This window comes from Polyangium jinanense (assembly GCF_028435265.1).
GTDB classification, from domain to species: Bacteria; Myxococcota_A; Polyangia; order Polyangiales; family Polyangiaceae; genus Polyangium; species Polyangium jinanense.
In genome coordinates this window covers 173,014-223,562 of the sequence record NZ_JAGTJK010000016.1, presented here as the reverse complement: position 1 = coordinate 223,562, position 50,549 = coordinate 173,014, and the positions used below count along the sequence as shown (strand labels likewise).

Genomic DNA, 50,549 nt, shown 5'->3' with positions numbered 1-50,549 from the left:
GTTGGAAGAACTGCGCGATGCGCAGTTCTTCCAACACGAGTCCAGCGCTTGCGCTGGTCCGGGTCCAGGGGTGGACAACCCCTGGTCGGGGTCCGGGGTGAAACCCCGGCGCTACGCTTTCTTCCGCCATGCATCGAGCGTGCGAATCTCCTCGCCCGTCCACCCTTCGATGAGGTCTGCCCATGCTTTCGCGGCGCATGGGCGGAGCGCCGCTTCGTATCGGTCGCCCGCTCGGCCTGCTGGGTAGGCGCATGTTTGGACGGCCTCCATCAGCCCCACGACGACGAGGTTTTTCGCTTCATCGTCCCCGTGGACGAGCACGTGCTCCATCGCATCGAACACATCTTCCACCCAGCGCGCTTTGCAGCCGCTCGTGAATGCGAAGAAGTGCCTCCGTCCCATGTCGGCGATGCCTGTGTAATCGAGCCACGATTCGTGCTTGCGCTCCGATTCGAGCCTCTCGCGAAAGCGTGGCCAGACGACCGCGAAGCAGGCGATCGCGCCTCGGGCGCCTTGGGGATGAGGATCGAGGGCAGGATTCTTCGGTCTGCGTGGCGGTCGAAGGTCCACACGCTCCGCGAGAGGAGCCGACAGGAGCGAGCGGTCGACGTAGCCGTGCTTGGCTGCCCAGCGGAAGATGGCGAAGCTTTTGCGCCGCGAGCGCCATCCTCGTCCGGGGGCCTCGGCTCCTATCGTCGCTTCCACGAGCTCCGCGCGCACGGTCGGGGCCAAGCCGGGATGGACGAGCGCACAAGCAAATGCGTCATGCGCGTCATACACGCGCTTCTCTCGTGGAGCCTGATGATCATCCGTCGGATATGCGCGCTGTGCGGCGGCGAGTACCGAGGTCGCCGGGAAATACCCGCGAGACGATAACAAGAGCCGAGCGAGCTTTGCGGGAGGCCTCGGGAAAAGCCCGGGCCAGACAGGCTCACCGGGCGCCCCCTGGGCCGTACGCACGAGAAGAGGCAGGTCCGCGTCGTCGTGCGGCGGAAGAGGCCCTGGTGGAGGAAAGGTCGTCGTCGATGAGAAGGTCAATTGGCTTCCCATGCGGCAGGGAGTCTCATCGGGTCGTGTATTCGTGTCAACGCGTTCGTTGCATGCAGCAGCGCCTCGCCGGAATGCGTGAGCCGGAGCGGAAGCAGAGGGTCGGCGCGTGGGAATCGAGGCTCGAAGGGGCGCGGAGACGGGTCCCCGCGCGCGGAGGTCGCCTTGGAAGGGGAGCAACGCGAGGTCCCCGCGCGCGGAGGTCGCCTTGGAAGGGGAGCAACGCGAGGTCCCCGCGCGCGGAGGTCGCCTTGGAAGGGGTGCGGAGACAGGTCCCCGCGCGCGGAGGTCGCCTTGGAAGGGGTGCGGAGACAGGTCCCCGCGCGCGGAGGTCGCCTTGGAAGCGGCGCAACGCGAGGTCCCCGCGCGCGGAGGTCACCTTGGAAGGGGCGCGACGCGAGGTCCCCGCGCGCGGAGGTCACCTTGGAAGGGGCGCAACGCGAGGTCCCCGCGCGCGGAGGTCACCTTGGAAGGGGCGCAACGCGAGGTCCCCGCGCGCGGAGGTCACCTTGGAAGGCCGACGGGGTGATGTGGAGCAAGATCCTCGCACCATGGACGCCGAGGAGGAGACCACGTCCGGCTACACGCACTCTCGAGCGGGGGCGAACGGGGTGACCGAGCCCCGGGCAAGGTCGATGGGCCTCGCGCACATCGTGACCTGCGGCGCGTTCTTGTCCTTCCCCGATGAACATGGGGCAAGGTAGAACACGGATGTACGAGCGTGACGGCCCAGACGGACCGAGGTGACCGTTCGACCATCGGACAGGATGTCCGATGATCCGCCGATCACCAACACTCCTATCGAATACGGCAAGGAATCCATCGATGGTAAGGAAGAATCATTTTTGGGCGGGGCTCGCATGCCTGTCGCTGCTGAACCTCTTTGCTTGCAGCGGGAGCGACTTCGTTCTCGAGCCCATGAGCTCCGTTCGTACCACGGAGGTCGGAGGGGTCTCGGCCCCGTCCGGCGACGCGTTCGTCGTCGTCGACCTCGTGCTCCGGAACAACTCCAGCGTGAGCCACAGGCTCGTGCCCCCTCTTTTCTCGGTGCAGACGCCCAGTGGACTCGAATTCATGGGAGACGCGGTCACCGAGGCCCACCCCCAGGGGTGCAAATCGAGCGCGTCCCTCGCCCCCGGGGGAAGCACGCGCTGCACGGTCGTCTTCACCGCGCCCGCCAATGAAACAACCTCGCTCGTCGCATACACGGCCGAGGGGAGCGGAGACCGATACGAGGCACCGCTGAAGACCAGCGTGTGTGGCATATGCGATGGCCAATGCCGTGATCTCTTGTCCGATCCGAACCACTGCGGCGCCTGCAACGTGCCCGCCGGGGCCGGGACGTGTGTCGAAGGCAATGCGATTTGCCAGGCCAACGCCGAGAAGTGCGATGGCAGGACGTGCGTGGATCTCCTGACGAGCCCCAAGCATTGCGGAATATGCAACAACCCCGAGCCGGCGTGCGTCGATGGGGAGGGGACGTGCAAGAAGGGGCAAACGGTCTGTGACGGCGTCTGCACATACCTCAGCTCGGACCCCTCGAACTGCGGCACGTGCGGGCGGCAGTGCCCAGGCGTCGTCTGGGGCGACTACCACTGCTCGGGGGGTTCGTGTGAATCCATCATCACCACGACAGAGCTCGCCACGTGCGACAGCGTGTGCGGCGCGCATGGCCTCGAATGCCAACTCGCGGTGGCTGCATATGCCCCCCAAGACTACGAGTTCGACCTCGCGTGCAGCGCCACGCCGAAGGCCACCGACCCCTACGATCTGGGCAAACCGCTGCACCATCTGGACTGCTACTGCAGCGGATGAAGGCGAGGTCCGCGCGGGCGAGGGGCCTCGTCCCGCCCGGGCTCTTCTGATGCAAGCCTCCACGTCCGCTCCCGCCCGCAGAAAGCGTCCCTCTCTCTATCCCTGAAAAATCGTGAACAGCCAGCCCATGGCCCGACGAGGACCCCTCCGCGAGCGCGGCCTTCGCCTCGCGGAGCGTCGCCTCGGGGCTGTACCGCTCGTTGAACGTCCGAGACGCGAGCGCATGCGCAATCGAGTGCGAGAGGCTCCGGCACGTCTCGGGGCTACGCCAAGCGATCGCCGGAACGCCGCGCGCTCCGATCTGAATGGCGCGAGGGCGATCCTGCACTCCTGCCCGAGGACCCACACGCGCCGGAGCGCGCGTGTCACGGCAGTCGGCGCATCCGGAACACCTGATTCGGGCGACCATGACACGGGAACGTCACGAGATCGGCCCCCGGCTCCGTGCGCGACTGTCGGACGGCCAGGCAAAGGCCGGAGTGAGCGGACGCGATGCTGTAGCCGCCCGTCTCGGAAAAGACGAACCGCCACGCCTGCACATCCCCGGAGCGGCAGGTCTGCTGAACGACGGGCGTCCAGGGCTCGATGCTCCCCGCGCGCGGCTGCAGGCATTGTCCGACATGTTCGCTGATCAGGTAATACCCCCCGGTGGGGGCCGTCGCGACCCTGAATCTCTGGCTGATCAGATTCCGGCATTCGGATTGGACAAGCGCGGCGCCTGTCTCCCTGCTCCCTCCCTCGATGCCCAGGCACAGGTTGCTGTGGCTCGCTTCGAGCTCGTAAAGCCCGACGGCCGGCTGCTGCGCGAGGCCTCGGGCGGAGAAGAGGCTCACCGCCGCGAACGTCATCACCGCCCATCCCGCGAGACTCGAATGTTTCATGTTCCCCTCCTTGGACATGCACTTCCGGTGGACGCGACGAGGTTTCACGAACGGATTGGCTCGCGACGCCACGGTCGCCCCCAACAAACTCTAATGAATCGGTGCGACGCGTCGATGCGGGCGCCGTAATGTTGTCGCCGCCAGCGATGGGTCTCATCGCAAACCGCTGCGCTGGGGCGTTGCCCCAGGCCCCACCAGGGGCTATCCGCCCCTGGACCCGGACCAGCGCAAGCGCTGGACCCGGGGTCGATGAACTGCGCGATGCGCAGTTCATCGAACAGGCCGAGTCAAGACCGGCGACGACCCTGCCTGCCAAGACCGCGGCGCTGTGCCCGTCGCCAGCGTGCAACGCACCTTCATGGTCTTGCCACCAGCCTGTGGGAAGAACTGCGCATCGCGCAGTTCTTCCCCCTAAGGTCCAGGGCTTGCCCTGGTTCGGGTCGAGGGGCGAACAGCCCCCGCGGGGCCCGGGGCAGCGCCCCGGCGCGACGCCTCGCGATGAGACCAATGCTCAGGCCGCGGCGCGGGGGATGAGTGGTGCGCTCGTGCGCAAGTGCTCGGTTTTATCGTGGCGCAACCATTGCTTGTCCTGGACGGTGGGAGGTGGTTCCATGAAAGCGATTGCGATGAGTATGGTGCTGGTTGTGGGGATGGTCGCGGCGACGGTGTACGCTCAGCAGCCGCGATTGGTCAGAGCGCCGGGGCCGGGTGCCTCTGCGACGGCGGTCGGAACGGCGTCCGGTACGCAGCGGGCGTCGGACCGATCGGCCGGCTGCCCTGGATACATCGTGGAGATGAACGATTTCGAGATCACCGTGGATCGGGCGCGGCCGAACCTCCGGCTGAACACCGAGTCCTCGAAGGACCTCGTCCTCCTCGTGCAGCTCCCCGACGGCTCGTACCGGTGCGACGATGACAGCGGCGGGAATCAGCAGCCCGAGGTCAACATCCTGAACCCGCGGCTTGGCACGTATCGCGTGTGGATTGGCGTGTGGGCCCCGAACGTCATCGCCGACTACAGGTTCCGCATGTCGAGCGATACCTGATCCAGCGTTCCCGCGAGAAGGACGGGCGATCTCCCCGATCGCCCGTCCTTTTTGCCTGGCAGCGGAAGCGGCAGCGGCAGCGCTGTCTCAGGGCCGGCTCGGGCCCCCGAGGTCGTATCGACGAGCGACACCTTCCCCGAGAGCGTGGATTCGACGGTAAATCGCTTGACAACCACCTCCCGCATCCCTCGCTCGAGGGAACACGGCTGGGGGTACGAGAGCATCGAACCGGTCGATGCTCGGAAGATCGCGAAGCGATCTTCCCTCGGGGGGTGAATCGGCTGGGCTTTGCCTGGACGAGAGGGGGACGCGAGGCCTCCCCTTAGCGGAGTGTCACCCAGACCTGCACGGTCCTGCCCGAGCGGATGTCCACGATCCCCAGCTTCACGTTGGAGCCGCTGGACAAGCCGCGCAGCCTCGTGGCGAGGTCGTAGTGGTCGAAGACCCGCCGGTCATTGACGGACGTGATGATGTCGCCCACCTCGGCGATGTAGGTCCCGCCTCCCACGATACGCGCCCGCAGCAGCGGGCTGAGGAAATGAAGGCTGCGAATTTCGGCGCCTTCCAGACCAGGCCTGGCACTGGAATCGAAATCGGCGCCGAGGGCATAGATGCTGGAGGGTAAGATGACGTCGGCACGCGCCGTCGCCGGCGGCATCACGAGAATGCTGCTGGTAGCCAGCACGAATGCGAACGTCATGGGCTTGATGAATCGCATGGTTCCCCCTTTCCAGCGCGACCCGCGGCTGCGCACCCATCGCGGCGTGCATTCCACGTCGCGCATGACACGTATTCAATGCGTCCACGATGTATGCGCGTCAACGCAGGGGCCGGCCGGTTGCGGATCCGCGCTCGCGGGCCCGGGGGAAATGGCTTGACAAATGCGCGTCGAAAGCGACGACGCGTTCTTTCTAGAACGACCCGCCCGCCACGATCCCGCCGCCGCCTGGCAGGAACCACGGCGCGACGGCGGTCTTCTTCTCTTCCGCGCCCTTCTTCCCGCCGCTCTGCGTCACCACGAGCACCACGCCCACCACGGCCGCCACGCCTCCGCCGATCAGCATGATGTCGCCCACGGTCGCGAAGGTGTTCGACGACTCGATGTCGTCCTGCGCTGATGAGCGACAGAGCTGCCTTCCATCCGCCGTCTTTCCACACACGACGGATGCGTCGGGCCTGCGCGTCGCGGCCAGGATGTCGAGCACGCCGCCGCCGATCGCCACGGCTCCGCCTGCGGCTGCGAGGATCACGCCTGGCATGAAGAGCTTGCCGCCTTCGCGCTTGGCTCGCTCCTCGGCCTCGTGTTTGTCCTTCGCGTCCTGGTCGGCTTTCTCCTTTGCGTCCTTCTCCGCCTTCTCCTTCGCGATGCGCTCGTCGAGCTTTGCGAGCCGCGCGTCGAGATCGGCGTGCTCCTCCGGCGGCGCTCCTTCACGCCAGCGGCCGAGGTACTCGCGTGCTTTCTCGGCCTTCCCGAGCCGCTCGTAGGCGTTCGCGATGCTCTCGAGGATCAGCTCTCGCTGCGAGAGCTCGTAGGACATCTCCCACACCTCGATGGCCTTCTCGTAGTCGCCCTTCGTGTAGAGATCCTCGCCCTGCTGGAACAGGCGCTTGGCTTCCACGAGCTTCGGATCGTTCTTGTTCGGCGGCTTCTTCTTCGCCGCCGGCGTGGACGGCGCGGGCTTCTTCGCCTGGGCCGAGGCCGCGGGGCTCGCGACGAGGAAGGACAAACCGAGGAGCGACGCCGCGACGAGCGGCATGGAGCGACGGATCATTCGAAGGGACTCCGGATCTCCGACCTGCGGCCCGTTTTGCTGGTGGTCGTGGGCGGCGGCGCTGCCGTACGAACGGGCCCTGGCGACGTGCGAGCTTGCGTCTGCGTGGCCGCGGGCGTCGTCGTCGGCGATGACGTCGGCGACGACGCGGCCGAGGTCGCGGGGGGCGGCGTCGTCGGCTCGGACGGCGCTGTCGCGGCGAGCGCTTGCGGCGGCGACGTCGGGCTTGCGCTCGGGGCGGGCGCTTGTGCGCTCGATGCGCTCGCGTTCTCTTGCGAGCTTTGGCCTCCGCGCATCACGGCGAATGCGAGCACCGCGCCGATCCCGCCCATCGCGAGCGCTGCGACGACGAGGGACACGAGCACGGCCGCGCTGCGCTTCGGCGGCGCCTTGTGCGCTCCCGTGGCGGATGTGACGAACCCGCGTTGCGTCGCGCCGCTCTCCACCATCGGCGGCGGCGCCTGGCTCGGCGTCGCTGCGGGCATCGGCACTGGCGCGTTGCCTGTCGGGATCCGCGCGAAGTTTCCGGTCGCGTACGGCCCCGGCGCGTGTCCTGGGGGGCTCGTGGGACTCGGCACGGGCCAGCCCTGGCCTGACGACTTCATCGCGAGCGCGCGCAGATCCCGCGACACCTCGGCCATGCGTTGCGGCCGCTCCTCGGGCCGCTTCGCCATGCAGCGCAGGATCATGGCTTCGAGCAGCCCGTCCATCGCGCAGAACCGGCTCGGCGGCTCCGGCGCTTCCATCGCGTGCCGCGTGATCACGCCGATCGTCGACTCCGCGGTGAACGGCAGCCTTCCTGTGAAGGCGCGGTACATCATCACGCCGAGCGAGTACACGTCGGCGCGGTGATCCACGCCCTCGCTGCGCGCTTGCTCGGGCGCCATGTAGTGCGGTGTGCCGAGGATCATCCCCTCCTCGGTCAGCTCCGACGAACCGCTGTGCAGCACCTTCGCGATGCCGAAATCCAGGAGCTTCACGAACAGCGGATCGCCGTTCTCCTGCACGAGGAACACGTTGTCCGGCTTCAGATCGCGGTGGACGATCCCGTGCGCGTGCACGAGCTCGAGCGTGTCGGCGATCTGGATGAACACGTGCAGGAGCTGCGCTGGACCGAGCCTCGACTCGCGCATCGCCCGCGCGAGATCGAGGCCCTCGAGCAGCTCCATCACCACGTAGAACGGGCCGTCGGCGAGCTGGCCGAAGTCCGTCGTCTCGATGATGTGCCGGCTCTTCAGCGCGTTTGCCGTCTGCGCCTCGCGGATGAAGCGCGCGAGCACGCCCTCGTTGTGCCCGCTGCGCGGCGGACGCAGCACCTTCATCGCGAACGCCTTGCCGACGACCACGTGCCGGCAGGCGTAGATCGTGCCCATGCCGCCGTGGCCGAGGACGCGCTCGATGCGATAGCGCCCGTCGACGAGCTGCCCCACGAGCTCTCCGGCCCGGATCGCCGCCGTCTTGTCCAGGATGACGAGCTTGATCCCGTCATCCTGACAATGCGAGCGCGCATCGGGGTACTCGCGCGAGCACGCGGGGCAGATCCTCACGGGGAGGATGATGCCACCGGGGCGGACGGGAGCGGAAGCGGAAAGGAAGGAAGGGCGGGCGCAGGTGGAGAGGGCGGGGGACGCGGACCGGGGACGGAAGCGGTCGCCAGAGAGACCATGGCCCAAAGGAACCGGGCCCGATCGGCCTCCGAGGAGACTGACCGGGCCCGTATGCTCACGTCACGAAGTTATTGGGCCGAAGCCATTCGGCCGCTCACCACCAGTAACGGCGGTGATGACGGTAGTACGGATAGCCGCCGTAGTACGGGTAGCCGTAGTACGGGTAGTAGCCGCCGTAGTACGGGTAGTGGCCGTAGCGCGGGTAGCGCGGGTAGTAGCCGTAGTACGGATAGCGGTGTCCATGCCGTCCGTACCCGTAATACCCGCCGTACCAGCCGCGATGCCGGCCGCGCCAATACTGCGACGAAAGCGCTTCCTGGGACTCGCCGGTCTCTTCCTCGGCCAGGCTGAGAGCCTCCTCACCCGAGGCCTCCTGGCCCGCGATCTCCTCGAGGCCCGGCACCTGGCTCTCTTCGATACTCTCCACGCCCGCGACCTGCCCGCTCTCCTCTTCCTGCCCGAGCGCCGGCTGCTCCGGCTGCGCCGGCTGCTCCACGGCCTTCTCCTGCGCCGGGATCGGGGCGGTCTTGCTGAACCCCTTGCCGAGGTTCTGCTCGAGGCCCTTGCTGAGCCGTCCCTTCTGGAGGCCCTTGCCGGGGCCCTGCTCGAAAGCCTTCTCGCCGCCCCTCGCCATGCGCTTGCTGATCACACCGCGCAGGATCTCGCCGCCCAGGGGCAGATTCTCGCCGAGCTGGCTGTCCTGGCCCGCCGAGATATTCCCCCCGGTGATCCCCGCGCCCTTTTCCACGTTCGCGAGCGCGCTGTCCGTATCCTCGAAATCCCCGACCTCGGCCGCGCAACCCGTCATCCAGACGGCCGCGGACGCGGAAAGGATCAGCGCCACGATTTTCGACACATTCTTCATACGAACCTCCCCCTGTTTCCACTTCGCTGCGGCCTTCCCCCCTCGCCCCGAACGGCGAGCCGTTCGCCTTCGCGAGAGGCTCCGACCACAAGCGAATTCATTTGGCCAGGGCGGCCGAACGTCGAGCGGTCTCGGCGCGGGAATGTGCGGGACACGTATCGCCCCATGGGCTCGAAAAAACCCATGTCCGGAGCAGGTTCGTTTGCTTGGAAAATGGTCGAGCGTGGAAATGAAACGAGCCCGCTCGAACTCCGAGAAGTCCTAGCGGGCCCGTAAAGCTCAACTCACGAGATCCGTACGGCCATGGCCGAAGCAATCACCAGCAGCCGCCGTAGCCGCCGTAGCCGCAGTAGCCGCCGTAGCCGCCGTAGCCACAGTAGCCGCCGTAGCCGCCGTAGCCGCCGTAGCCGCAGTAGCCGCCGTAGAACCGCCCGGGGTAGTACCCGTAGCCACGCCAGCCGTACCGGTACCCGGGGCCGATGGCCCCCCACCAAGAGGACAGCGCCTCTTGCGACGACGCCGTATCCCCCTCCTCCTCGGCCTGGCCCGCGCTCTCCTCGTGGCGGAGGCCCAGATCCTCGAGCTGTCCCTCGGCCTCGGCCCCGACCTCGGCCCGCTGGGTGTCTTCGAACTTCTCTTCACCCGCGACCTGACCACCGAGCCGTTCAGCAAGCTGGCCACCGAGCTGACCGCCGAGCTGACCGCCGCCGCCGAACGTCCGTTCCTCGATCTGCGTCTCGCCGCCGCCCGCGACCCGCGCGCCCTTGCCGAGTTGGCCGCCCTCGAATTGGCCGCCGCCCATGCCCTTGCCCTTCGAGATCACCGGGATGTCCGCCTGGCCGCCCAGACGCCCCTTGGTGATGCCCTTGCCCTCGTGCACGTTGGCGATCGCGGAATCCGTATCCTCACCCGCATCACCGAGCTCGGCAGCGCAACCGGTCAGCCACACGCCAGCCGACGCGGACAGGATCAGCGCAACGATCCTCGACACGTTCTTCATGTGAAACCTCCCCCTGTTTCCTTTTCGATGAGGGCCTTCCCCAGTGCGAAAAAAAAGCAACCATGTGCTCGCTTGCACAGGGGTCCGACCCCAAGCGAATTCATTCATCCGGGGCGCCGAAACGTCGAGCGGTCTGGCGATGGAACACGTGTCGCGGGCGTTCGCCCGACGCAGGAGAAATCTTATGGGCGCGCCCCTACGGGCCGTGCCGAGGCCCGTCCGCGCCGCGCGGATCCCGTTTTCAGGGCCGCGCGGCGCAACGCGGAGAGAGTTTCAAAATACCTGATTCGAGAACCGGAAGAGCAGCATCTTCGGTGCGGCGCTCTCCGGATCGAGCACGATGACCCCATCCTGGGCCGCGCTGTTCCGGTGCACCTTGTGCGCGCTCGCTCCGCCCGAACTGTGGGCAAACACGCTGATCTTCTCGCCGAGCGGGATCGCGTCGGCGATCATATCCGACAGCGTGGGCATGTCGTACGCCGTGAATTCCTCCGCCTGCACCCCGAGGTCGGTCGGATAATCGAGGGAAACTCCGGTATGCCAGCCTTCCTGCCACGCCGGCCCGGGCATCACGTGCGTGGTCTCGAGATATCCGACATTCGGATCCCCGAAGCTCGATAGCACGTTCACCACCATCCGATACGCCTTGCCGTCCATCACGACCTGCACGACCACGTGATCGTCATTCGGCATCGCGCATTGCGTATCGGTCGGCTTCACGATGGCGAGCACCGTTCCGTCCACGCGCCCGAACGCGCTCGTGAGCGCGTCGCCGAACGTGTCGGCGCAATCTTTCGCCTTGTCCACGGTCCCGCCGCCGTCGCCCCCGGCGCCGCCCGTCCCACCGCCACCGTCCCCGCCGCTACCGCCGGCGCCGCCCGTGCCCGTGCCCGTGCTCGACGCGCCCGCGCCGGCCGTGCCGCCCGTCCCGCCGCCTTCTCCACACCCAACGAGCGCGACGCAAAGAAGCGCCACGCTCACCCCGTACATCATCGTCCGCGATCCCATGTCCTGCCCTTTTTCCTTGACAGGGCCGCGGCTATGTGCCGTCCGAATTGCGCTACAGCGACATCACCTTGCTGTAGTGCTCGGCGATCGCCGTGGCCCCGAGCCGTGAGAAGAAGGACGAGTAACACATCCAGATCGCGAGCCCGTTCATGTCGTCGAAGAGCGGCGGCAGGTACGGCGGAGGCTTCACGATCCCGTCGGTGACGTGGGCATACAGCACCGGCACGTCCTCGTGCGCCACTTTCCCCACGAACAAGAACGGGATCAGCGCGGCCTTGTCCTGCTGGATCGCGGCCCGCATGAACGCGTAGTTCAAGACGATCCCCTTGCAGTAACAGGCGTCCTTCGTGAACGGCCCTCCGCCTTCGAGCAGCCCGCCGCGGAAGACACGGCGCGCGTTCTGGAAGCACTCGTCTTCCTCGTAGCCCTCGGTCCGGTACCACTCGAACACGTCGAGGAAGCTCGCGCCGTCCTCGGCCTTGTCCACCGCGAGGATCCGATCGTTCAGCTTCTTCGCGCGCCGCGGCGAGGACCGGAACGTGAAGATCTCGACGAGCGCCGCGAGCCCCTCCTGCACCGCCGTCGTGCGCGGCGGACCCTTGCCGAGCCAGCGCGCCACGGGCTGCGCCTGCCCATTCAGGTTCGTCGCCACGTGCACCCACCCCTCGTGCGCCTCGAGGATGTCGATGTCGCGCGTCGAGAACGTCGCCCCGCTCCGGATCTTCACGTAGTCGCTGCCGGCGGCCGCGTCCGCGAGGATCGAGTCGTCCACCTGCACGCGGATCGCCGCGCTCCCGAAGAACCGATCGAAGCGCGCGTTCAGCTCCATCGCCGCCATCTCGGCCGTGATCTCGCGCCGCTCCGGGGGACCGAGCTTCTCGCCTCCGATCGCCGTGAGCACGTCGTAGAGCACGATCCCCATGTCACGCACGCTCGTCTGACCGTCGGGCAGCTTGTCCTTCGGCGACCCGTAGAGCAGCCGCGACAGCTTGTAAAAATCCTTCCTCCCGCGCGACTTCAGCATCCGCACGACGTCGCGGTACTCCGCCGCGGTTTGCCGGAGGATCTGCCCGAGCCTGTCGTTCTTCCCGAGCTCGCGCTCCGCGTCGCGCAGGATCTCCTCGAGCTCGGCGATCTTCGCGTCCGCGTCGAAACCGAGGTCGGAAGCGTACGTCACCTTCGGCAAATCACGCTGCTTGCCCCGGAGGAACTGCTCCTCCACCGCCGACTCCCAGCGGAGCGCCTGCAGGATCCGGATCGGCCGCTGCGCCTCCAGCACGCGCTGCGAGAGCTTGGCCAGGATCTCCTTGTACGAGCGCCACGGCCCTGCCGCGGGCGGCGGCGGCACCGACGGGATCGGCTCGTCGCGCAGGCTGAGCGACTCGAGCGGCGCGGTCGCCGCGTGCTCGGCAACCTGCCCTTTCGCCGAGCCGTTGCCGTTTCCGTTGCGTTTTCCCGGGCTCGACGGCCGTTCCGGCGGCCGCTCTCGCTCTTTCGAGGGCTCTTCGGCCAAGTCCTTGGCCTCCCGGCCCTCTTCCGCCTCAGCGGGGACGAGGGGCGGCGGCGGCACGGCAAACGCGGCGACCTCCCGCGGCTCTTTTTCGCGAGGCTCCTGCTTGGGGGGCATCACGATGATTGTCACACAGTTGGGCCCGGACGGATCATGGGAAGTTCCGGAAGCCTTGCTCGGGCACGACGCTCGCGGTACGAGGCCTGCGCCGTACGACGCTCAGGAGCTCCGCTCCGCGAGCGGAGCTCGGCCCCCGAACCCCCATGTCCACCGACACGACGACCGACACGGGAGAGGCCGAACTCTCCGACGCCGAGCTGCTCGAAAAAACCGAGGCCGCCGCCAAGCGCCTCCGCACCGCCGTGGCCCAGGCCGTGGTCGGCCAGGACGCGGTCGTCGAATCCATGCTCGTGACCCTAGCCGCGCGCGGCCACGCCCTGCTCGTCGGCGTCCCAGGCCTCGCCAAGACGCTGCTCGTGGCCTCCCTGGCCCGCGCCCTCGATCTCTCGTTCGGCCGCGTCCAGTTCACGCCCGACCTCCTGCCAGCCGACATCACCGGCACCGACGTGCTCCACGAGCAGCACGGAAGCCGCACACTGCGCTTCATGCCCGGCCCGATCTTCCACAACCTGATCCTGGCCGACGAAATCAACCGCACGCCCCCAAAGACCCAGGCCGCGCTCCTCGAAGCCATGCAGGAGCGCAAGGTCACAGTCGGCGCGGCGACGCACCCGCTCCCGGATCCCTTCCAGGTGTTCGCCACGAGAAACCCCATCGAGCAGGAGGGTACCTACCCCCTGCCCGAGGCCCAGCTCGACCGCTTCCTCCTGGAAATCCACGTCGACTACCCGAGCGAAGAGGAGGAGCGCGAGGTCGCGCGCCGCACCACGAGCGGCAAGGCCCCACAAATCGAGCCCGTCCTCCACGCCGACGACGTGCGCGCCATCGGCAAGCTCGTCCCGCGCATCCCAGTCACGGACGAGGCCGTCTCCCTCGCCGTCTCGCTCTGCCGAGCCACGCGTCCCACGGCAGGCAAAGTCGCGCGCGAGGTCAAGGAGTACGTGCGTTACGGCGCCGGCCCGCGTGGCAGCCAAGCCCTCGTCCTCGCCGCCAAAGCACGCGCCGCCCTGCGCGGCGAGGCCGCCGCCGACGTCGACGACGTGCGCGCCATGCTCATACCCGCGCTCCGCCACCGCATCGTCCTCTCCTACCGCGCCGAGGCCGACGGCGTACGCGACGTCGACGTCCTCGAAGCAGCCGCGAAGAGCGTCCGCTAGTTGGGCCGTCGCGCCGGGGCGCTGCCCCGGACCCCGCGGGGGCTGTCCGCCCCTCGACCCGGACCAGGGCAAGCCCTGGACTCGGGGTGGAAGAACTGCGCGTCGCGCAGTTCTTCCAACGGGCCGGTGGCAAGACCAGAGACAGCGTTGCCAGTCACGGCGGTCTTGGTTGGCAGGGTCGCTACGGGTCTTGACTCGGCCTGTTCGATGAACTGCGCATCGCGCAGTTCATCGACCAAAGGTCCAGCGCTTGCGCTGGTCCGGGTCCCGGGGCGGAGAGCCCCGGGTGGGGCCTGGGGCAACGCCCCAGCGAAACGCCTCCAGGAGCCGCTCAGGCCGCTGGCTGCTGCGGCGCTGCCTCTTCCAGCGAGTTCGCGTCGAGTGAGCGCACGACCTCGAGTCCCTTTGGCTGGAGCAAAAACCGGAAGCTTGCCTCGCGCCGCCCTTCCTCGCCTTCGGCTGGCGTGAACCGGATCGCGGCGACTCCGCTCTTCTTGATCCCGGGCCAGGCCACGTCGCCGAGCAGGTTCCGCGCGAGCATCGACAAACTTGGCTCGTGGCCTACGAGTGCGAGCGGCCCGCGCCCGCGATGTGCCTCGATCAGGCGCACCAGATCCGAGAGATCCCCGCTCGGCGCGAGCTCTGGCCGTACGAGGATCTCCTCGACGAGGCCGATCTCGGCCGCGAGGATCTCCGCTGACTGCACCGCGCGCACCAGGCTCGAGGTCCAGATCGCCGTGGGCCTACGCGACGACCGTTCGTCGAGCCAGCGTGCAACCTTTCGCGTCACCCGCCGGCCTTTCGCCGTAAGCCACCTGCCTGCGTCGCCGAGCCCGGGAGCGTTTTCCACGGCCTCGCCGTGTCGAAATAGAAGGAGATCCATGGCGTGTGATCTCTACCCCGTACTGCGAGCCCCTGCACCTCGCGTTTCACGGAAGGGGTTTCGGGAAATGCCGTCAGGACCTCCGGCGGCATGCGCGGGATCATGTCCAGAGCGACGGGCCTTTCCGGGAACGCGCGAAATCCACGTGCTTTCCGGGAAAACGCGCTATTCTCACCCCTGCGGCCGGCCGCCGCGGGTCATGAAGACACGCGAGCCGGGGAGGAGACGATGTTCTTGAGCTCGTCCGAGGGAAGGGTCGCAAAGTGGTTGGGCGCCGTTTCCGCCTGGGGGGCGCTCCTCGTCGGGGCCTTGTCGGCCCTCGGGTGTGGGGGCGGCCCGCACTACGTCCGTTCCCCGGCGCCGCTGCCTCCCGATCCGGTGGAGGTCGTCGCGCCCGCGCCCGAGCCCACGGCCATCTACATCATCGTCAACCAGCCCGAGGGCACTGCGGCGCCCGAGATCGTCACCCAGGACGAGAGCGGCTGGATCCCGCGCGAGTTCCCCGCGGAAAACCCGTTCCAGCGCTCGCGCACCTGGGTCGGCGATTACGACTGCGTCCAGGGGAACACTGGCCTTGCGCTCCGCATCGTCGACGTCCGCGGCCGTGTCGTGCGTGCGGTCTTCGACTTCCAGCACGCCCCCTCGGGCGCGACCGGCTCCTACCTCATCGCTGGCACGTACGAGCCCGAGACCCGCCGCGTGCGCTTCGATCCGAGCCGCTGGATCGTGCAACCCGAGGACTACGTCATGGTCAGCATGGAAGGCGAAATTGCCACGGACGGCTCGCTCTTCGCCGGCAAGATCACGTTCCCGGGCTGCGGCGCGTTCCACCTCAAGCCCACGCGATAACGAAGCGAAGAAAAGCGAGCGCGTCGGGCCCGCCCTGCCCAAAGCGAGCCCGACGCGCTCCGTTGGTCCTTATTGCATTACCGCAGGAACGCGACGAACGCGTCCGGCCCCTTGCCGCTCACCAGATCGCCGGCGCCGAGGTTCATCGTCCCCTCGAACATGCCGGTCACCACGACGTGCCCGTCCGGCGTCACCGTGAGATCGCCGAGACGCTCGTGCTCCTTGCCGCCGAGCCGCTCGCGACGCTCGATGCGCCCTTGCGGGTTCATCCAGGCCACGAACAGATCCTCTTCCCCGGCGCTCGTGAGCTTCTGCCCGCCGAGATCGATCGTGCCCTGGAAATGGCCACCCAGGACGAGACCGCCGCCCTTCAGCGGCGTCGCGTAGACCTGCCCGAGCCGCTCGACTGGGAAGACGTCCGAGCGCAGCACCTTGCCCGTGCTGTCGATCTGCACGACCCCGAGCCCCTCGCCTGAGCCGCCCTGCGCGGCGAGCGTCTTGCCGAGGAAATCGATCGACCCTGCCACGGTGCCGACGAGGAACGTCCCATTCTCGCCGGCATGTAGACCAAACCCGAAGAAGCCGGTCTTGTTCGGCGCGCCCTTCGACCACAGCACCTTGCCTGTGGAATCGAGGGCGACGAGCATTTCGCCGTCCGCCGCGCCGGTGTCCGGCAGCGCGCCCGCGCCCAGGTTCGGCGCGCCCTCGTAATACCCGGACACGAGGATCTGGCCCTTCGCGTCGATCACGAGCGAGCCATCCGATTCGGTCCCTGTCCCGCCGAGTGATTTCGCCCAGCTCACCTTGCCCGTCGGCTCGATCCGCGCGACGAACACGTCCGAGTTTCCGGCGCTCGTCAGGGTTTGTCCACCGATATCGATGGTCCCTTCGAACGAACCGGACCAGTAGACGCTCCCGTCGGCCGCGAGCGCGACCTCGCCGCCATTTTGCATCGTCGCGTCGCCGGCGCGCAGCGCGAAACGCAGCTCGCCGTTCGGACCGAGCGAGGCCACGAAGGCGTCACCGCCGCCGAGGTCCGCGAGCGGGCCGCCTCCGAAATCGATGTTCCCGTCGGTGAGGCCCGAGATCACCACGCCGCCTTGTGGATCGACGGCCATTCCCACGGGCACGTGGCGGCCCGAATCGCCGAAGCGCCGCGCGCGCTTGATCTTCCCGTCCGGCCCGAGCCACGCCACGAAGATGTCGCTCTTCGTCTTCGCTTGCAGTGCGCCTGCGTCGCCGAATTTCACGGAGCCTTCCATCGTCCCGGCCAGGACGAGCTCACCCGTCTTGGACGCGCCGATGAACCATCCTGCCTGCCTGCCGTCGGCGCCGAGCGCGTTCGACCACATCGCAGGACCCGAGGCCGCAGGCCCCGTCGAGGTCTCGGTCCGGGTTTCATCGTTCTTGCTACAAGCCCCGATACCGAGAAGAAGCCCCACGCCGAGCGCCACGCCCGCCATCCGTCGTCGTTGCATGCATCCTCCCTATTTCATTCGCCGAACGCGCATGCTTCACGCCTTCGGCCCCCAGTAAAGTAACCCAGCCTACAACGACAAGACGTGAGGAGCACGCGGGAACGGCGCTCGAAACACGAGAATGCCCGGGGCGCAAAACCCGTCCTGTCGGGGGCGGCGTCGATTCCGTCGCTTATTCGCCGCGCGCGGCGCGCTCGTAGAGCTGCGCCGCCGCGCGGAGATCGCCGATTCGCTCGTAGAGCTGCGCGGCGCGGGCGAGGCTCCCGCCGGCGAGCGCGCGCGCGGCTTGCTCGCGTATCTTGGCCTCGTCGATGTCTCCGTCCTGCACATCGAATTCGACGGGCAGCTTCCGGGCCGCCGCGCGCTCCCCGTCCGCGCGCGCTTGCCGCTCGATTTCCGCGAGCTTCTTTGTCGCCTGACCGAACGGCTCGGCGTGCATGGGCGGCGGCTCCGCGATCCAGGCCGACCAGGCCGGCGAAAGCGAATCGATCCGAAAAACGAACGACCCGCCGCGCGTGACAACCACGAGCTCCCCTTCTTTCGGCCCGAAGGCCCGGCGCCGCGCCTCGGAGGGCATGGCCGGGAAAAACCCGAGCCCCTGCTCGACGTAAATCGCCCCCGGACCGATCCGCGACAGCGCGATGCCAAACGGCACGCGCGAAGCGGTCTCGTCCGCCGCGAGCAACAGGTGCCGATCTTCTCCGAATGCGAGATACACCGCGTCCCCTGCCGGCAGCCGCACGAGCCATTGCCGCGCCCAGGCGAGCTCGTCTGCGTCCAGCAAGACGCCGTCGATCCGCGTCGCGCGCCCATCGTGCACGAGCTCCACCCGGATCGGCTCCGGCAAACGTGCCGCCGCTCTCCCCATTTCGATCGGCGCCGCCGCTCGATCCGGCAGGGTCACGAGGGATCCGCCGGGGACCATTTCGCCGAGCAGACGCAGGCTCGCGTGCCCCACATCCACCGCGCCGAGCACCCACACCTCGTCTCGGTCGAGGAACGACGCGAAAAACGGCGCCCACGCCGGCGCGTCGCACCGCGCATCCACGAAGAGCCGCGCGTCCCCGCCCGCCGCATACGCGACCACCACGCCCGGCAGATCCGCGAGCCGCGAGATCCACGACGCCGGCACCACGCCTTTCGGCGCGTGCACGCGCATCCACACGACGCCCGCGCCCTCCCCTTCCTCGGCGAGCTCACGCCGCTCGGCTGGCGCGAGCGCGACCACGAGCCCGAGCGCGAGACAACGCCCCACGACCCAGCGCGCGAGCTCCGGCGGCACCACGGCCACGATTTCACTGCGCGCCCGCGCTCGCTCGGCGCGCAGCGACGTCGATTCGAGCAGCGCCGAGAGCGGCGCATGGGTCCACAGCGTCCGCTCCAGCCGCTCCACGTCGCGCCCCGTGACCAGCACCGTGCGCGATGACCCCTGCGGCAACAGAATCCGCGGTGGCATCGGTTTTCCATCCGGCAGCATGGCGACCCACGCGCGCGGCGCGCCCAGGGTCGGCTCCTCTCCTGCGCCCGCGACGAGGCCCGTGAATGCGCGACCTCCGGCCAGACGCGCGAGCGTCGCTGCCTTTTCGGGCGGCGCCGCCACCTCGACCCATATTCTTCCTTGTGGACCTCTCCGACAAACCGCGCGCGCCGCGAGCCGCGCCCCGCCGAGCGCCCCGAGAAATGCGAGGGCCTCGCCTGCCCCGGGAAACATCGCGCCGCAGAGATTCGCCTCCAGAAGCGCCATGGCCTGCCCTGCCGGCGCCTGGGAAAACTCCGCCACGGCTGGGGATTGCGGAGGCGGAACCGAAGCCGGAGGCGCAATAGCAGGCGGGGGCGGCGGCGGCGGCGGGTCTTCCTTCGCCGGCGCCTCGTCCGATCGCGCCACGTCGCCTGCGCGCCCGAAAAGCCGCTGCCAGAACGTCGTGGGTTTGCCCTCGCTCATCCGGCGTTCGCCTCCTCGTCCTCCTGCGCGTGCAGCGAGAACGGCGGCGGCACCACCTCCCCGAACACCCGCGAGGACCAGCGCTCCCACAATTCGTCCGCCTCGACGCCCCGCGGCCCCGCGGCCAGCGCCAGCGCCGACAGATCCGGCCGCCGCATCGATTCCCCGATCAGCACCGCCCATTCCGTCACGCACCGATATCCCGACGCCGGCGATACCCGCGCGAGATCCGGAAACACCTCCCGCAGCTTCTTCGCCGCCGCCGCGTGATCCCCGCGCGCCACGTCACACCGCGCGCGCACGAGCGTCATCGACACCGTCTCCGCCACGTCGCGCATCGGCGCCGCGTCGATCACCTTCTCCGCCTCGGCCGCACGCCCCATCTCGTGCACCAGCGTCCAGGCACGCCGCATCGGCAGCTCCGCCCTCGCGAGGCAACGCCCGGCCGGCTCCCATTTCCCGGCCGCGTGAAAACACCGCGCCGCGTCCACCCATTGCTGCGCGCGCTCGTAGGCCTTCGCGGCCTGGAAAAACCGCCCCTTTCGCTCGTGCAGCACCCCGAGGCTCCCCCACGCCGCGGCCGCCTCGAAGCACCGGAGCGCCTCGTCCTCGTCCCCGATCGACAGCCAGCACCGCCCCGCCGACGCCCAGAGCTCCCGCGCCGACGTCATTCGACCTCCGGCACGAGCGGCCCGCCTTCCGCCTCCTCGGCCGGCTCCTCGCGCGCGCCCTCGACCTCGCGCAAGGGCGATCCCTCCGGCCCCACCTCGCGCAACCGCGGGAACGCCGCGACAAACCGCCCGACCTCGGCGGCAATCCGGTCGTGCTCGGCCTCGGGCAGATGGCGATCCTGATCGTCGACCAGAAACTCCTCGACCTCCCCCGTCACCTTGTTGAATCGAAATCGCACGAGCGTCGGCATGGCGCGCCTCCTACCTCGGCAGCTCGAACTCGATTTCGAGGACATCGCCGTCCTCGTGCACCGAAATCCCTTGCGCCCCCCGATGCCGCGCCATCGCGAGCAGCGCGTCCCGATAGGCCCGCGCGAGCAGCGCATGGAATGCCCGCCGCGCCTCTGCGAACACCCGATCCGCGCGCGCCTCCACTTGCCGCTGGAGCTCCGCTTGCCGCGTCGCCGCGCGCGCCTCGAAATCGGCCTCCGCCGCGCGTGCCGCCTCCGCTTCGACCTCCACGCGCACGGCCGCCTCCGCGTCACTCGCCACCTGCGCGACGCGCGCCCGCGCCGCTGCGTCGAGCGCGACCTCTGCCGAGGCCTGCGCCTCCGCGTCCGCCGCGGCCCGCGTCCTGCCGTTGTATCCGTCGTCGTAATAAGCCCCCATCCCGCTCGCCGAGATGCGCTCCTCCACGCGCCCCGACAAACGCCTCTCCGCCTCGCCCCGACCGACCACCTCTTCGCTTTGCGTGGCCACGATCGTCAAGCTCCGATCGTCGGGCGAATAGAGCGCCCATCCCCCGTGAATCTCGTATCGATACCCTTCCGGAACCTCCCGCCACGCGAGATCTCCCGCGTCGAGCGCGCGCTCCAATGCAGCGAGCGCCGGCGCCCCGAGCGATCCTGCCAGCGATTGCCGGATCCTCACCTCGCCGCGCACCGTCCCCGTCCGCGACGCCACGCGCCGCACCTCGCGGTCCCACGCCTCCACGATCGCGCGTGTCGCCGTCACCTCCACTCGACGCGGATTGCACATCACGCCTCCTCGAGCCGCGCGAGCACGCGGCGCACGACCCCCTCGATTCTCTCCCGAAGCTCCCGCCCGTCCGGGTGATCCAGAATCACCTCGCGCCGCAGTCGATTGAGCGCCATCAAATGCGCGGAAATCGCCGTCTCCCCGCGCAGGCTCCCCTCGCGCTCCTCCAGCGTCTCCAGATCCGCGAGAATATGCTTCTGCCCGCGCGCCCGCGGCGCCTTCGCGCCTCCGGCCTCGGCCATTCGTGTCTCCACCACGCGCCTCAGGATCGGCGCATCCGACGGCCGCGACCACACGTGCTTGATCGGCCACAAATCCTCGACCGTCGCCTGCTCCCGCCCCGCGAGGAGCGTCGCGCCCGCCACGAGCCGGAGCCCCTTCACGATCCGCCGATCCGAAAGCTCCAGCCCCTCGGCCCGTGTATCCCGCAGGATCTGCTCGTACAGCGGCCGCACGTCGGAGAGCTTCACCCCCGCGAGGTGATGTTGCAGCGCCCGCACCGCCGATTCCTTCAGCATCGGCAAAACGGCCGTCCCCTCCCCGCGCTCGCTCCGTTTCGCTGCGTCGAGCCGCTCGACTTCCAGGTCCCAGCCTCGATCGAGCAATTCGCCGAGCCCCTCGTCCGGCGCCGGCGGCGCCAGCACCCGGAGCGCGAATCGATCGGCAAACGCTTTCAGCGTCGGATCGTCCGGCAGCTCGTTCGACGCACCGACGAGCGACATGAGCGGCACCCGCTCCCGGACAGGACCATTATGAAAGATGCGCTCGTTCACCAGCGTGAGCAGCGTGTTCAGGATCGCGCTCCCGCCCTGGAACACCTCGTCGAGGAACGCGATCGTCGCCGAAGGCAACATCCCCTCCGTGCGCACGTGGTATCGCCCTTCCTGGAATGCCGGCAGATCCAGCGGTCCGAAGATCTCCGCCGGCTCTGTGAACCGCGTGAGCAGGTAATGGAACCGCGGCGCGTCGATCTGCTCGGCGAACCGCGTCAGCAAATCACTCTTGGCCGTGCCCGGCGGCCCGAGCAAGAGCACGTGCTCGTGACAAACCGCGCCGAGCACGAGGATGTCGACCGCCTCGTCCCGCAGGAAAAACTGCCGCTTCAGCTCCTTCGCGAGCCGCGACAGCCGGTCCACCGTCCGAAGGGTCGCCTCCGGATAACTCACGTCGATCCTCCTCCGGACGTACCATTTCCGCCGGGGCCATTCCCCGACGAAAGCGTGAACAATGCGCCCGACGGCCGCCGCGGCCCGGGCCCCGATGGCGCGCGCGCGGCGACCGCCACGATCGGCGCGGCCCCTTCGAGCCTCTGCTCGTCGGCCGCCGCGCGAATCCTCCCGACCAGAAACCCGATCCGCTCCGGCGTCGCCGGAGCGGGCGGCGTCTCGCAAAACAGCCCGACGCACGCGTCCCGGAAGATCGACCGGATCTGATCCCCGTTCATCCCGTGCGTCGCCTCCGCGATCACGTCGAGCAGCGCCGGGCTCGCCTCGATCCGAAAATGCTTCGCGTGCACCTCGGCGATGCGCCTCCTTGCCGCCTCGTCCGGCAAACCGATCGCGATCGGCTGAAACCGACTCGGCCGGAGCAGCGCCTCGTCGATGAGGTTCAGCCGGTTCGTCGTGCCAATCACCAGCATCGGCACGTCGGGCCGGAACCCGTCCATCTCCGTCAGGATCTGCGCGACGAGCGCGTTGCCTGCGCGGCTCCCGCCGTCGTCCCGCCCGCTTCTCCTGGCCGCGATCGAATCGAACTCGTCGAACACCACCACGCTCGGCGCGTTCCGCCGCGCCTCCGCGAAGATCGCGCGGAGCTTGCGCTCGCTTTCGCCCACGTACATGTCCGTGACCTCCGGCCCGGATACGACGCGGATCGTCGCGTTCATCTGGTTCGCGATCGCCTTCGCGAACAGCGTCTTGCCCGTCCCCGGCGGCCCGTGAAACAAAAACCCCCGCGGAATGAGCTCGCGCCGCAGCTTGTCGTCCGGGAGCTGAAACACCCCGGCGAGCAGCTTGATCGCCCGCGAAAGCAGGGTTTTTACGTCCTCATATCCCCCGATATCATCCATCGTGACGTCGGGAATCACAAAATCCTCGGACGTCTGCGCCTTGAACACGCGGATCGACTCGTAGAGCCGCGCGACGCGCGAGGGGTTTGCCTCGCCATGCCCCCGCCGCGCCTCGATCTGCACCGCGTAGGCGATGGCATCGCGCAGGCGGATCGGATTGAGCCCCGCGACCTGCTTGAACAGCTCCGCCGGGCTGTAATCGGCGAACATCGCCCTTTCTCGCTGGGTCACGAGCGCCACGCCCACCGGCGCCCGCCGCCCGTCCACCGAAACCTCCCGCGGCAAACCCGAAAGCGAAATCCGCACGGAAAACCGCGCCGCCACGACCTCCGGCACCACGAGCGATCGATCCACGAACGCGAGCAGCGGCCGATCCGGCGCCTCGTACAGAAGTTCCGTGATCTCCCGCGCCTCGCTCGACATCCCGCGCTCGGTCGCCGCCACGAGCAGATCGAGGTGCGGCAGCACCAGCACCTGCCCCTCCTTCAGCCCGAAGATCAGCTCCCGCAGCCGCGCGATCTGCATCTGCCGGAGCCCCCGAGGCACGATGGCCGCCTCCGCGTCCTCGGGCGGCAGCTCCAGCACCACCCGATCGAGCCGCGCGGCCGATACGATCCGCGGCCAGAGGTGCCGCACGACGAGTTTGTCGCAAATGACCATTGCCGAGAGGCCGGCTCGCAGGAACGACGCGACCTGCTCGATCTCGTCGCCATACGCGATCTCCACGGCCTGCGCCTCCGAGATCGCCTGCGGATGCCCCTCGGTCGCGGGCGCAGGCGAAGGCTTGGGCGCAGGGGCCGCCGGGGCGACAACCGGCGCGGGTGCCGGCGCCTCCGCGCGCGCCGCTACCGCCTTCAACCGAAGCCCCGGCGGCCAGAAAACCGGCGTGCGCTCGGAGATCGCCACCACCTTGATCCGCAGGTCCGACACGCGCCGATCGAGCACCTCGGCGAGCGGCTCCAAGGACAGCGCGGGCCACGCTTCGAGCAATGCCCGCAGCGTCTGATCCTGCGCATTGAACAGCGCATCCTGAAACGCCTCGGCATCCCCGAGCGGCGCGAGCGAGACGAGCGGCCGGCTCATGCTTCCTCTCCGGAGAGATGCGCGCCGAGCTGAAACAGGCGCGTCCCTTCGAGCATCCCTTCGAGATCGAGCCCGTGGCGCATTCGCAAAAGCTCGCCGTGCGCCCTCCGGATCCGCCAGAGCGGGCCGTAAAAAGCGGCCACCGCGAGCGCGTCCTCGATCTTCGCCTCCGGATCCCCTCGCCCGGTGATCACGCCACGCGCCGCCGCGATCTCCTCGATCACGCGCTCCCGGTGAAACACGAGCGCCGCCTCGTACACCTCGATCACCAGATCGAGCAAGCCCGCGTCCCCCGTGCGAAGCCGCTCCATCGCCGCCGCGCGAAACCGCCGCACGTCACGCGGAGCGCCCGGCCGCGCGAACGTTTGGACCACCAACCTTCTCCCGTCCGGATGCCGGACGAGCGCCGCGATCGTGGCGATCGTTTCGTCCTCGCCTCCGGGCGCGGGCCTGCCGAGCGCGGCCGAGAGCGGTGAACGCGCGCGCAGCATGTCCGCGAGATCCACGTCGATCGACGTCGCGAGCGCGCGCGAGGTGATCGCATCCCGCAGCAAGAGATCCCACGCCCCCGAGAGCTCCGGACAGGCCTCCGCGAGCGCCTCCGCCACGCTCGGCGACTCCGCGAGCCCCACGGCCGCCGCGAGCACGACGCCGCCGGGCCCGAGGGGCCGCGCATCCCCGAACGGCGGCGCGCGCAGGCCGAGCTTTGCCGCGTGGATCGAGGCAAGCGCCGCCGCCGCGGCTCGCACGACCTCGGGCGGCGTGAGTAACGACGGAAACCCCATTTCGCCGAGCGGCGCCTTCCCGCGCGGCCGTGCACCGCCGGACGCGCTCGCCCACGCGATCACCTCCGCCGCGATCGACATGGCCGCCGAGATCCGCCCCGTGGTTCGTCCCGACGCACCCCGTTCGAGCTCGGTCACGCGAGCACCTCCACGGCGCAAGGCACGAGGACATCGCCCTGCCGCGCGAAAAACGAGACCTCGCGCCCCTCGGGATCCCGCGCCGGATCCACGCAAACGAGCGCCGCCACCTGCCAGGGCCGCCGGAACGTGGAGAAGTGCAGATCCCGGTCCACGACGGACAACCCCCGATCCTCCGGGCCCGCGACGAGGTGCGTGTGAAACCACCCGAGGATCGAAGCCCCGTCCCGCGTCGCCTCGACATGACGCCGCATCGACGCGAACGACTCCGGCGAAAACACGAGCGCGTCCGGCGCCTCCTCCGCGTGCTCCGCCCGGATCACCTCCGTCACCACCACGAGCCACCGCGAAGGCTGATCCGCGTCCCGATGCACCTGTCCGAACAGGAACCCGCCCTCCTCCACCTCGCGCGAAAACGCCCACGAAACGCCCAGCGCTTCGCGCACGTTTTTCCGGACGAACACGTCCACGGGCCCCTCCGCGCGCGCCTCTCCGGGCCACGCGCGGGCGCGCGGACCGAGCGCGCTTTTCTCGAGGAGGGGCGGCGGCGGCTCCTCGATCGGGGACACGCCGAACGCCTTCTTCGCCCGGATCATGCCGAGAGCCGCTCGATCCTCACGCTACGCGCGCGCCGCGCCGGCCCGCCTTCGAGCTCGCCGCGCGAGCGCCCGCCGATCGCCACGATCGCGGCCTGCCCCTCGGGCGAAGACGCCCAGGCGTGGGCCTCGGGATTGTAGAACTCGCGCAGCTCGTAGTTCCGGTACGACGCCATGTCGACGAGCATCTGACAAACCGTACCGAAATGCAGCCCCGGACGATAGCTCTCCGCGAGCACGCCCAGACAAACGAGCCCCGTCTTCGCGTCCACGTTCGGGTGGAACACCTCGCGCTGGAAATACGCCTCCGGCGCCTTCACCGGGAAATCGGGCGGCATCACGAGCAGGACCTCGTGCTCCTCGATCCGCCGCGGCGGCGATCCCGGGGCGAACCCCGGCGCGCGGAAGCGCACGAGGTACTCCGTCGGCACGTCGAGCGCGTTCGCCTGCACCTCGAAGCCGCCTCGCGTCCCGGCAAACTCGAGGATCTGGTTTTTCACCATCGCGAGGCTCTCGGTCAAGAGAAACGGATTCACGCTGCCGGCGCGCCGCTCCGGATGCACTTCGAGCAGATCGAAGGGCCGCACGCCCGCGTCGTGCAGCGTCTGCTGCGAGAAGAGCCGCCGCGCCCCGCGCTCGCCGGGCCGACGCAGATCCACGACGGGAAGCGCCTTTTCGCCCTTGCCCATGGGCCAGAACGCCTCCTCGTACGCCTCGAGGATCGCCTGCGCCACGTCCACGAGCCGCGTCGAGGCCCGCACGTGATCGAGCACGAACCGCTGCCCATCCGGCCCCTCGGCCTGGAGCGGATCGAGGAAATAATCGCGGAACGCATGACTCTCGCGCGCAACCGAAACGCGCATCGAGGGTGCGATCGACGCGTGCAGCGACCGCACGATCGTCTCCGCCTCGTCCTCGCTCGCGCCTTCGAACGACACGCAGAGGCCCCCTTCCTCGCGGCTCACGAGATCGAGCGCCGCCCTTCGCCCGAGCGAGGCCGCGACGCCGCGCGACGCCTTCACGATCGCGAGGATCTGCTCGTCACCGAGGTCCTCCTGGAGCACGATCGAAATGGGCAGCGCGGGCGCCGCGGAATCACGCGCCGGGGCCGCCTCGCGCCCCTTGCCGCTCTTGCCGGGAAAGAGCCGCGACGCCTCGGAAAGCAGCGCCGCGACACCGGCGCGCCCGCCGCCTTGCTCCACGATCTCGGCGACCTTCTGAAAATAGTCGCGCGGCGGCCCTTCGAACCGCGGCAGCCGCGCGCCTTCGAGGCCTGGAACGCCTGCGAGGATCGCGCCTCCGAGCAGCGTGAGCGCGTCTTCGCGTGTCTCTGCCACGCGCCCGAGCTCGCCTACGGCCTCCGCCCTGTCCAGAAGAAGTCCCGCGTTCGACATCAGGAAAGCTCCACGTATGTGATTCCGAATCGACCGAGCACCGCGAAGATCTCGCGCGGCGCCACCCCTAGATCCGACAACACCGCCCCCTCGGGCGCGCCCTCGAAGAGGAGCGTCGTCCGCGCTCGCATCAACGTACCACAGCGCGGGCAGTCCCGGGTTCCCCGTGTGCCCCACGCATCCTCGACGTGATCTCCGCGTGGACATTCGAGCCTCTGCAAAAGCGGGCTCCACGCGAGCGGCCGCGCCTCGGGTCCGAGGGCCGCGCGAAGCGCCCCCACCGTCGCATCACTCCCGAGCGGAATCCGCGTCGTTTCCCCGATCGGTGCGTGCAGCGGGCAATCGGGCGCGCGCTGGATCGTGAGCGGCTCGGCCGCGCCGCGCAGCACGTCGATCACCACCGCATGCGTCGCTACGGGCTCGCCCATGATCACCCGCATCGCGAGCGCGCTCGCCCACGCGCCCACGAGGCCCGCGATGGGCGCGCTCGCCCCGAGCTCCGCGGGCCTGCGTGGATCCATGCAGCTCCACGGCACGTCGCTCTTCGCGCGTTCCTCGGGCGAAAGCGCGCACGCGTAACACGGCCCGTCCGGATCCAGAAACGGCCGCACCTCCCCGCCCCACGCCGACGTCGCCGCATCGATCCACCTCGCCCGCACGAGCCCCGCGCGCCCCGCGAGCGACATCCGCGTCGCGCGGCTGTCGAGACAACCCACGACGAGCGACGCATCCCGCATCTCCGCGAGCCCCACGCCCGAGACGAGCGAAGCTTGCCGCGCCTCCACCACCGTCTCCGGCGCGACCGCGGCGAGCGTATCCTTCGCCGCGAGCACCTTCGGCCGCCCCACGTCCGCCGGGCGAAACAGCGGCGCGCGGCTCAAATTCGAGGTCGCGACCACGTCCGGATCACAGAGCACGAGTTTCCCCACGCCCGCGAGCGCGAGCGCCTCTGCGACCACGTTCCCGAGCGCGCCCACGCCCGCGATCACCACCGTCGCCGCGGCGAGCCGATCCTGCCGAAACCCTGGCACGAGCGCGTGCCGCGCGAATCGCTCGGGCAAACCGCTCACGTGAGCTTCCGCGAGGTCACGGGGCAATGCTGCCCGATCTTGCTCTTCTGCCACTCGTCGAAGCAATACATCGTCCGGATCGCGTCGCGGTGCACGGCCCCGCGGCAGAGTGGCGCCTCGGGGCTACACGGACAAACCACGACCTCGTCGAACGGCCTGAGCGTGTGCCCGCAGATCACGCACGACGGCCGCCGCCCCGCCGGCCCCGGCGCCACGAGCCGCGGATCCCCCGGCAAGAGCCGCACGAGCGGAAGCCCCGGCGGCGGCGGATGCGCGGACGCGACCCCTGCGTAAAACGCCTCGCGCTCCCGCGACGACGCCGCCATGGACGCCGTTTCCTCGTCCGGACAAACCCCGCCGTGACGAACCTCGTCCGTCATCGCCGTCGCCGGCTCCACGGCATCGCCGCGCCGGAACGTGTGCCCGCAGCGCGCGCAGGGTTTTCCCAGCCACGGCGAGCGGATCGTGGTCCGGTTGCCCCCGTCTACCCCGGGATCCTTGCGCGTCGGATCCCGCCCCTTCCCGAGGCCTCGGTCGAACGCCTCGCGGAGGGCCGCTTCCCCGGTGTCCCGCTTCGCCATCCGCAAAGAACCTTAGCAAATCCCCTCGGATTCGGATACACCCGGAGGTCGGGAGCTCCAGGGTATGAGCGAGGCGCAGCACGCACCCAAGGCCGCGCTCGACGCGTACGTGGCGCGCCAGGCCGCCACGGTGGGGCGCGCGCCCGTGGCCGAAGACATCACCACGATCGGCCCCGTCGGCCCCTTCAAAGGCGCCACGGGCGCAGCCTCGCTCGGCATCATCGACGATTTCTCCGAGAGCTACCTCGGCAAGGGTCCGGGCTCCGTCACGTTCGCCCCCGACGGCCGCGCGCTCTACTTCGGCCGCGACGACGGCAAGCTTCGGCGCCTCGCGCTGCCCACGGGCACGCTGGTCTGGGAGCAGAGCGAATCCGAATACGGGCGCGGCATTTTATGCGTCGCTGTTTCCCGCGACGGAAAGCAGATCGCCTACGCGCGCAAGACCGGCTCCGTTCTCATCGCCGACACCGAGACCGGCAGGACGCTCCGCGAGATCAAGGGCAGCAATGCCGTCTTCGAGCTCTCGTTTTCGAAGGACGGCCAGTATCTCGCCATGGGCGGCCAGCGCGGGGCGCGAGTCGTGCACCTCGGCACGATGGCCGAGACCGAGCTCGCCCCGGGCCATTGGTCGATGACCTATTCCGTCGCGTTCGCCCCCGAGGCGCCGCTCCTCGCCGAGGGCGCCTCGGGCGGCAAGCTCCGCCTCTGGAATGTGCCGGGTGGCCTCTTCGCCACCCACGAGCATCATCGCGGCGACATTCACGGCGTCGCCTGGTCGCCCGACGGAAATCGCCTCGTCACCGGCTCCGAGGACAAAGACGTCGTCATCTGCGGCCTCCATCCGAAAGATCCCATTCTCCGCCTCACGGGCCACACGAGCCTCGTCTTTTGCGTCGCCTGGTCCCCCGAGGGCCGCCGCGTCGCTTCCGGCTCGGCCGATCGCACCATCCGCATCTGGGACGCGAATACCGGCCTCCCGCTCGCCCGCTACGAATTCCCCGAAGAATTCGCTTATCGCCTGGCCTTTTCGCCCGACGGCGTCCTGCTCGCGTCGACGCACCCTTGCACCGCGCGCCTCTGGAATACGCGCACCACCGTGAAAGCCGTGGCGCCCGCGCCACGCCTCCTCAGCGCGGGCCCGCTCGCCGCCGATCTCGATCCGCTCCCCGGCGCGCTCGTCGCTCTGCTCCGCGTGAATCGATCGGCGCCGCTCTCGCTCCTCCGCGATTTGCTCGCCCTCACCGCGGGACAGGCCTCGTCGCCCGACACGCAGCGCCTCTCGCGCCACCCCGGCGCGAGCGCCCTCGCCTCGCTCCGCTGGCCGCCGCGGGCCCGCATTGCGCTCGCCTTGCTCCTGCTCCGCGACTACGAGGACACCTCATTCGCCCCGCCAAACGACATCTCCGCCGCCGAAATTCGTTTCGCCCTCATTGACGCACTCGCCGGCAGCGCCTCCGAGCCCGACGCGCCGCCCTTGCCCCTCGCCTACCTCGAACGCGCCCTCGATGCCGTCGACAATCGCCTGCTCGCCTTGCTCGATTCCCTCGGTCCCGAGGCGTGCGCTGACGATCCCACGCTCCCGCTCGTGATGCTCGGACGGCTGGCCCAGCTCGCGCCTCGGATTGCCCTCGATCGCCGGCTCCTCGCCTTGCGTGTCCCCGCGCAAAGCCTCGGCGCCGCGGAGGCCCGGGGCCCGTGGCTCGAACCTTCGGGTTTTTCCTCGTCGGGCCACCTCCTCCACCTCGTCCCCTCGCAATGGGCCTTGCCCGACGATCTCCGGCATTACCGCGCCCTCGACGGCGGCCTGCTCTACCGCGCCCGCTTCGGCCGCGAGCCGCCGCGCCTGCGCCCCCTCGTCCTCGTCCTCGACGTCTCGCCCACCTCGTTCGGCCCCGTCGAGGCCATGCTCCGGCAAGCCGCGCACGCCCTCGCCGCGTCCCTGCTCGACGTCGGCCTGCCCGCTTATTTCATCGCCGCCGGCGGCAAAAACGAGGCGCGGGCGATCGTGCACCGCACCGATCTCTTCGAATTGCTCACGGCCCGCGCGCGAGAGCCCGTGCATACCGGAAAAACCCTGACCCTCGCCGCCGAGCTCTGCGCTTCTTTGCCCATGCACGGGCCGCTCGAGCCCACGATCGTCCTCCTCTCGCATCCGTCCTTCGGCGAGGAAGATCTCGACGTCCCCGCGCCGAAGGATCTCGCGGGCTTCTTCGTCCATTACCCGGGCCACCCGCGGGAGCCCGCGTGGCAAAGGCGTTGCAAGCGCGCCGTTTGCCTCGGCCCCGACGACGAAGGCCTGCTCGCGGCCGCGCTCGGGCAGGTGCTCGCGTGACCTCTTCGCCGGAATGGCGCCCCGCGCGATTTTACCGGACCGACGGCGCGCGCCTCACCTGCACCCTCTGCCCCTTCGCGTGCGCGCTCGCGGACGGCGATCGCGGCCGCTGCCACGTGCGGCAGAGGCGCGGGGACACGATGGAAACGGCGACCTACGCGACGTCCGTCCTCCACGCCCAGCCCATCGAGCGGAAGCCGCTCTATCATGTTCATCCTGGAAAAACCGTCCTCACCGTGGCCGCGCCGGGCTGCACGTTCGCCTGCACCTATTGTCAGAATTTTTCCGTGTCGCAGTATGGCCGCACCAACGAGGCATCCTGGACCGCGCGCCCCATCACGGCGCGGGAGCTCGTCGCGGCATGCGCGGAGAAAGGCGCGCTCCTCGCCTTCTCGTACACCGAGCCCATCCTCGCCGCCGAGCTCACGCTCGACGTCGCCGAGCTCCGAGGCGACGCTCGCCCCTCCATCCTTTGGAAGACCAACGGGTTTGTCAGTCCAGGCGCCGCCCGCCTCGTCGCCCCGGCCCTTCTCGCGGCCAACGTCGATCTCAAAACACCCGCCGACGCCTCGCACCGCAAGCTCACGGCCGCGCCCCTCGCGCCCGTCCTCGAGGCCCTCTCGATCTGGAAAGAATGCGGCGTCTGGCTCGAAATCTCGACCCCGCTCATCCCGGGCCTGAACACGGACGACGCCTCGCTCCGCGCCCTCGCCGCGCTCGTCTTTTCCTTCGGCGCCGAGACCCCTTGGCACCTCGTCCGTTTCCACCCCGATTACCGCCTCCAGGATGCGCCCCCGACGCACCCCGACCTCCTCCGCCGAGCCGTCGACATCGCCAGAAACGTCGGCCTCGCGCACGTGTACATCGAACGCGCGCTCGGCGAGGAGGGGCGCAATACACATTGCGCGGGCTGTGGCCAGGCCGTGATTCGAAGGGACGTGTGGGCGCTCGCGGAGAACGACCTCGTCCACGGAAAATGCCCCCATTGCTCACAAGCCATCCCCGGGCGATGGGACGAGGTGCCGACATGACCAAACGCGAATTCGTCGCGTCTCTCCCCGATCTCATCACACCCGAGGAGTACGCGGCCGATCCCGAGGGCCGAAAGGTGAAGCTCCGCATCCGACCGACGGCCGACGGCGTGGAGGTGATCGGCGACGCCGTCCGGCCCAAGGAACTCGAAGAGCTCCTCCTCGCCCTCGATCCGGCCGTCCTCGAGCAAATGCTCTGCGGCTAGGCCTGCATTTCCGGGAATTCGTGGTACGTTGGTGGTCAAACCATGTCGAAACCGGGATCGCTCCTCGTCCGCGGCTTCGTCACCGGCGCGGCGGCCCTCGCCCTCGGCCTCGTGACGGCCCCCTCCCACGCACAATCCGCGAGCGAGCCGCCGCCCGAGACGACCATGCCCTCGCCGCGTGGGCCCACGATCCCGCCCTATCCCGAGGGCGCGACGGGCGACGCCGACGTCATGCTCGCCATTCTGGTGCGCTCGGACGGCAAGGTCACCGAGGCCCGCGTGATCGAAGGCCCCGAGCCCTTCGCCAGCGCCGCGGCGGCCGCCGCCTCGACATGGGAGTTCGAGCCCGCATATCGCAATGGCAAACCCATCAGCGCCCGCATCCGCTTCCTCGTCACGTTCCGCGCGCCCGCCCCCGTCCCCGAAGCGCCCGCGCCACCCACCGAACCCCCCTCCGCGCCCGCGCCAATACAAAACCCCGGAGCGCCCGCCCCCGCCGCGCCACCTGCAAAAAACCCGGTGCCCGAGGCTATCGAGGTCCGCGTCCAGGGCGAACACCAGGCGCCCACCACGCGCACGATGTCCCGCGTCGAGGTGCGCCAGCTCCCCGGCGCATTCGGTGATCCCTTCCGCGCGATCGAAGCCATGCCCGGCGTCACGCCGATTGCCTCGGGTGTCCCTTATTTCTTCGTGCGCGGCGCGCCTCCCGGGAACGTGGGGTATTTCATCGACGGCATTCGCGTCCCGCTCCTCTTCCACGTGGCCGCGGGGCCGAGCGTCATTCATCCCGGGCTCGTCGATCGCGTGGACCTCTATCCCGGCGGCTTTCCTTCACGTTATGGCCGGTTCACGGGCGGCATCGTCACCGGCACCATCCGCGAGCCCGAAAACCGCCTGCACGGCGAGGGAAACATCCGCCTGTTCGACGCCGGCGCCATGGTCGAGGCGCCTTTCGCGAATGGCCGCGGCGCCGCGCTCGTCGCCGGCCGGTATGCGTATCCCGAGCTCGTCCTGAAGCTGGCCTCCCCGGGCGTCGAGCTCGGCTATTGGGACTACCAGGCCCGCGTTCATTACGACCTCACGCCCTCGGACCGCATCGGCGTGTTCGCTTTCGGCTCGCACGACTACCTCGCGCAGATCGACGACGACGACGGCGAGAAGGAGACCGTCGTGGCCGGGCAGTTTCACCGCGTCGATTTCCGTTACGATCGAAAACTCGGCGCGCATGGCAAATTGCGCCACGCGATCACGCTCGGCTACGACGAGAGCCAGGCCCGCGGCGGCGAGAACGCCGGCACAACGTGGCTGCTCGGCTCACGCACCGAGCTCACCTTGCGCCCCTCGGACATGGTGACCGTACGCGCGGGCGCAGACGCATACCTCGAGCGCTTCGAGATCGACATCGAGGAGAACGACGACGACGCGCCAAGCCCGAACGACCTCGCGCTCATGCGCCAGCTCACGAGCCGCGACGATTTCACGGCCGCCGTCTGGGCCGACGCCGTGATCCGCCCCCACCCCGCGCTCGAGCTCATCCCCGGCGTGCGCTCCGACATCTTCACGTCCGACGGCGTCGCCAAGGCGACCTTCGATCCGCGGCTCTCGAGCCGCCTCGAGGTCGGAAAACGTTTCACGCTCGTCGGCGCGTTTGGCGTGACGCACCAGCCCCCGAGCTTCCTCGGCGCGGCCCCGGGCCTCCAGATCGGCGGATTGCAGGGCGGCGTGCAGACGGGGCTCCTGTCGAGCGCGGGCGTCGAGATGAGCCTGCCGTTCGACATCAGCGCGACCGTGACGGGCTTTCGTGGCGCGTTCTTCAACCTGAGTGATCCGATCGGCAATCGTCCGCCTGGGACCGAGCTCGGTTATGCCCGACAGGCGGAGCTCCGGGGGATCGGCAGCACGTACGGCATGGAGCTCTATCTGCGCCGCAGCCTTTCGAAGCGCCTCGGCGGGTTCCTCTCGTATACGCTCTCGCGCTCGCTCCGCCACATTGGCAACTCGACGTTCGAGTCGGCCTACGACCGGAGGCACGTCGTGAACCTCGCGGCCTCCTACGATCTCGGCCGGAACTGGAAGATCGGCGGCCGCATCGTCTTTTACACGGGCTCCCCGATGATCCTCGATTACCGCGTCCGCCGCCGCGATCTCGGCCTGCCGGACGACCCCGAAGATGGCCCGGATCTCCCGGACACCCCCGAGGAGCACGCGCAACGCGAGGAGCTGCAGAAGCTGCTCGCGAACTACGTGGCGAGCCTGAATTTGCCCGACCGCCTGCCCGCGTTCTTCCGCCTCGACGTGCGTCTAGAAAAACGGTGGACGTTCCCGAACGGCAAATGGCTCTCGTTCACCGTGGAGGTGCTGAACGCGACCGCCGGCAAGGAGGTGACGCAATACGAATGCAGCTTCCAGGACGGATGCGCACCCGAGGAGATCGGGCCGCTCGTGATCCCGAGCATCGGGGTCGAGGGGGGATTCTAGCCGATCACGGGCTGAGCACGAGATATCGGATCCCAACGTCGCTCGAGATCCCGAGCTCGTAGAGCGCGACGTGAAGCCGGCCGGCCCCGTCGCGGTCGAACGTGGCGCCGAACGCGGAAAACCCCTCCGTCACGACGGCCTGCGCGATGCCGCCGGGATGCGGCGCGGCGACGACGAACTGCCCCGTGGTCGGCGCGCCGATTTCGAACCGCGAATAAAAGAGGCGCACGGAGCTCGCCTCGTCCGTCACGACTCCGAGCGGATACACGGTGACCCCTTGCGGCACTTGTTCGATGGGCGTGACGGTCCACGCATTCGTCCCCTCGCGCGTCACGTATACAAGCTCGAACGTGAAATCCGAGAGCTGACGTAATGCGAGGACGTGGGGTTTGCCCTGGGGGTTCGCCTCGTCCGCCCCGGTAGCGCCGAGCACGAGGCGATACGAATCCGCTTGCAGGGTCCCCGAGCCGAGCGGCATGACGACCTCGTGCGCGAGCGGCGGCGCATGCCAGTGGAGCTCCCACGCGCCATTCACGGCTTCCCACGCGATCAGGTGCGGCGCGCCCTCGGGCGAGACCACGACCGGGAACGGAAAGGGCGTCCCGCCCAGCATTTCGACGGACCAGGACGAACCATGTCTCCCGAAGAGGAGCTCGTCGCCGGGACCACGAAATCCAGCGAAGAGCTCACCAGTTTGTCCGATCGCAAATCCCCGGGCCAGGTTCGTGCCCTCCTCCGGTACATGGTCGACGAGGCTCCACCCCTCCGCGGTGAACGACCACAACGACGCCCCGAAGGCCCCGTCGTTCACGAGCGCGACCGGCACATCGGGCGTGATCGATACGAGCCCCGCCGTGGCCGAGTCGAACGGTGTCGGATTCACCTCCCAATCGCCCGCTGCCTTGCGCACGGCGTAAAACCCTTTGTATTCGTTCACGGCCGACGAAAAGAGGATCCGGGGCCGGCAGGACGCGTCGAGCGAGAGCGCCGGGGCGTCGTTCCGGTATGCGGGCGGAACCACGAGCAGCTCCTCTTCGAGGATCTGGCAAGGCGCGTCTCCCGAGCCGCAAAGCGGAAGCATGTCGACCGAAGGTTTCGTGAGCGGCACGCACCGCGCGGACGGAGCCGGGCCGAAACCGCCCACGCCGGACGAACCGCCGGCGCCGCCGCTCCCGGACGTGGAGGTGTCGTTCGTATCCACCACGGGTCCACAGCCCGCGAGCCAAGCCGCGAAAACAAGGAAGGAAAGAGGGTACTTCATGGGCTCATGGTACCAGGAGCCCGACCGGTCCGCGAGGCGCGGACGTACCCGTCAAGGGCTCGACAGTGGAGCTTGATCGCGGCCTCTGCCGCACCGATACTCGATGCGTGCGCCCCGGCCCGATCCATCTCCTTACCTGCCCGCGTTGCGGCGCATTCGCCAAGGACCGCACGATCGGCTCGGGGAGCTCGATGGGCGCCCGTTTCTGGACCGATGGCAAGGGGGACATGCCGATGCTGCCTCAGCGGCCCGAGGTCGCGCGTTGCCAGGCCTGTGGGCTCGTGCATTTCCCGAAGGACGCCACGCGGGCCGGGACGATGACCATCGTCGAGGAGCTCGGCGCGCAAAGTTATGCGCTCCGGGTCACCGCGATCCGGCGCAAATCCATTCCGCTCTTTTCGCTCTTGCGCTTGAAGGTCGGGGCCTGGTCGGAAGAGGCCCTTTTCGCGGCGCTGCCGGTGACGGTCGCGACGGGGCTCACGCATCTCCAGGCTGGATCCCGCGCGGAGGTGCTCGAAAAGATGGGGGCCGAGGTCGAGTACGTGGTGACGATTCGCGAGGGGTATGAAGGCCCCACGCCGCGCGAATGGATCGAAGCGCCGGATCTCGCGCCGCCCGGCGAGCGCGACCTCCTTGCGACGCTCGCGCGCGGCGATTTCGCTCCGAATCGCGAGGCCGTGCTCACGCTACGAATAAAAGCCTGGCAAGCCGGAAACGACGCGCGCCGGGGCGCCGATTCCGTGGCGGCCGTCGCGTGGTCGAACGAAGCTGCAGAAAACCTCGAAGCGCTCGTCGCCCTGCTCTCCGAGGACGACCCCGACGAACGCCTGATGAAAGCGGAGGCGCTCCGTGAGCTCGGTCGATTCGAAACGTGCCTCGCCCTGCTCGCGCGCCCTCTGCCGGGCAAATACGAAATCGTCGTCCGGACGATTCGCTCGCTCGCCGAACGAAACGTGCCGGGCGTGGCCGAGCTCCGCGGTTCGTTCTAACGAACTACCCTGCGCGTCGCTCCAGGATCGCGAGCCGCTCCCACTCGAAAATGCCTTCGTATTCGGTCGACCAGTACCGCTCCGCCCACGCGTCCGCGCCCTCGTCGCGGAGCACGTCGAGCCCCGCATCCCGGCCGAGCGCCGCGAGGTCCTCGGGTTCGATGAATCCACGAATGGGCTCGCCGAGCGCGCGCGCGATCACGTGCCCGCCCGCGAGCAGCACCCGCTCGACCCGGGGCTTGCGCGGGGGCGAATACGTGAGCGCGACCCGGCTGCCCGGCGCGCTCGCCGCGCCGATGGAGCCGAGCGTGCCCGCAATGGCCGCGCGCGTCAGATAGATGGTGACGCCCTCCCATATCCAGAACGAGGGCTCCTCCGCGGAAAAACCCTCCCGCGCGAGCGAGGTGCCGAGATCGTCACGCTCGAAATCGACGGGCACGAGCCGCACCTCGCGCGCCCTGGGCTCGATCCGCGCCGCCCGCAGGCGCGCCCGTTTGTCGCGCTGCGTGCTCGGGTGATCCACCTCGAAAACGGCCGCGTCCGCGAGCTCGTCCATGCGATACGCCCGCCCGTCGAGCCCGGCGCCGAGCACGACGAGCTGCCGCACGCCGCGCGCGAGGCTCTCGCGGAGCGCGTCGTCGATCGCTTGGGTGCGCAGCGCGACGTGGTACGTCATGCCGAGCGAGGCGAGACCAAGCCCGCGATGAACGAGCGCCGTTGCGCGCTCCGTGACCGCCGCCCGCGAGGCGAGGCGCGCCGCGAGCGAGAGGGGTCGCGGGACGAGCGCGGCCGCGATGGGATCCCGCGCGCCGGCGAAAGGCGCTGGAAGATCGGTGTAAAGCGCCCGGATCGTGGCCACGGCCATGGATGTGAAGCTTGGACGACCGTCGTGCACGAACCCTTGATACCACGAACGTGAGGCTTGCGCGTGGCCTCCGCGCGGGTGCATGATGAGCCCGATCGAAGGGCGAGTGTAGAGGCACTGGGATGGACGTCGTCCTGTCGAAATCGAGGCTCCGGCCGCTTCTTTTCGTGCCCATGAGCCTGGTCGTCCTCGGCGGCGTGATCGTGGAGGTGCTGAAGCCCCTCTACAAGCTGCCGAGCCGCAGCGGGATCGTGCCTTTCCTGTCGATGAGTTACGAGGGCAACGTGCCGACGTTCTACACGGCGTCGCTGCTCGGGTTCACGTCGCTCCTGCTCGCGCTCGCCGCGGCGGCCACGAAACGAGCGGGCGAGCGCTTCGTCGCGCACTGGTGGGGGCTCTCCGCGGGCTTCGCGTACATCGCCGTGGACGAGGTCTTCGAGTTCCACGAAATGGCCGGCACGTTCGTGGAGCTCACGGGCGTCCTCTACTTCAGCTGGGTCATCCCGGCCGCGGTCGTGGTGCTGCTCGTGGGCCTCGCGTACATCCCGTTCCTGCGGCATCTGCCGCTGAAAACGCGGATCCGGTTCCTCGCCGCGGGCGCCATTTACGTCGGCGGCGCGGTGGGGATGGAGCTGCCGCTCGGGTACTGGACCGAGCAGAATGGCACGCACAACCTCGGATACGGGCTCATCGACGCGGTCGAAGAGTCGCTCGAAATGCTCGGGCTCAACCTGTTCGTGCTCTGGCTCGTCGATCACCTCGCGGAGAAGGGCGTCACCCTGCGTTTCGCGAACCCCGCGCCCGCGCCCGCGCCCGAAGGCGAGGCTGAGGCCACGGAATGACGACGCAGGGCGCGACGAGGCCCGCCGAAAGCGCCACGAAGGCCCGATCCGCCTACATCGCAGGCCCCGTCTACGATTGGGTGTTTTTCCTGCTGCCACCGATCGCCTCGGTGATCGTCGGTGCACTCATCTCGGGTACGTGGCTCGCGACAGACCGATTCTGGCTCGCCGGCAAGCGCGTCACCTGGAGCACGCTGCTGCTCGGGATCGTGGTGAATGCCCATCTCGTCGCGGTGTTCGTCCGCAGCCACCTCAACCCGGACGTGTTCCCGCGCCACAAGTTCCGCTTCCTCGTCGTCCCGATCGCCGCGTTCGCCGCGATGATGACGTCGATGTGGGCCGTGGTGATCGCCACGGTGCTCGTCACGTTCTGGGACGTCTACCATTCGGCGCTCCAGACCTTCGGCCTCGGGCGCATTTACGAGCGCAACCAGGGCAACGATCCCACCGCGCTCCGCGGGCTCGATCTCGGCCTGAACCTCTTGCTTTACGCCGGCCCCATCGTCTCGGGCGCCACGATGCTGGCGCATTTCCAGAAGTTCGAGCTTTTCGAGGACGTCGGCGCCCTCTTCCTCACCGAGATCCCGATCGCGATGTCGTCCCACCAGCGCACCATCGCCTGGGCCGTGATCGTCGGGGGAGGCCTGTTCCTCGTCCATTACGTGCGGAGCTACGTCCGCCTCGCACGGCGCGGCCACGCCGTGAGCTTCCCCAAGGTGTTTTTGCTCGCTACGACGGGCCTCTGCTCGATCTGGGCCTGGGGCTGGAACCCCTTCGGGCAAGCCTTTCTCATCATGAACCTCTTTCACGCGGTGCAATATTTCGGCCTCGTCTGGTGGTCGGAGCGACGCGTGCTCCTCCAAAGGTTGCGGCTCCAACAATTCCGGCTCGGCGCGCCCATCGCCGCCGCCGTGTTCGCCTGCGTGACCCTCGGCTACGGCGCCCTCGCCGAAATCACGTCCGACGAGAGCCGCGCGCTCTGGAGCCTCGTCCAGACCGTGGCCTTGATGCATTTCTTCTACGACGGCTTCGTTTGGTCCGTCCGCAAACGACAAATATGACGTGTCCACCCGTCGAAGGGCCCCTGCCAATCCCAGTTACCATGCGGCATTTCCACCGCACGCGCGCGGTCGAGGCCGGAAAAGGCAGGGATTCGTCGTGATCGATATCGCGCGGAGGGGCGATTCTGGGTAGGATGTTCGGGATGCGACTCGAAAAGCTCCTGCACTCCACGCTCGTCGCGCTGTCGCTCGCCGCGGTCGCGGCGCTGCCCGCGTGCTCGAAGAACGACGACAAGGCCGAAGCCGAGGTGACGGCCGAGAACATCGCGGCAGAAGACGCGATCACGGAGCAGCACGAAGCTGCGACCGTGACGTGGGCCGTCGCGCCGGAAGGCAAGGTGAAGGCCCGCTTCAAGTCGCCCGACGGCGCGCCGCTCGACGATGGCGTGACCGGCAACGTGATCGTGAAGCCCGCGCGCAAAGGCGCCGAGCCCGTGACCGCGAAGCTCGTCTTCGACGCGAAGGCCGGCGTGCACACGGCCGACATCCCCAAGCTCGACGACGATCTCACCGAGGTGACGTACGACGTCCAGGTGAAGGGCAAACCCTTGAAGAGCACGCTGTACGTGCCCAAGGGCGGCACGCACGAACTCGTCGCGACCGCGAAGGTGAGCGCCGAAGTGAAGCTCCCCGAGGGCAAGAAGGGCCCGAACGGCGGCGTCTTGCAGGTCGCCGGCGATGATCTCATCGAGATCGTGGCCGACTCGAAGACGGGCGAGTCGCGCGTCTACGTGCTCGACGACGATCTCAAGCCGATCCCCGTCGGCAAGCGGAAGGTGAAGATCGCGGTCGTCGCGAACACGCCCGAGTACGTCGAGCTCGACCCGGAGCCGAAGGGCCTCTACTTCACCGGCAAGCTCGTGGTGAAGACGAACCCGCACAAGCTGACGGTCGTGCTCTACCCGGAGGACGTGCCGACGCCGGTCGTCGTGCTCTGCGGGTGGCACCCCGGCGCGGTCGTCGTCGTGGGCCCGAGCGCGCCCGTGGTGGGCCTGTTCGTCGTGGCAAACTGGGCCCCCGTCGTCATCGTCCCGACCCCGCCCGTCGTTGTCGTCCACGGCAAGGGCAAGGGCAAGGGCAAGTGGGGCTGGAAGGGCCGCGGCCCGAAGGTCCACATCAAGATCCACTGAGGATCGACGCGCGGGCGGGAAGCTACCTCCCCCGCCCGCGCCTTCGCGCTCGACCCGAGTGCGCGTCAGCCCATCAAGGCAACACTTCGCGGAGGAGCGCGTCGGCCGCGACGGGCTTCACGTAATGCCGGGAAAAACCCGCCTCGAAGGCGCGGCGTTTGTCGTGCTCCTGGCCGTAGCCGGTCACCGCGACGAGCATGATGCGATCGCCGTAGGCCGCGCGTAGCTCGAGCGCGAGCTCGTAGCCATCCATGACCGGCAAGCCGATGTCGAGGATGCCGACCTCGGGCCGGAACGACGCGGCGACGGCGAGCGCCTGCGGGCCGTCGTGCGCGAGCTCGACCTCGTGGCCATGGCTCGCGAGGACCTCGGCGAGCATCTGCGCCGCGTCGCGGTTGTCGTCGACGACGAGGACACGCCGCACCTTGCTGAGCCGCAGGGAGACGGGCGCAGGAAGGTCCGGCGAGGAGGCGCGGCGCGGCGAGAGCGCAGGCAGGCGCACCTCGAACTCGCTGCCCCTGCCCGGACCGTCGCTGTGCGCGCTCACCGTACCCCCGTGCAGCTTGACCAGGCTACGCACGAGGCCGAGCCCGAGCCCGAGCCCGCCGCCCGCGCGATCGGCGCCCCGCGCGCCTTGCACGAAGAGGTCGAAGATCACGGGCAGCATCTCGGAGGGGATGCCACTGCCGTCGTCCCGCACCGAGAGGATGACCTCCGCCCCCTCGCGCCGCGCCGCGACCGCGATGTGCCCGCCCGCTTCCGTGTACCGGGCCGCGTTCGTGAGCAGGTTCGCGAGGACCTGCGCCATGCGGGTCTCGTCCACGTCGACGACGAGCCCCTCGGCCGGCACGTCCACGCGGAGCTCGTGCCGCTTCTGCTCGAAGAGCGGGCTCGCGATCTCGATGGCCTGCGAGAAGACGCGGGCGATCTCCATGGGACGCGTGCTGAGCTGGATCTTGCCGCGCATGATGCGCGAAACGTCGAGCAGGTCGTCGACGAGCGCGACGAGGTGCTGGACCTGGCGCTCGATGACCTCGCGCTCGCGCTCGATGCCCGAAGTGCGCCCCTTGAGGCGCATCAGGTAGAGCGCCGTGAGGATCGGGGAGAGCGGGTTGCGAAGCTCGTGCCCGAGGAGCGCGAGGAACTCGTCCTTGCGCCGATCGGCGTCGCGGGCGATCTCGTAGGCGCGGCGCAGCTCGGCCTCGGCCTGCTTGCGCTCCCGGATGTCCATGCAGATCGACAGGCACTGGACCGTGCCGTCTCCATGCACGACGGGCGCCGAGTAGAGGGACATGTCGATGGTGTGACCGAGCTTGTGCCTGCGCTCGACCTCGATGCCCGAGAGGACCTCGCCCCCCGCGACCCGCGCGATGAACGCCTCGGTCTCGTGACGTTTGTCCGTGATGGGCAAGAAGCGCCCGACGGCCTCGGCCGCGGACCAGCCGAACATGCGCTCGGCCGCGGGGTTCCAGACGCGCACGGTGCCGTCGCGATCGAGGATCATGGCCGCCACGGGGCAAGCCGCGGTGAACGCGGTGAGCGTGCGGTTCTCGTGCTCGAAGGCGGCGTGGAGCATGGCCCGGTCGAGCGCAACCGCGCTCCGGTGCACGATCTCCTCGGCGATGGAAGCGCCGTCCACGTCCGGCGCGCCCTCGGCACCCCAGCCGAAAAGGAGCACGCCGATCGTGCGGCCGCGGGCCACGAGCGGGAAACCGAGCAGCGAGCCCGGCGTGGCCGTGCCGCCCCAGCTCGCAGGCACGAAACGAGCCTCGATCGCGGCCTTCGACGAGAGCCACAGGCGTTCGCCCGTGCGGAAGGTGACCGTGAGGGGGATGTTCGCGTCGAGCGGGAACGACGGATGCGGCGTCCCGCTCGCCCACGGCGCCGCGCCCTCGTGCTCCAGCACCACGAGGCTCTGTCCGTCGGGCGTGGGGATCGCGAGGACGGCGCGATCGGCCGCGAGGGCCGCGCGCGCGTCGCCCACCACGGCGCGCGCGACCTCGAGCGGCGTCGTGGCCGCGGCGAGCGCGGCCGTCGTGTGCTGGAGGCGATCGAGCCGCCGCGCGAAGAGCGAGAGCTCGGCGCGTGTCTTGCGCTCGGCATCGAAGAGGCGCGCTCGATCGAGGGCGAGCGCGCACTGGCGCCCGAGCGTCACCGCGAGCGCCCGGTCATCCTCGGTGAACCGCACGCTCGCCGGGAAGCAGAAGCCTATCCCGCCGAGGACCCGATCTCCCACGATGAGCGGGAGCGCGATGCGTGGCCCGCGCGGACCGATCATGGCCCGCACGGCATCTGGAAACGCCGCTGACCACTCCGCTTCGGTCTCGATGAACACGGGCGCGCGCGTTCGCACGGCCGTTGCGAGCGGGGTCGAGACGTCGAGCGGGTGCCTTCGCCACTGCGCGAGCGTTTCCTCGGGCATCCCTCGCACATCGAGGATCACGAGCGCATCGTCCTCGACCATCGCGACGAGCGCCGCGCTCGCCCCGAGTGCAGCCGCGCCGAGCTCGAGGATCACCTTGGCGACGGCGTCTTCGCCCGTCGCGGTGAGAAGCGCGATCGTGATCTCCTCGAGGCAAGCGAGGCGCCGGCGAGCGCCGCACGCGTGCGTTTCGTCGGACCGCGCGGGAGCTCTGCTCTCCTCGCGGAGAACGGAGGATCGAGCGTCCGAGGTGAAGAAGAGATCGCTCCCAGAATCCCTCTCCCAATGTCCAGCACGATCCATGATTTGTCGAAAATCTTCCCCGCCTTAGCCGAGCCGCGAAACCCGTGAAGATCCTGATACTCCGTCGGGGAATTCCGGAGCGGGATGGGCTCGTTCCTGCGCGAAATCACCGGGGAAATGCGGCCTCGGGCGCCCCGATGGCCGCCGAGAGATCCCGCACGCAGCGCGGCAATCCGGCCGGATCCGGGCTCGCGGCGAGGATCCGCGCGGCCTCCGGGGAAACCCCGACGAGCAGGCACTCGGCGCCGATCAGGCGGAGCGCGCGTGAGAGGCGCAGGACGAGCGCGATCGCTTCCTCGTCGATCAGGCGCGCGCCGGTCACGTCGATGATCACGCGGCGCGCCGATCGTTCCCAGGCCGCGCGCAGCGCGCGCTCCTCGATGTCGGCCGCGCGCTCCCGATCGATGCGGCCCACGAGCGGCAGGAGCAAGACGCCCGGGAGCACGGGCGCGAGGGGCGCGGCGAGCTCGCGGATGAGCGTGCGTTGCGCCTCGATCCGCGCGTCCTGCCGCGCGTGCGCCTCTTCGAGCTCCATGTGTTCGACGAGCGCTTCCTCGGCGAACGCGCGGGCCCGGATCGACTCGTCGAGCGCGCGTTCGAGCTCGCCGAGCTCGTCGTCCTCGAAGGTCGAGAGCCCGAGATCGGGCGCGCCCCAGGCCATGTCGGCGAGCCTGTCGAGGATGCGGTGGATGCGCTCGCGGGCAGGCTCGGAAAGCGTGGCCCGCGGCGGCGACGGGCGCTCGGTGCGATGGGCACAGAAGGGCGCCGCTCGCACGGCGCCGAGCGGATCGTCGAAGGAGAACCCGCGCACGCCGTCGAGCTCTGGGACCGTGTCGTCCATGCCGAGACGCGCCGCGATCCCGCGCGCCGGTTCGGCCTCGAAAATCGCGCGCGCGGCGGCGAGGTGCTCGACGTCGCCCGCGAGCTGCCCCCAGCGCTGCATCTGCGCGAGGATCCACACGCCGTACTCCACGAAGGGCGTGGGGGCGAAGCAGAGACGATCGGGGCCGAGGGCGTCGCTTGGGCTCATGGGCTCGCCGGCGAGGGCTTTTTCGAGGGCGGAGCAGGCTTCCGCGGGCAGGTAGCCGCGGGCGACGACGAGGCCGGCGGCGGCACGGCGACCTTCGGGATCCATCTGATCAAGCTCGACCTGGGCCTCGACGACGGCTTCGAGCAGCGCGGCGGCGCGCTCGGGCGCCTCTCGCCAGAACCTCGCCCCGAACGAGAGCGTGCAGCAGGGATGGCCCCGCCAAACCTCGCGGCTCTGCATGCAGGCCACGCCGCCCCCGCGATCCACGACGAGCTGCGCGAACGGCTCGGGGAACATCGCGCCGTCGATGCGCCCGAGCGCGAGCCAGCGCGGCATGCGCGGGGGCGGGACCTCGCGGATCGTGAGGTCGATCAAGGGATTGACGCCTCCCCGCGCGAGCCAGTCGCAGAGCAGGTAATACTGCATCGAGAAGCGGTGCGGCACGCCGAGGACCTTGCCCACGAGCTCGTGTGGCGCGGTGATCCGGCCCTGGTTCTTGCCCAGGACGAGCGTGCTGCCGTTCTGGTTCTGGAGGGCGCGGACGCGGATCGGGGCGGCGCGTCCGTCGATCCCGAGGCCCGTGGCGAGGGCGAGGGGCGCGAGGACGTGCGCGGCGTCGACCTTGTCGTGGGTGAGCAGCCGCCGCACGGCGTCCCAGCTCGGGGCCCTGCGGAGCTCGACGGAGAGCCCCTTCTGTTCGAAAAACCCCCGCGACGCAGCATAAAGGAGCGGCATGCTGCAGGCGATCGGCACGTAGACGATACGAAGGGTCATCCGCCCCCGGTCTCCTCGTCCCTCTGCGAAGCTACGCCGATGAAGGTATCACGCGTGCCCCCCGCCTGGCAGCGACGGGCACGGAAAACGCAAGTGTTCGGGATCACGTGGGCGCGAGACGAGCCGCGCCTACGCCCGGACGGGTCGGCTCAGAACTCGCATTGGTTCGTCGCAGGATTACAATACGATCCCGCCGCGACGAACGGGCAAATGTCGCCGAAGTATTGCGTGCAAGGGATGCCGCAGGCGTACGCGGTGTGCGTGTAGCAGACCTGCCCGCTCGGGCAGTCGTCGTTCGAGGCGCAGCGGCAGTTGAAATCGTCGGGGATCATGTTCCCGTTCTCGTCCTGGCCGTCGCAGCACTCGGTGACGTAATAATCGCTCGCGCTGCAGTCCTCGTCCGCGCAGTCGCTCGCGCCGTCGCAGTCGTCGTCGATGCCGTTCGTGCAAGCCGCGACGCCGAACTCGGGCTTGCCGGGGCCGCCATTGAGGCAGGTCGCGCAGATGCCGATGCTCGCACAGTCGGGATCGGCGCAGTCGACGTAGACGTCGCCGTCGTTGTCCAGGCCGTCGTCGCACTTCTCCTTCGGGTTCGGCTCGATCTCCACGTTGAGCACGAAGGGCCCCTCGTTCGCGCCGAGCTCCGGATCGACGGTGTACCCGTCGAGGAACACGTAATACGTGCCCGGATAGAGCAGCGTGAAGTCGAGCTTCGCCGACCAGGTGACGCCCGCGCTGTCGTCGTCGCAGCCGATCTCCTTGCCGGAGTTGCATTTGCCGGTGCGCACGTAGAGCGTGGAGTCGAAGCTCGTCCCGATGGAGTCGAGGTGGACGCGCGAGGGCTGGTTCAGCACGAAATAGAAGACCGCCTCGCCGGCGTCGCCGCCGCAGACGCCCTTCGTCTCGCTCACGTTGCCCGTGGTGTCGCCCGTGTACTGGCCCGTGCCGGGGATGAGCTTCGGCGAGAGGCAGTTCGCCTGCTGGAGGATGCAGATCGGGTTGTTCGCGCAGTCGGGATCCTGGCAGTCGACGAGCGTGTCGTTGTCGTCGTCGAGCCCGTTGTTGCAGACTTCGGGCTTGGGCGCGCAGTTCGGCGAGAAGAAGCAGGCCGGGTCGGCGCAGTCGATCTTGTTGTCGCAGTTGTTGTCCTTGCCGTCGTCGCAGATCTCGGCCGTGCAGTTCTGGCAGGCCGGCGAGACGATGCAGCTCGGATCGGCGCAATCGACGAGCTTGTCGCAATCCTCGTCGATCCCGCCCGTGCACACCTCGGGCGTGCCCGGCGGCTGGCAGGCGCACGGGAAGATGCCGAAGCAATCGGGATCGGCGCAGTCGACGAGGAGATCGCAGTCCTCGTCGGCCCCGTCGCTGCAGAACTCGGTCAGCGCCTGGCAGGAGCAGGCGGTGGAGCTGAAGCAGTCCGGATCGTCGCAGTCGATGCTGCCGTCGCAATCGTCGTCGAACCCGTTCTCGCAATCGAGCGCCTCGCTCGGCTTGCAGCCGCAGGCCGGCGTGCCCAGGCAATCGTTGTCGAAGCAGTCGACGATGGTGTCGCAGTCGTCGTCCTCGCCGTTCGCGCAAGACTCGCCGCCCGGCTTGGGCACGCAGCCGCACGTCGGCGCGAGCAGGCAGGCGGGATCCGAGCAGTCGGCGACGCCGTTGCAGTCGTTGTCCGCCGCGTCGGTGCAGATCTCGGGGCTGCCCGGGAAGACCTTGGGGTTCAAATCATTGCAGTCCGTCCCGCCGCACGCGAGCGGAGGAAACCCATCCGCGTCGTCGTCGCGCGGACCGTTTTGACAGACGCCGTCGATGCACGTGTCGGTCGTGCAAGGGTCCGCGTCGACGCAATCTTGAGCCACGACGCACATCGGCGCGCCGCCCACGCCGCCTTGCCCGCCGCCGCCGGTGCTGGAGGTCGAGCTCGCGCCGCCGACGCCACCTTGCCCGCCCGCGCCGCCCGGGCCGGTCTCCTCCGGGGGTGCGCCGATGCCGGTGCGGCTACACGCCGCGAAGGAAAGGCCCGCGAACGCGAGCGCCGAGAGGAACGACAGCGCCCGCGCGTGGCCGCGGAATCGAGACGAGCGGGGAGCGGAGTGGAAGGTCGACATCGGGGTGCTCGCGTGAGGGCTCGCCCGCGGGATCCCCGCGGTGGCCGCGCCGATGCTATCAAGCCGGGACGCCCCCGGGTGAAGTTCATGGCCGAGCTCGCCCGCAAACGACCCCACCCAAGTGCCCGAGCTGGCCCCGACCTCCCCGCGAACCTCCCTCGCCCCCGCGCGCATGCTGCTCCGCGGGGCCGGGCCGAGCCTCGGGGTCGTCGCGGCCGCGGCGTGCGCGCAGCGTGTCGCCCTGCCCCTCGCGGCCCTCTGGCTCGGCGACCGCGGGCCTCGCGACGCGCTCCTCCTGCTCGCGGTCGCGGCCGCCCTGAGCTTCGTCCGCGCGCGGGCCGCGGATGCCCTCGCGCGTGAGGTGCGCCTCCGCGTCGTCGATCTGTTCGTTGCGCCGCTCGAACGTGGCGCGGTCGTGGCGATGCCACCTCCGGAGGTCACGTCCGCGCGGCTCTCGACAGCGCTTCCCGTGCTCGTGAGCTGGGCCGTGGAGGGCGTGGCGATCCTGCTTGCCGGCGCGATCGCCGTGCCCGTTGTGACCGCGCTGCTCGTCTCGGCGCTCGGGGCGTCCGCGCTCGCGCCGCTCGCCTTCGCGGGCGTGACGGGCGGGCTCGTCACGATCCTCGGCGCTAAGCGCGTCGAGGCGGCGTGGGACGTGGTCTTCGAGCGAGCGCGTGTGCTCTTGGCGCAGGCGTCGGCGGGGTTTGCCGGCGCGGCGGAGCTCGTGGCCCACGGGCGCGCGCGGGCCTTCGCCGACGAGCTCAGGGCCGAGGTGTCGGCGTGGTCCTCGGCGGAGCTTTTGGCCCGCGCCACGAGCGCGATCGCGGGCTGGGGCGCGCTGCTCGCGACGATCGCCGCGGCGCTCGGCGCGGCGGAGCTCTTCGGCGTGAAGGCGTTCGAGGCCGGCGAAGGGCGCGACGTGCACCGATCGCTGCTCCTCGTGCTCGCCGCGATCCCCACGTTGCAGATGACGATCGCGGGGCTCGGGAACTTCGTCCATGCGCGGGGCGAGCTCGCGTCGCTCGGGGACATGCGGGCGTTGGGCGACGCGGAGGTTCGTCCCGCGGCCGTGGACGCGTCCGCTCGTGTGCTCGATGCTCGCGCGGAGATCCGGCTCGACGGCGTGGGATACGCGTACCCTCCGCGGGAAGGCGCCTTCGCGTCGAAGACGCCCGCGCTGCGGGACGTCTCGCTCGTGCTCCCGGCCGGCGAGAGCCTCGCCGTGCTCGGCCCGAACGGCGCGGGGAAAACGACGCTGCTCTACCTCGTACTCGGCCTCGTTCGTCCGGACGAAGGACGTGTCCTCATCGGCGGCGAGGAGCCGCCGGGGCCGGGACATGCGCGCTTCGGGGATCGGGTGGCCTTCGTCTCGCAAGCGCCGTTCGAACCGCCGGACGCGACGATCGCCGCGTCGCTGCGCGCCTTCGACGCGGATGCGCCCGATTCCCGTCTTGCATCCGCCCTCGACGAGGTGGGGCTCTGGGACGTGCTCCGGGCGCGCGCCGGCTCGGATGCAGCGGCGCTCGAGCTTCGCCTCGGCTCGCTCTCGCGCGGGCAAGCGCGGCGCGTGATGCTCGCGCGGGCGCTCGTGCGCGAGGCCGAGCTCGTGGTGCTCGACGAACCCGAAGCGCACCTCGATGCTGCGAGCGTCACCGAGCTCGCCGGGCTGCTTCGACGCCTCGCCACGCGCCGCCGCGTGATCGCCGCGATCCACGATCCCGCCGTGCTCGGCTTTGCCAACCACGTGCTCCGGCTCTCCGCATGACGACGCCCCCGACGCCCATCCTCGATCTGCTGCGTGATCCGCGCGCCGTGATGCCGGCGCCGACGCCGCAGGCGCACGCCGAGGCGATGCTGCGCGCGCATGTCCTTGGCCTCGTCTCGCGCGCGCTCGTGGCGCGAGGCGAGCGCGCGATGCTCGTGAAAGGCGCGGCGCTCGCGCTGACGATCTACCCCTCGCCCGCCGCGCGTCCGATGAGCGACGTCGATCTGCTCGTGCCGCCGCAGCGCGAGCGTGCGGTGATCGAAGCGCTCGCGGCGGCCGGGCTCGAGCTGCACGAGAATCGCTTTCGCCCGAGGAGTCGCGAGATGCTCGGCGAAACGCAGCTCGTCGCGCGCGCCGGAGAGATGCGCCTGCTCGTGGAGGTGCACGGGACGCTCGACAAGATCGTGCCGCGGCCGATCGATCTCACGGCCGTGGAAGATCGCGCGACGCCCGCGCCGGGGCTCTCGGGGCTGCTCTTGCCGTCGGCCGAGGATCATGCGCTGCTCGTGGCGCTGCACGCCGCGGGGCACGAGTTCCGGCACGACATCGCGTTGCTCGATCTGGAGCTCTTGATGCGAGGCGGGATCGACAAGCGCGTCCTCGTCGAGCGAGCACGCGAATTCCGCCTCGGGACGGTGATGTTCGTGATGCTCTCGACGCTTCGAGCGCTCGGCGCCGCGAGCGTCGATCCCGCGCTCGTCCAGGCGTTCGATCCCGGACGTCTCCGCCGCGCGGCGCTCGTACCGTTTTACGACGTGGGAGGGTTTCCGGTGCCGCGCACGAAGGCAGCGCTCGGCATCCGGTGGGTCGTGGGACAAACGCCGCTGCGGGACGATCTCGGCGCGTGGGCGCGAGGCCTCGCGCGGTATGCGGCGGCGCGCGTGGGGGATCGGATCACGGCGAGGTGACGCCTCACTTCGGGATCGCGATCACCGACTCGCAGCCGAAGGCCACGTTGAGCTGCGCGCTGTTGTCCCCCTTGATCTTCGAGCACGCCTCGGGGCACAGAATGATCTGGGTCGGCTTGGCCGGGTCGTCGTAATACCAGCTCCCGGGGACGTCGGCGCAGACCGCAGCATCGGCCGCCTTCGTGAAGGTGACCTCCGGCGAGCCATCGCTCGGCTTGTACACGACGTTGACCAGATTCGGATCGAGCGTCTCTCCCGGAGGCGGCGCCGGGATCGCGATCTCGCAGGAAAGCGCCTTGCCACGGATGTCGTTGAGGGCCTGGACGAAGGCAGCCGTCGTCCCTTGATCGCCGTCCACCAGGAACGCCTGGCCCGTCCCACCCGCCGCTGCGATGCCATTGAGGGACGAGAGCAGGTCCCCCACGCCGATGACGTAAACGGGGATGCTCGGCGAGCCCGTGAACGCGTCCTGTGCGACCTCCGTGGGCGGGGTATAATTCTCGTCGTCGTCGCTCCCACCCGAGCAATCCCCCTTCGGCTCGCCGTCCGTCGCAAGCACGACGACGACGACGTGATCCGGGTT

Annotated in this window: 42 protein-coding genes (1 of these 42 running past the window's edge); 14 read left to right on the top strand and 28 right to left on the bottom strand. The window is 69.3% G+C overall.

Annotation, left to right across the window (positions count from 1 at the left end; all coding sequences use genetic code 11):
* Positions 1-111: 111 nt before the first annotated feature.
* A complete protein-coding gene (locus tag KEG38_RS27205; RefSeq protein WP_272422842.1) occupies positions 112-780 on the bottom strand; it encodes a DUF7674 family protein in 669 nt (222 codons plus the stop codon).
* Positions 781-1,965: 1,185 nt separating this feature from the next.
* Here KEG38_RS27205 and KEG38_RS27200 point away from each other — a divergent pair.
* Positions 1,966-2,862, top strand: coding sequence for a DUF4352 domain-containing protein (locus tag KEG38_RS27200; protein ID WP_272422841.1), 897 nt, complete (start codon positions 1,966-1,968; stop codon positions 2,860-2,862).
* Positions 2,863-3,227: 365 nt separating this feature from the next.
* Here KEG38_RS27200 and KEG38_RS27195 read toward each other — a convergent pair whose 3' ends face one another.
* Positions 3,228-3,743 carry an RICIN domain-containing protein gene (locus tag KEG38_RS27195; RefSeq protein WP_272422840.1) on the bottom strand — a complete coding sequence of 172 codons (516 nt, stop codon included), beginning with the start codon at positions 3,741-3,743 and terminating at the stop codon, positions 3,228-3,230.
* Positions 3,744-4,354: 611 nt separating this feature from the next.
* Between KEG38_RS27195 and KEG38_RS27190 the strand changes: the two genes are divergently transcribed.
* The gene (locus KEG38_RS27190) at positions 4,355-4,789 is read left to right on the top strand and encodes a hypothetical protein (RefSeq protein ID WP_272422839.1); all 435 of its coding nucleotides are present in this window, start codon (positions 4,355-4,357) and stop codon (positions 4,787-4,789) included.
* A 322-nt stretch (positions 4,790-5,111) separates the two neighbouring features.
* Here the strand turns inward: KEG38_RS27190 and KEG38_RS27185 are convergent, their stop codons facing one another.
* The 7 genes from KEG38_RS27185 to KEG38_RS27155 all read right to left on the bottom strand — a co-directional run bounded on the left by KEG38_RS27185 (position 5,112) and on the right by KEG38_RS27155 (position 12,728).
* The gene (locus KEG38_RS27185; protein ID WP_272422838.1) at positions 5,112-5,507 is read right to left on the bottom strand and encodes a hypothetical protein; all 396 of its coding nucleotides are present in this window, start codon (positions 5,505-5,507) and stop codon (positions 5,112-5,114) included.
* Between the two features lie 193 nt (positions 5,508-5,700).
* Positions 5,701-6,561 (bottom strand): tetratricopeptide repeat protein, encoded by an 861-nt coding sequence (locus KEG38_RS27180; RefSeq protein WP_272422837.1) that lies wholly within the window; start codon positions 6,559-6,561, stop codon positions 5,701-5,703.
* A complete protein-coding gene (locus tag KEG38_RS27175; RefSeq protein ID WP_272422836.1) occupies positions 6,558-8,108 on the bottom strand; it encodes a serine/threonine-protein kinase in 1,551 nt (516 codons plus the stop codon). The genes KEG38_RS27180 and KEG38_RS27175 overlap by 4 nt, the downstream gene beginning before the upstream one ends.
* Before the next feature lie 214 nt (positions 8,109-8,322).
* Positions 8,323-9,093, bottom strand: a complete 771-nt coding sequence (locus KEG38_RS27170) for a hypothetical protein (RefSeq protein ID WP_272422835.1) — start codon at positions 9,091-9,093, stop codon at positions 8,323-8,325.
* A 316-nt stretch (positions 9,094-9,409) separates the two neighbouring features.
* Positions 9,410-10,084 carry a hypothetical protein gene (locus tag KEG38_RS27165; RefSeq protein ID WP_272422834.1) on the bottom strand — a complete coding sequence of 225 codons (675 nt, stop codon included), beginning with the start codon at positions 10,082-10,084 and terminating at the stop codon, positions 9,410-9,412.
* A 282-nt stretch (positions 10,085-10,366) separates the two neighbouring features.
* Positions 10,367-11,101: a hypothetical protein gene (locus KEG38_RS27160; protein ID WP_272422833.1), complete on the bottom strand. Its 735-nt coding sequence runs from the start codon at positions 11,099-11,101 to the stop codon at positions 10,367-10,369.
* A 52-nt stretch (positions 11,102-11,153) separates the two neighbouring features.
* Positions 11,154-12,728: a peptidase MATCAP family protein gene (locus tag KEG38_RS27155; protein ID WP_272422832.1), complete on the bottom strand. Its 1,575-nt coding sequence runs from the start codon at positions 12,726-12,728 to the stop codon at positions 11,154-11,156.
* A 146-nt stretch (positions 12,729-12,874) separates the two neighbouring features.
* Here KEG38_RS27155 and KEG38_RS27150 point away from each other — a divergent pair, with 146 nt between their 5' ends.
* A complete protein-coding gene (locus tag KEG38_RS27150; protein WP_272422831.1) occupies positions 12,875-13,888 on the top strand; it encodes an AAA family ATPase in 1,014 nt (337 codons plus the stop codon).
* A gap of 331 nt (positions 13,889-14,219) precedes the next feature.
* Here the strand turns inward: KEG38_RS27150 and KEG38_RS27145 are convergent, their stop codons facing one another.
* Positions 14,220-14,771: a SixA phosphatase family protein gene (locus KEG38_RS27145; RefSeq protein ID WP_272422830.1), complete on the bottom strand. Its 552-nt coding sequence runs from the start codon at positions 14,769-14,771 to the stop codon at positions 14,220-14,222.
* A gap of 267 nt (positions 14,772-15,038) precedes the next feature.
* On the opposite strand from KEG38_RS27145, the gene KEG38_RS27140 reads away from it, so the two are divergent.
* The gene (locus KEG38_RS27140; protein WP_272422829.1) at positions 15,039-15,620 is read left to right on the top strand and encodes a hypothetical protein; all 582 of its coding nucleotides are present in this window, start codon (positions 15,039-15,041) and stop codon (positions 15,618-15,620) included.
* A gap of 77 nt (positions 15,621-15,697) precedes the next feature.
* On the opposite strand, the gene KEG38_RS27135 is transcribed toward KEG38_RS27140, so the two are convergent.
* The 12 genes from KEG38_RS27135 to KEG38_RS27080 form a co-directional block, all read right to left on the bottom strand.
* Positions 15,698-17,098: a hypothetical protein gene (locus tag KEG38_RS27135; protein WP_272422828.1), complete on the bottom strand. Its 1,401-nt coding sequence runs from the start codon at positions 17,096-17,098 to the stop codon at positions 15,698-15,700.
* A 172-nt stretch (positions 17,099-17,270) separates the two neighbouring features.
* On the bottom strand, positions 17,271-19,040 hold the full coding sequence (locus KEG38_RS27130; protein ID WP_272422827.1) for a DUF8588 domain-containing protein: 1,770 nt from the start codon (positions 19,038-19,040) through the stop codon (positions 17,271-17,273).
* On the bottom strand, positions 19,037-19,711 hold the full coding sequence (locus tag KEG38_RS27125) for a tetratricopeptide repeat protein (RefSeq protein WP_272422826.1): 675 nt from the start codon (positions 19,709-19,711) through the stop codon (positions 19,037-19,039). The genes KEG38_RS27130 and KEG38_RS27125 overlap by 4 nt, the downstream gene beginning before the upstream one ends.
* Positions 19,708-19,962 (bottom strand): hypothetical protein, encoded by a 255-nt coding sequence (locus KEG38_RS27120; protein ID WP_272422825.1) that lies wholly within the window; start codon positions 19,960-19,962, stop codon positions 19,708-19,710. The genes KEG38_RS27125 and KEG38_RS27120 overlap by 4 nt, the downstream gene beginning before the upstream one ends.
* A gap of 10 nt (positions 19,963-19,972) precedes the next feature.
* Positions 19,973-20,749, bottom strand: a complete 777-nt coding sequence (locus tag KEG38_RS27115; RefSeq protein ID WP_272422824.1) for a hypothetical protein — start codon at positions 20,747-20,749, stop codon at positions 19,973-19,975.
* Positions 20,749-21,915 carry an AAA family ATPase gene (locus tag KEG38_RS27110; protein WP_272422823.1) on the bottom strand — a complete coding sequence of 389 codons (1,167 nt, stop codon included), beginning with the start codon at positions 21,913-21,915 and terminating at the stop codon, positions 20,749-20,751. Before KEG38_RS27110 ends, KEG38_RS27115 begins: the two co-directional genes overlap by 1 nt.
* On the bottom strand, positions 21,912-23,900 hold the full coding sequence (locus tag KEG38_RS27105) for an ATP-binding protein (protein WP_272422822.1): 1,989 nt from the start codon (positions 23,898-23,900) through the stop codon (positions 21,912-21,914). Before KEG38_RS27105 ends, KEG38_RS27110 begins: the two co-directional genes overlap by 4 nt.
* Positions 23,897-24,823, bottom strand: coding sequence for a hypothetical protein (locus KEG38_RS27100; RefSeq protein ID WP_272422821.1), 927 nt, complete (start codon positions 24,821-24,823; stop codon positions 23,897-23,899). The genes KEG38_RS27105 and KEG38_RS27100 overlap by 4 nt, the downstream gene beginning before the upstream one ends.
* A complete protein-coding gene (locus KEG38_RS27095; RefSeq protein WP_272422820.1) occupies positions 24,820-25,419 on the bottom strand; it encodes an MPN domain-containing protein in 600 nt (199 codons plus the stop codon). The genes KEG38_RS27100 and KEG38_RS27095 overlap by 4 nt, the downstream gene beginning before the upstream one ends.
* Positions 25,416-26,756 carry a ubiquitin-conjugating enzyme E2 gene (locus KEG38_RS55650; RefSeq protein ID WP_272422819.1) on the bottom strand — a complete coding sequence of 447 codons (1,341 nt, stop codon included), beginning with the start codon at positions 26,754-26,756 and terminating at the stop codon, positions 25,416-25,418. The genes KEG38_RS27095 and KEG38_RS55650 overlap by 4 nt, the downstream gene beginning before the upstream one ends.
* A 56-nt stretch (positions 26,757-26,812) precedes the next feature.
* Positions 26,813-27,883, bottom strand: coding sequence for a HesA/MoeB/ThiF family protein (locus KEG38_RS27085; RefSeq protein WP_272422818.1), 1,071 nt, complete (start codon positions 27,881-27,883; stop codon positions 26,813-26,815).
* Complete coding sequence (locus KEG38_RS27080) at positions 27,880-28,464, bottom strand: hypothetical protein (RefSeq protein ID WP_272422817.1); 585 nt, start codon at positions 28,462-28,464, stop codon at positions 27,880-27,882. The genes KEG38_RS27085 and KEG38_RS27080 overlap by 4 nt, the downstream gene beginning before the upstream one ends.
* A gap of 64 nt (positions 28,465-28,528) precedes the next feature.
* On the opposite strand from KEG38_RS27080, the gene KEG38_RS27075 reads away from it, so the two are divergent.
* The 4 genes from KEG38_RS27075 to KEG38_RS27060 are packed head-to-tail and all read left to right on the top strand — an operon-like array spanning position 28,529 to position 34,511.
* A complete protein-coding gene (locus tag KEG38_RS27075) occupies positions 28,529-30,796 on the top strand; it encodes a WD40 repeat domain-containing protein (RefSeq protein WP_272422816.1) in 2,268 nt (755 codons plus the stop codon).
* Positions 30,793-31,827, top strand: coding sequence for an AmmeMemoRadiSam system radical SAM enzyme (gene amrS, locus KEG38_RS27070; protein WP_272422815.1), 1,035 nt, complete (start codon positions 30,793-30,795; stop codon positions 31,825-31,827). The genes KEG38_RS27075 and amrS overlap by 4 nt, the downstream gene beginning before the upstream one ends.
* Positions 31,824-32,033 (top strand): radical SAM-modified peptide, FtsH ternary system-associated, encoded by a 210-nt coding sequence (locus KEG38_RS27065; protein ID WP_272422814.1) that lies wholly within the window; start codon positions 31,824-31,826, stop codon positions 32,031-32,033. Before amrS ends, KEG38_RS27065 begins: the two co-directional genes overlap by 4 nt.
* 42 nt (positions 32,034-32,075) lie before the next feature.
* Complete coding sequence (locus tag KEG38_RS27060) at positions 32,076-34,511, top strand: TonB-dependent receptor domain-containing protein (RefSeq protein WP_272422813.1); 2,436 nt, start codon at positions 32,076-32,078, stop codon at positions 34,509-34,511.
* 4 nt (positions 34,512-34,515) lie between these two features.
* Here the strand turns inward: KEG38_RS27060 and KEG38_RS27055 are convergent, their stop codons facing one another.
* Positions 34,516-35,772 (bottom strand): hypothetical protein, encoded by a 1,257-nt coding sequence (locus tag KEG38_RS27055; protein WP_272422812.1) that lies wholly within the window; start codon positions 35,770-35,772, stop codon positions 34,516-34,518.
* A gap of 107 nt (positions 35,773-35,879) precedes the next feature.
* Between KEG38_RS27055 and KEG38_RS27050 the strand changes: the two genes are divergently transcribed.
* The gene (locus KEG38_RS27050; protein WP_272422811.1) at positions 35,880-36,761 is read left to right on the top strand and encodes a hypothetical protein; all 882 of its coding nucleotides are present in this window, start codon (positions 35,880-35,882) and stop codon (positions 36,759-36,761) included.
* 4 nt (positions 36,762-36,765) lie between these two features.
* Here the strand turns inward: KEG38_RS27050 and KEG38_RS27045 are convergent, their stop codons facing one another.
* Positions 36,766-37,656: a class I SAM-dependent methyltransferase gene (locus KEG38_RS27045; protein ID WP_272422810.1), complete on the bottom strand. Its 891-nt coding sequence runs from the start codon at positions 37,654-37,656 to the stop codon at positions 36,766-36,768.
* Between the two features lie 92 nt (positions 37,657-37,748).
* On the opposite strand from KEG38_RS27045, the gene KEG38_RS27040 reads away from it, so the two are divergent.
* The 3 genes from KEG38_RS27040 to KEG38_RS27030 all read left to right on the top strand — a co-directional run bounded on the left by KEG38_RS27040 (position 37,749) and on the right by KEG38_RS27030 (position 40,659).
* Entirely contained in the window at positions 37,749-38,468 is a 720-nt protein-coding gene (locus tag KEG38_RS27040) for a DUF8692 domain-containing protein (protein WP_272422809.1), read from the top strand.
* Positions 38,465-39,529 (top strand): hypothetical protein, encoded by a 1,065-nt coding sequence (locus tag KEG38_RS27035; RefSeq protein WP_272422808.1) that lies wholly within the window; start codon positions 38,465-38,467, stop codon positions 39,527-39,529. The genes KEG38_RS27040 and KEG38_RS27035 overlap by 4 nt, the downstream gene beginning before the upstream one ends.
* A 143-nt stretch (positions 39,530-39,672) precedes the next feature.
* The gene (locus tag KEG38_RS27030) at positions 39,673-40,659 is read left to right on the top strand and encodes a hypothetical protein (RefSeq protein WP_272422807.1); all 987 of its coding nucleotides are present in this window, start codon (positions 39,673-39,675) and stop codon (positions 40,657-40,659) included.
* Between the two features lie 73 nt (positions 40,660-40,732).
* Here the strand turns inward: KEG38_RS27030 and KEG38_RS27025 are convergent, their stop codons facing one another.
* From KEG38_RS27025 to KEG38_RS27015, 3 genes are all read right to left on the bottom strand, one after another.
* Positions 40,733-43,384 carry an ATP-binding protein gene (locus tag KEG38_RS27025; protein ID WP_272422806.1) on the bottom strand — a complete coding sequence of 884 codons (2,652 nt, stop codon included), beginning with the start codon at positions 43,382-43,384 and terminating at the stop codon, positions 40,733-40,735.
* Positions 43,385-43,490: 106 nt separating this feature from the next.
* Positions 43,491-45,188 (bottom strand): ABC transporter substrate-binding protein, encoded by a 1,698-nt coding sequence (locus tag KEG38_RS27020; RefSeq protein ID WP_272422805.1) that lies wholly within the window; start codon positions 45,186-45,188, stop codon positions 43,491-43,493.
* A gap of 149 nt (positions 45,189-45,337) precedes the next feature.
* Positions 45,338-47,293 carry a MopE-related protein gene (locus KEG38_RS27015; protein WP_272422804.1) on the bottom strand — a complete coding sequence of 652 codons (1,956 nt, stop codon included), beginning with the start codon at positions 47,291-47,293 and terminating at the stop codon, positions 45,338-45,340.
* A 172-nt stretch (positions 47,294-47,465) separates the two neighbouring features.
* Between KEG38_RS27015 and KEG38_RS27010 the strand changes: the two genes are divergently transcribed.
* Entirely contained in the window at positions 47,466-49,058 is a 1,593-nt protein-coding gene (locus KEG38_RS27010) for an ATP-binding cassette domain-containing protein (RefSeq protein ID WP_272422803.1), read from the top strand.
* Positions 49,055-49,966, top strand: a complete 912-nt coding sequence (locus tag KEG38_RS27005) for a nucleotidyltransferase family protein (RefSeq protein WP_272422802.1) — start codon at positions 49,055-49,057, stop codon at positions 49,964-49,966. Before KEG38_RS27010 ends, KEG38_RS27005 begins: the two co-directional genes overlap by 4 nt.
* Before the next feature lie 4 nt (positions 49,967-49,970).
* Here the strand turns inward: KEG38_RS27005 and KEG38_RS27000 are convergent, their stop codons facing one another.
* On the bottom strand, positions 49,971-50,549 hold the final stretch of the coding sequence (locus KEG38_RS27000; protein WP_272422801.1) for a vWA domain-containing protein. The gene runs 690 nt beyond the window's last position; only the last 579 of its 1,269 coding nucleotides appear in the window; its start codon lies beyond the right edge, outside the window — the gene reads right to left on this strand; the stop codon is at positions 49,971-49,973.

Excerpts from the sequence above, each read along its gene's own strand:
- KEG38_RS27200 (WP_272422841.1), top strand. The coding sequence starts at position 1,966 with ATGAGCTCCGTTCGTACCACGGAGGTCGGAGGGGTCTCGGCCCCGTCC.
- KEG38_RS27195 (WP_272422840.1), bottom strand. The coding sequence starts at position 3,743 with ATGAAACATTCGAGTCTCGCGGGATGGGCGGTGATGACGTTCGCGGCG.
- KEG38_RS27190 (WP_272422839.1), top strand. The coding sequence starts at position 4,355 with ATGAAAGCGATTGCGATGAGTATGGTGCTGGTTGTGGGGATGGTCGCG.
- KEG38_RS27185 (WP_272422838.1), bottom strand. The coding sequence starts at position 5,507 with ATGCGATTCATCAAGCCCATGACGTTCGCATTCGTGCTGGCTACCAGC.
- KEG38_RS27180 (WP_272422837.1), bottom strand. The coding sequence starts at position 6,561 with ATGATCCGTCGCTCCATGCCGCTCGTCGCGGCGTCGCTCCTCGGTTTG.
- KEG38_RS27170 (WP_272422835.1), bottom strand. The coding sequence starts at position 9,093 with ATGAAGAATGTGTCGAAAATCGTGGCGCTGATCCTTTCCGCGTCCGCG.
- KEG38_RS27160 (WP_272422833.1), bottom strand. The coding sequence starts at position 11,101 with ATGGGATCGCGGACGATGATGTACGGGGTGAGCGTGGCGCTTCTTTGC.
- KEG38_RS27155 (WP_272422832.1), bottom strand. The coding sequence starts at position 12,728 with ATGCCCCCCAAGCAGGAGCCTCGCGAAAAAGAGCCGCGGGAGGTCGCC.
- KEG38_RS27150 (WP_272422831.1), top strand. The coding sequence starts at position 12,875 with ATGTCCACCGACACGACGACCGACACGGGAGAGGCCGAACTCTCCGAC.
- KEG38_RS27145 (WP_272422830.1), bottom strand. The coding sequence starts at position 14,771 with ATGGATCTCCTTCTATTTCGACACGGCGAGGCCGTGGAAAACGCTCCC.
- KEG38_RS27135 (WP_272422828.1), bottom strand. The coding sequence starts at position 17,098 with ATGCAACGACGACGGATGGCGGGCGTGGCGCTCGGCGTGGGGCTTCTT.
- KEG38_RS27130 (WP_272422827.1), bottom strand. The coding sequence starts at position 19,040 with ATGAGCGAGGGCAAACCCACGACGTTCTGGCAGCGGCTTTTCGGGCGC.
- KEG38_RS27125 (WP_272422826.1), bottom strand. The coding sequence starts at position 19,711 with ATGACGTCGGCGCGGGAGCTCTGGGCGTCGGCGGGGCGGTGCTGGCTG.
- KEG38_RS27120 (WP_272422825.1), bottom strand. The coding sequence starts at position 19,962 with ATGCCGACGCTCGTGCGATTTCGATTCAACAAGGTGACGGGGGAGGTC.
- KEG38_RS27115 (WP_272422824.1), bottom strand. The coding sequence starts at position 20,749 with ATGTGCAATCCGCGTCGAGTGGAGGTGACGGCGACACGCGCGATCGTG.
- KEG38_RS27105 (WP_272422822.1), bottom strand. The coding sequence starts at position 23,900 with ATGAGCCGGCCGCTCGTCTCGCTCGCGCCGCTCGGGGATGCCGAGGCG.
- KEG38_RS27095 (WP_272422820.1), bottom strand. The coding sequence starts at position 25,419 with ATGATCCGGGCGAAGAAGGCGTTCGGCGTGTCCCCGATCGAGGAGCCG.
- KEG38_RS27080 (WP_272422817.1), bottom strand. The coding sequence starts at position 28,464 with ATGGCGAAGCGGGACACCGGGGAAGCGGCCCTCCGCGAGGCGTTCGAC.
- KEG38_RS27075 (WP_272422816.1), top strand. The coding sequence starts at position 28,529 with ATGAGCGAGGCGCAGCACGCACCCAAGGCCGCGCTCGACGCGTACGTG.
- KEG38_RS27065 (WP_272422814.1), top strand. The coding sequence starts at position 31,824 with ATGACCAAACGCGAATTCGTCGCGTCTCTCCCCGATCTCATCACACCC.
- KEG38_RS27060 (WP_272422813.1), top strand. The coding sequence starts at position 32,076 with ATGTCGAAACCGGGATCGCTCCTCGTCCGCGGCTTCGTCACCGGCGCG.
- KEG38_RS27055 (WP_272422812.1), bottom strand. The coding sequence starts at position 35,772 with ATGAAGTACCCTCTTTCCTTCCTTGTTTTCGCGGCTTGGCTCGCGGGC.
- KEG38_RS27040 (WP_272422809.1), top strand. The coding sequence starts at position 37,749 with ATGGACGTCGTCCTGTCGAAATCGAGGCTCCGGCCGCTTCTTTTCGTG.
- KEG38_RS27035 (WP_272422808.1), top strand. The coding sequence starts at position 38,465 with ATGACGACGCAGGGCGCGACGAGGCCCGCCGAAAGCGCCACGAAGGCC.
- KEG38_RS27030 (WP_272422807.1), top strand. The coding sequence starts at position 39,673 with ATGCGACTCGAAAAGCTCCTGCACTCCACGCTCGTCGCGCTGTCGCTC.
- KEG38_RS27025 (WP_272422806.1), bottom strand. The coding sequence starts at position 43,384 with ATGGATCGTGCTGGACATTGGGAGAGGGATTCTGGGAGCGATCTCTTC.
- KEG38_RS27020 (WP_272422805.1), bottom strand. The coding sequence starts at position 45,188 with ATGACCCTTCGTATCGTCTACGTGCCGATCGCCTGCAGCATGCCGCTC.
- KEG38_RS27015 (WP_272422804.1), bottom strand. The coding sequence starts at position 47,293 with ATGTCGACCTTCCACTCCGCTCCCCGCTCGTCTCGATTCCGCGGCCAC.
- KEG38_RS27010 (WP_272422803.1), top strand. The coding sequence starts at position 47,466 with ATGCTGCTCCGCGGGGCCGGGCCGAGCCTCGGGGTCGTCGCGGCCGCG.
- KEG38_RS27005 (WP_272422802.1), top strand. The coding sequence starts at position 49,055 with ATGACGACGCCCCCGACGCCCATCCTCGATCTGCTGCGTGATCCGCGC.